A 56661-nucleotide genomic window follows, 5' to 3' on the forward strand; every position below is an offset into this window, starting at 1 on the left:
GACCTGCTGATCCGTGCTGTCGAGGAAGACCCGCAGCTGGCCGAACTCGAAGGCTATGTCGAGGACTCGGGCGAGGGCCGGTGGACGCTCGAGGAGGCGATCAACAACTCGGTGCCCGCTCCGGTCATCTCGGCGGCGCTGTTCGCGCGGTTCGCCTCGCGGCAGGAGGACTCGTCGGCGATGCGTGCCGTGGCGGCGTTGCGCAACCAGTTCGGCGGGCACAGCGTCAAGAAGGCCGGCGAGTGACCGAGGCCGCCGGATAACGACGTGTACATCCGTCACCTGCAGGTGACCGATTTCCGCTCGTGGGACCACGTCGACGTGCCGCTGGAGCCGGGCCCGACCGTGCTGGTCGGGCAGAACGGCCGCGGGAAGACGAATCTCCTCGAGGCGATCGGTTACGTCGCCACGCTCTCCTCACACCGGGTCGCGAACGACGCGCCACTGGTGCGGCAGGGGTGTGAACGCGCGTTGGTGCGGACCGCGGTGGTCAACGAGGACCGTGAGCTGACGGTCGAGCTGGAGATCGCCGCGGGCCGCACCAACCGGGCGCGCGTGAACCGGGGTGCCGTCGGCAGGCCGCGGGACGTGCTGGGGATCCTGCGCACGGTGCTGTTCTCGCCGGAGGACCTGGCGCTGGTGCGCGGCGACCCCGCTGAACGCCGCAAGTTCCTCGACGAGCTGCTGGTGCAGCGCGCGCCGAGGTACGCGGGGGTGCGTTCGGACTACGACAAGGTGCTCAAGCAGCGCAACGCCCTGTTGAAGTCGGCGGGGAAGAAGCGTGGTGACGACCCGTACGCGGCGTCGACGCTGGACGTGTGGGACGACCACCTGTCGAAGGCCGGGGCGCAGCTGTTGGCGGCGAGGCTGAACCTGGTGGCCGACCTGGCGCCGCACACCGCCGAGGCGTACGCGGGGGTGGCGCCGGATTCGCGACCCGCCCGCATCGCGTACCGGTCGAGCCTCGGTGAGGCGCTGCCGGAGGGCTACGGCGAACCCGGTGGTGAACGGACGGACCCGGAGCGGCTCGCCGAGGTGCTGCGGCTGGCGCTCGGCGAGTCGCGCGCCGCGGAACTGGAACGTGGGGTAAGCCTGGTCGGACCGCACCGCGACGAGCTGGACCTGGTGCTCGGGGACACCCCGGCGAAGGGGTACGCGAGCCACGGCGAGTCGTGGTCGTTCGCGTTGGCGTTGCGGCTCGGTTCGTACGAGCTGTTGCGCGGCGAGGCAGGGGGTGAGCCGGTGCTGATGCTCGACGACGTGTTCGCCGAGTTGGACAAGCGGCGGCGGGCACGGCTGGCGGAGGTCGCGCTGGGTGCCGAACAGGTGCTCGTGACGGCCGCTGTGGACGAAGACGTGCCGACCGAGCTGACCGGCGTCCGCTTTGCGGTCGCGGAGGGTGAGGTAACACGTGACTGACGGCACCCGCAATACGGGAAATCAGCGACGCGGCGTGACCGCGAGCACAGCTAAACGTCGCCAAACTGGGGATAAGTCTGTGGACAGTGTGGATAACACCCTGGATTTGTTATCGCACTGGGTAACTGCAGACCATGATCAGACGGTCAATACTCCCCACGAGGGGGGACTCGGGCGCGAGAAGCCCGATCGAGCGACGGAGCGTGACCGTACCGCACCGACCGGAGCAGTCCCGGACGCGGGGTCGCCCACAGCACGTGGGGACAACCCGCACGGCGGCGGCCGCGGTGACGTTCCGTCCACAGGTGCCGCACCCTCCGCGACCGGCGCCGAGCAGCCCGGCCGAACAGCCGCCGCGCAGTCCTCGGACGGCGGAGCCACGGGCCTGCCCGAGACGACGGAAAGCGGCCGCGACCTGGCCCACTCGGTGTTGAAGGCCGCGCAGGACCGGGCGAAGAACCGGGGGCACGAACCGGGCAGGCGTAAGCCGGGGCCGCCGGGCAAACAGGGGCAGACGTCGCAGAACCCGCGCAGGCGCCGGTGGTCGGGCGCGGGCGCCGACGAACGCGACCCGCAGAGCCTCGGCCGGATCGCCGCCCGCATGGCGACCCAGTTCGGCTGGAGCGACCGGCTCGCGGGCGGCCACGTCTTCGGCAGGTGGGCCACCCTCGTGGGTGAAGACGTCGCGGAACACGCCCAGCCGGTGAGCCTCACCGACGGAGAACTGGTGGTCAGGGCTTCGTCCACCGCGTGGGCCACGCAGCTCCGGTTGCTGCAGCGCCAGCTCCTGGCGAAGATCGCCTCCGGTGTGGGACACGGCGTCGTCAAGCGCATGAAGATCCAGGGTCCGGCGGCTCCGAGCTGGCGAAAGGGGCCACGACACGTGTCCGGGAGGGGTCCCCGTGACACGTACGGCTGAACCCAACCGAGGAGCGGGCGTCCGATTTCTCCGACACGCGGCGTCGCTGATCGGGTCAGCCCCGGGACCCGATCAGGGTCGAGATCGTCGCTCTCTGGCGAAATCAGACGTGTCCTTGGTGCATGTGAGCGAGACTGGCCAAGTAAACTAGGACAGGTGGGCCGGATCGGCGCGCGGGAAACCCCGTGTGAGCGCGTGCGAGACGGTGAGCCGACAAGGTGCCCGCGTCCCAGATTTCCCGCGCGCGTGCGCGTGTGGCGATGGTGAGGAGAAGTCAGGCCGGTGGCAGAGAACCAGAACGAATACGGTGCGTCCTCCATCACGGTCCTCGAGGGTCTCGAGGCCGTCCGTAAGCGCCCCGGCATGTACATCGGGTCCACCGGTGAGCGCGGCCTGCACCACCTGATCCAGGAGGTCGTCGACAACTCCGTCGACGAGGCGATGGCGGGGTACGCGAGCACGGTCGAGGTCACGCTGATGGCCGACGGCGGTGTTCGCGTGGTCGACGACGGTCGCGGCATCCCGGTCGAACTGCACCCGAAGGAGCAGCGCCCGACCGTCGAGGTCGTGCTGACGGTGCTGCACGCAGGCGGCAAGTTCGACAGCGACTCGTACGCCGTCTCCGGTGGTCTGCACGGCGTCGGCGTGTCGGTGGTGAACGCGCTGTCGACGCAGCTCGACGTCGAGATCCACCGCGACGGGCGCACGTGGACGCAGCACTACAAGAACTCCGAGCCCGGTGAGCTCGTCGACGCGGGGCCCACCGACCAGACCGGCACGACCGTCACCTTCTGGGCGGACCCGGGCATCTTCGAGACCACCGAGTACAACGCCGAGACGGTCGCGCGCAGGCTGCAGGAGATGGCGTTCCTCAACAAGGGCCTGACGATCGTGCTCCGCGACGAGCGCGTGGCCGACGAGAACGGTGAGGACGCCACGGGCGAGGCCGCTCGCATCAAGGAGCGCACCTACCACTACCCGGGCGGGCTCGAGGACTTCGTCAAACACCTCAACAACACGAAGGACCCGATCCACCCGACGATCGTCGGGTTCGAGGCGGCGGGCGACGGCCTCGAGGTCGAGGTCGCGATGCAGTGGAACAACGGGTTCACGCCGTCGGTCTACACGTTCGCCAACACGATCAACACGCACGAGGGCGGCACCCACGAGGAGGGCTTCCGCGCGGCGCTGACCCGCGTGGTCAACGCCTACGCCCGCGACAAGAACCTCCTCAAGGAGAAGGACGCCAACCTCACCGGCGACGACGTCCGTGAAGGTCTGACCGCGATCATCTCGATCAAGCTCTCCGAGCCGCAGTTCGAGGGCCAGACCAAGACCAAGCTGGGCAACAGCGAGGCGAAGACGTTCGTGCAGACCAACGCGCACGAGTGGATCTCGGACTGGTTCCAGCGCAACCCCACCGAGGCCAAGGCCATCATCAACAAGGCCATCTCGAGTGCGCAGGCGCGCGACGCGGCCCGCAAGGCCCGTGACCTGGTGCGCCGCAAGGGCGCCATGGACATCGGCGGTCTGCCGGGCAAGCTCAAGGACTGCCGGTCGACCGACCCGGAGCAGTGCGAGCTCTACATCGTCGAGGGCGACTCGGCGGGTGGTTCGGCCAAGGAGGGCCGGGACTCGATGTTCCAGGCGATCCTCCCGATCCGCGGCAAGATCATCAACGTCGAGAAGGCCCGCATCGACCGCGTGCTCAAGAACGCCGAGGTGCAGTCGCTGATCACCGCGCTCGGCACCGGCATCCACGACGAGTTCGACATCTCGAAGCTGCGGTACCACAAGATCGTGCTGATGGCCGACGCCGACGTCGACGGCCAGCACATCCGCACCCTGCTGCTGACGCTGCTGTTCCGGTTCATGCGCCCGCTGATCGAGCACGGCTACGTCTACCTGGCGCAGCCGCCGCTCTACAAGATCAAGTGGCCGCGCGCCGAGGCGGAGTACGCCTACTCCGACCGTGAGCGGGACGGCCTGCTCGAGGCCGGCGCCGCGGCGGGCAAGAAGCTGCCGAAGGAGGACGGCATCCAGCGGTACAAGGGTCTCGGCGAGATGAACTCGGACGAACTGTGGGAGACCACGATGAACCCGGCCAGCCGGGTGCTGTTGCAGGTCAGCCTCGACGACGCCGCCACCGCCGACGAACTGTTCTCCGTCCTCATGGGCGAGGACGTCGACGCCCGCCGCTCGTTCATCACGCGTAACGCCAAGGCCGCCGGAATGCTCGACATCTGATCCGCGGAGCCCGCACCACCCACCCGGATCAGGTCTGAAAGGAACAACCAGCCGTGACCGAAACCCTGCCCCCCGACGGCCAGCACGGTCGTGTCGAGCCGGTCGATCTCCAGCAGGAGATGCAGAACTCGTACATCAATTACGCGATGAGCGTGATCGTGTCGCGAGCGCTGCCGGACGTGCGCGACGGGCTCAAACCGGTGCACCGCCGGGTGCTGTACTCGATGTACGACTCGGGGTTCCGGCCCGACCGCGGGTACAACAAGTGCTCCCGCGTCGTCGGCGACGTGATGGGCAACTACCACCCGCACGGTGACTCGGCGATCTACGACGCCCTCGTGCGGTTGGCGCAGTCCTGGTCGATGCGGTACCCGCTCATCGACGGCCAGGGCAACTTCGGCTCGCCGGGCAACGATCCGGCTGCCGCGATGAGGTACTGCGTCGTCGGCGACACCCGCGTAAAGCTGGCCGACGGCGCCACACCGCGGATCGACAGCATCGCGGCGGATGCGAAGCCGAACAGTGACAACCCGGTCGACCTCAAGGTCGCCGACCGCAACGGTGATCCGGTTCGCGCCGAGATGTTGTTCCACTCGGGTGACCACCCGACCCTCACGCTCGCCACGCGCGAAGGCTTCGAGCTCACCGGTACGCACAACCACCCGGTGCTGTGCCTGGTGAGCCTGGTCGGCGTGCCGACGCTGGTGTGGAAGCTCCTCGAGGAGGTCCGGCCGGGCGACAAGGTCGTCATGCAGCGCACCGAGGCCCCCGCCGACGGCCTGACGTCCGTGCACAGCTGGTCGGAAGGCCTGCTGGCCGGCGCGTTCGTGTCGGAGGGTTTCGCCTCCGCCGAGCGGGCCGGCTTCAACAACATCGACCGTGAGTTCTTCGACTACGTTCTCGCCGCCTACGACGACGTGATCGGCGGGCCGCGGTACACCTTCGAGCGGATGATCGAATCCGGTTCGACGTTGTACGAACTGGACGTACACGACATGTCCGCGTTCCGGGAGAGCCGCCTCGCCGAGATGATCGGCATGCGCAGTGCGGACAAGCGGGTTCCGGAGTTCGTGTGGTCGAGCGGGTCGACGGTCAAGCGTGCCTTCCTCGTCGGCCTGTTCACCGGCGACGGTTCGGTGTCGGCGCTGCCGCGCCGGTCCGTGCAGCTGTCGTACTCGACCTACAGCAAGCGCCTCGCTCACGACGTCCAGCAGCTGCTGCTCGAGTTCGGCGTCGTCGGCAAGCTCGTGGCCTACGACAAGGGCGAGTACAAGGTCGTCCTGACGAACCGTCGCGATGTCCGGTTGTTCGCCGAGCGGGTCGGCTTCGACCTGACGAAGACCCGCAAGCTCGAGACGATCCTCGACGGGCTGCCCGAGGACTCGCGTTCCATGTCGTCCGACCATGCGCCGTTCGTCGCCGAGTACATCCGCGCCAACGGGGCGGAGCGCTGGACGGAGCGGGACTGGCTGCGCAGGCACAACGTCGATCGCATCGCCCGGTGGGAGTCCCGTCGTGACGAGATCTCGGCCCGGATCACGAACACCGAGGTCCTCGACGTCGTCGAGCCGCTGGTCGACGGTCGGTACTACTACGCCGAGGTCGAATCCGTCACCGACGCCGGCGTGCAGCCGGTGTACAGCCTCCGGGTCGACTCCGACGACCACGCGTTCGTCACCGACGGTTTCGTCAGTCACAACACAGAATCCCGGCTCGACCCGCTCGCGATGGAGATGCTGCGGGAGATCGACGAGGAGACCGTCGATTTCTCCGACAACTACGACGGGCGGACGCAGGAGCCGGACGTCCTGCCGAGCCGGATCCCGAACCTGCTCGTCAACGGTGGTTCGGGCATCGCGGTGGGCATGGCGACGAACATCCCGCCGCACAACCTCCGCGAGGTCGCCGACGGCGTCATCTGGGCGCTCGACAACCCCGAGGCGGGCGAGGAGGAGACGCTCGCCGCGATGATGCAGCGCATCAAGGGGCCGGACTTCCCGACGCGCGGTCTGATCCTCGGCACGCAGGGCATCTCGGAGGCCTATCGCACGGGCCGCGGCTCGGTGCGGATGCGCGCGGTTGTCGAGGTCGAGGAGGACAACAAGGGCCGCACGACGCTGGTCTGCACGGAGCTGCCGTACCAGGTCAACCCGGACAACCTCGTCGAGAACATCGCGACGCTGGTGCGCGACGGCAAGCTCACGGGCATCGCCGACATCGCCGACGAGACGAACTCCCGCAGCGGTATGCGCATCGTCGTCACGCTCAAGCGCGACGCGGTCGCCAAGGTGGTGCTGAACAACCTCTACAAGCACACCCAGCTGCAGTACAACTTCGGCGTCAACATGCTGGCGCTGGTCGACGGTGTGCCGCGCACGCTGCGGCTCGACCAGATGATCCGGCACTACACGAACCACCAGCTCGACGTCATCGTCCGGCGCACCCGGTACCGGCTGCGCAAGGCCGAGGAACGCGCCCACATCCTGCGTGGTCTGGTCAAGGCGCTGGATCAGCTGGACGCGGTGATCGCGCTGATCCGGCGTTCGCCCACGGTCGACGAGGCACGCACGGGCCTGATCGAGCTGCTCGACATCGACGAGATCCAGGCCACGGCGATCCTCGACATGCAGCTGCGCCGGCTGGCCGCACTGGAACGTCAGAAGATCATCGACGAGCTGACCGAGATCGAGGCGAAGATCGCCGACCTCGAGGACATCCTCGCCAAGCCCGAGCGGCAGCGGCAGATCGTCAGGGACGAGCTCCGCGAGATCGTCGACAAGTGGGGCGACGAACGCCGCACGAAGATCATTCCCTACGACGGCGACGTGTCCGTCGAGGACCTGATCGCCGAAGAGGACGTCGTCGTCACCATCACCCGCACCGGGTACGCCAAGCGCACCAAGACGGATTCGTACCGTTCGCAGAAGCGCGGCGGCAAGGGTGTGCAGGGCGCGACGCTCAAGCAGGACGACATCGTCCAGCACTTCTTCGTCTGCTCGACGCACCACTGGCTGCTGTTCTTCACCAACAAGGGCCGCGTGTACCGCACGAAGGCCTACGACCTGCCGGAAGCCGGCCGGAACGCGCGTGGTCAGCACGTGGCGAACCTGCTCGCGTTCCAGCCGGACGAGGAGATCGCGGGCGTCATCCACATCCCGGACTACGAGGCCGCCGACTACCTGGTCCTGGCCACGCGGAACGGTCTGGTCAAGAAGTCCAAGCTGACCGACTTCGACTCGGCGCGTTCGGGCGGGCTGATCGCCGTCAACCTGCGTGAGGGCGACGAGCTCGTCGGCGCGGTGCTGGCCTCGGCCGACGACGACCTGCTGCTCGTGTCGGCGGAGGGCCAGTCCATCCGCTTCCACGCCACGGACGAGACGTTGCGCCCCATGGGCCGCGCCACGTCCGGTGTGCTGGGCATGCGGTTCAACGAGGGCGACGAGCTGTTGAAGATCAGCGTGGTCAAGCCCGACACGTTCCTGCTGGTCGCGACCGACGGCGGGTACGCCAAGCGGACCGACATCGAGGACTACCCGGTGCAGGGCCGCGGCGGCAAGGGTGTGCTGACCATCCAGCAGGACCGCAAGCGTGGCAGGCTGGTCGGTGCGCTCGTGGTCGAGTCCGACGACGAGCTGTACGCCATCACCTCCACCGGCGGGGTCATTCGGACGCGCGCCGACGACGTGCGCAAGGCCGGACGGCAGACCAAGGGTGTTCGGCTGATGAACCTCGACGAGGGAACGACGTTGCTGGCCGTCGCCCGCAATGCCGACAAGCCGTCGGACGTCCCCGAGGGTGAGGCCGCGGAGGACACCGCGGACACATCGGACGACGCGGGCGGCGCGGCTGATGGTGCTGTTACATCGGATGCGGCAGTCTCGGCGGAGGGGGAGACCGACCCCGCCGTGGCCGCCGACGACGAGACGTCCTCGGAGGGCGACGCTCCCCGGAACGAGCAAGAGTAAGCGGTAGGCACGAGACGCGAGTGCGGACGAGGGACTGACCGGTAGTGACACCACCCGACAACACCGACAAGCGCGGCGCCGACGCAGCTGCCGAGGACGAGGTCGCACCGCCGTGGCAGCGTGTGGCGAAGGATGTCGACGCCGTGTCGGACTCGGAGTCCGAGGGCTTCGGGGACCGCTGGTCGTCGGGCGAGCTGCCCGCCGACGAGGCGTCGTACCAGCCGACGCAGCAGTACGCCGCTGCCGGCTCGGCCGGCGGTGACTACGGGGGCAGCAACGCCGACACCCAGGTGGTCAGCGGAACCGCGGCGAACCGGCTGTTCGGCGGCCGCGGTCCCGAGGGGGACGACGAGCTCGCCCCGCCCGAGGGTGTCGGCACGGCGAGCGGTGCGGGATCGGGCGCGGCGTCCGGTGACGGTGGCAAGCGGTCGACCCCGGTCAGCGCGCTGCGCAGGCCGGGACGTGGTCCGCGGCGCGCGAGCCTGCAGGTCAAGCGGTTCGACCCGTGGTCGGTGCTCAAACTGTCGCTCGTGCTGGGCGTGGCGCTGTTCTTCATCTGGCTGGTCGCGGTCGGCGTGCTGTACACCGTCCTCGAAGGCATGGGCGTGTGGGACCAGATCAACGGCACGTACACCTCGCTGGTGCAGGGTGAGGCGACCGAAGGCGTCGGGGACCCGTTCATCACCGCGCCCCGCGTGTTCGGCATCGCCGCCATCGTCGGTGCGATCAACATCGTGCTGATCTCGGCCCTGACCACGGTCAGCGCGTTCATCTACAACGTGTCCGCCGACCTGGCGGGCGGCTTGGAGATGACCCTCTCCGAGCGGGAGTGACCCCGTGTCAACCCCGGCAGCGGCGGTGGGGTAGAGTTTTCATCGCCGCACGGGCCCATAGCTCAGACGGTTAGAGCGCATCGCTGATAACGATGAGGTCGGAGGTTCAAGTCCTCCTGGGCCCACCGCACGTAGAAAAGGCGCCTCCTGCATACGCGGGAGGCGCCTTTTTCGTCCCCGCCCCCGTGTTGCGGCTTTAGGGGACCGTGTTGCAGTTTCGGGGGACCGTGTTGCAGGTTGCGGGGCTCGTGTTGCGGGTTCGCGGGACGGGTCACGGTCGGTTGCGCAACGCGGCGTCGAGCGCGCGGAGCAGCTCGCCGGGACGGGCACCGCCTGCCGGAGCCTCGGGGTAACGCCGGAGCACGTCGACCACGACCGGCGTCGCCAGCAGGCACGCGTGGTCGAGTCGCTCGGCCGCAACGTTCGCGCCCTCACCGGCGCCCTCATCCGAGCCGTCGCCACGGGAGTCGTCACCGGCGCCGTGGTCACCCGCGTCGAGTTCGAACGCCCGCGCCGCGTGGGCCGCAGCGCCGAGGATGTGCCTGACCTGTGTCGACTTCGCCAGCGGGTGCAGGTACGCGGAGCTCGCGGCCGTGTGTGCCGCGCGGGCGGCCTCGCTCGCGGCGCCACGTCCGGCGTCGCGAGTCTCCTGATACGCCCGCCACGCCGCCCACGCGCCGTCGCGGATCGCCTTCGACCGCCGTCCGCCCTCCGCGAACGCACGGGTGGCGTCGAGCGCTTCCCTCGCACGCGAATCGCCGGGGCAGGTGTCCTCGAAGATCACCAGTGCGGGCTGTGCACACGCGACCGCGAAGGCGGCGACTTCCCGGATCTCGTCCAGCTCCAGCTCGATCATCGCCGTGGTGCCGTGGGGGCCGGTGTTCTCGTTCCCGGAATCGCGCGTCACGACGTCGATTGTGCGCGTGACCCGAGCCGTGCGGGGACGTCGCCGCCCACCCGAATGGCCGGGCGCAGGCCGGCTTGTCACATCGTTATCAGCGATGCAGTCGTGCATCACCGCTGTGCAAACTGTCCACAGGCGACTTCCACATGGGGACACGGAGGAGCGCCGGAATCGTCAGCCGCCCGCGAGGTACTGCACCAGGTGTGGATGCCGCGTGGCGAGTCGTTCGAGCCGGTCCGTGCCGTTTTCCGCGTCGCGGCGCAGGAATTCGGCGGTCTCGGCGTCGGCGGGGAAGAACGATTCCATGGACAGCCCGGCGACTGTGGTGTCGAGCGGGGTACCGAACGTCGTGACGGTCGTGATCAGCCGCAGCTCCGTGCCGCCCGTCATGCGCAGTCGGACGGGAAGGAACACCCTGTCGTCGGCGACCTGCGCGGCGTCGGCGGATGCGTCGCTGTACGACGAGAGCTCGTCGTACAGTTCGGACAGTCGCGGGTCGCCGCTGAGCGTGGCCTGTTGCTCGACCTTCCGCAGCAGTGAGGTCCGCAGTTCCGGCAGGTTGTTCACGCGCGGTGCGAGGCCGTCCGGGTGCAGTGTCAGGCGCAGGACGTTCGGTGGCGCGGTGAGCAGTTCCGGCGCCACGTCCTCGAGGAGCAGCGCGGTGCCGTGGTTGGCGGCGACGACGTTCCAGCACTCGTCGACCGCGAGTGCGGGGTGCGGTTCGTGGGCCGTCAGAACGGTGTCGATCGCGCGGCGCACGGGTTCCATGGCGCCGTCGGCGAGGCGGTGTTCGCCGAACGCGGGTGCGTAACCGGCGGCCAGCAGCAGTTCGTTGCGGGCGCGCAGCGGGACGTCGAGGTGTTCGGCGAGCTGCAGCAGCAGTGCGCGGCTCGCGCCGGACCGGCCGGTCTCGACGAAACTGATGTGCCGTGCAGACACGCCGAGCTGCGCCGACAGCTCCAGTTGGCTGAGTCTCCTGCGTGAGCGCCATTCGCGGATCAGCGGGCCGACGGTCATACGCCGACCGTAGACGGGCCCCGTTCACGCGGCCATTACCGAACGGGTAATCGACGCGCGGACCCGGGCGGTGCCAGGTTCGGTGCACCGAACGGAAAGGAGCCGTCGATGACCGACGAATTCGCCGCCCATCGCCGTGAGGCCGGCGGCATCAGTTATGTCGACGTGGGGCAGGGGCCCGTGACGCTGTTCGTGCACGGCGTGTTCACGAACGGCCGCCTGTGGCGGAACGTGGTGCAGCGCCTGCGTGGCCACGGCCGGTGCATCGTGGTGGACCTGCCCGGACACGGGCACACGCCGCCGATCGGCGAGGCGTCGCTGTGGGGGATGGCCGACGCCGTGGGCACCGTGCTCACCGAACTCGACCTGTGGGACGTGCACCTCGTCGGCAACGACACGGGCGGCGCCGTGTGCCAGATCGTGATGGCACGCCACGAGGACCGGTTCGCCTCGTGGGTGTTGACCAACTGCGACACCGAGGGCAACACGCCTCCGCGTGCGTTCGCACCCGTGGCGTGGGCGTCGCGACTGGGGCTGTTCCGCGTGGCCGGGCCGGTGGTGCGATGGCCCGCGCTGGTCAAGCAGATCTTCCGGGTCGGCTACCGGAATCCCGCGCAACTGCCGGACGACGTCGTCGTGGACTACCTGGCGCCGATCCTCGGCAGCCGAGATGCGGTGCGATTCATGGAGCGGCTGCTGCGGTCCGTCAACCCGCAGCTGCTCGGCCGTGTCCGGCCGCAACTCGAAGCGTGCGAGGTGCCGACCGTGCTCGTGTGGGGCACCGCCGACGTCTTCTTCGACATCGAGTGGGCTCATTGGTTGCAGCGCCTGATCCCCGGCGCGACCGACGTCGTCGAAATACCCGGGGGACGACTGTTCTTCCCGGACGAGTTCGCCGACCCGTTCGTCGACACACTGGAGGCCCACTGGAAGCCGGTGTGAGTGTCTGCGGGCACGTTGACGGAATCGCGTCTCCTGGTGAATACTTGTACTGCGGACCCGTCCCACTCACGTGGGGGATCGGGTCCAGCTTCTTTTCCAGGCGCTTTCGAGGTCACAGTTCGTAGGGCAGACTTCCTGTGACGTTGCTGGGGCCGAGGAGTGCCGGATACCAATCCCACATGACCTTCTTCGCGGGCTCACGGAGAACCGCCATGTACCCGGCGTAAGCGATGGGGTCGGCGATCTGTACCCACTGGCTGAGGTGCGAACCTTGGAACAGGGGATCTTCGATGATGGAGCGCGTGGCGAGTTTGAGGTCCCGGTGGGTTGCGCGATACATCGGATCGGAGCCGTCACCGTCCATGATGACCATGCCGAGGTCGTCGTCGGTGTTGAGCCGTTGATCGATCATCGTGACCAGTTTCCCGTACGTTTCCGCCTTCGCTCGGTGAAACTTCGTGCCGGGAGCCACCCGGTGAACTACAGCACCCGTACGGATCCCGGGTAATGCGGCGATCGTGCCGAGCGCGTCGACCATCACCATGCTCCGGTATGCCTTGCGGTTGTCCCAAGAGGTCTCGGTCGGACGGCCTCGACCGTTCGCGAACTTCGTACCGTGGAGCTCGTAGCTTGCGGCAACCCCTGTCGTCGAATGGAGCTGCTTCCGCCAATCGAGCCACTCGCGTAACGCTGGCCGCCAGTTCGTGACGTCGACTTCCGCCCATCCGAAGACCACGAGACGTGATGACTCGGCGCCCGAGTCGTCGATGTAGAACAGGCGGAGGCTCACAGACGGTGACTGTATGAGGAGCTGCTCTATCGAGGACCACAGGGCTTCGGGGGCCGAAGGAAACCGGAGGCCGTTGGATGACGGAGCACCACCGGAAGACGGTGTGAACCGCGGGTGGGCTGGCGCGAGGGAGCGGTGAATTCCCCGCGAACGGAGGCGTGGTGGCGGCCGGCTGGACGTTACGCTGCCGGGGGCGTTGTCGGGCGAGTGGTGGGAATCGTGGAGGCGGCAGTGGCGGTCGAGTCGGGCGGTAGGGCCGATCCGGTCGACGGAATCCCCGCGGACGGTTCTCCCGACGAGGTCGCCCGCTGGTGGCGGGACATGTCCGCCGACGAACGCGACGCCGCGATCACCGGTCACCCGGCGGAGGTCGGCGGGCTCGACGGGATTCCCGTCGCCGATCGTGATCGTGCCAACCGGTTGTGGTTCGACGCCGAGTACGCCGCCGTCACCGCCGAACAGCCGGATTCCGACGACGATGCCGATGATCGCGACGCCGTCGTCCGGGCCATGGATGCGATCAAGCGGTACATCGACGGCGAGGCGACCCGCACGCGTCCCCGGGCGTATCTCCTCGGTTTCTCCCGCGAGGGGAGGGGCCGGGCGATCATCGCGACCGGGAACCCGGACACGGCGGACCACGTCGTGACGAACGTGCAGGGCACCGGCACCAACCTGACGACCGTGCGGGGCGAGCTCGACCAGACCGACGCGATCGTCGACCGGGTCAACCAGCTGTCCCGTCGCAGCACCACCTCGACGATCACGTGGCTCGGTTACGACGCGCCGCAGGACCTGCTCGAATCGGCGAGCGACGACCGAGCCGTCGTCGGCGGCGAGCTACTTCTGTCCTTTCAGGACGGTCTGCGGGTGACCCATGAAGGGGAGCGTTCCTACAATTCCGTCATCGGCTACAGCTACGGCTCCACCGTGGTGGGCCATGCCGCGTCCGAGGCGCTGCTCGACGTCGACGCGGTCGTGTTCGTCGGCAGCCCGGGCGTCGGGGTGGACCACGTCTCCGAGCTGCAGCTCCCGGACGGCTGCCGCGTCTTCGCCACCACGGCCGAGAACGACGTCATCCGCCTGACGCCCGATTTCGTCCACGGGCCGCAGCCGATCGACGACGAGTTCGGCGCGACCGTGTTCGAATCCGACCCCGGCGCCGACGGCGAGTGGTTCACCGCGGGCCTGTCCGCCGAGGCGCATTCGCAGTACTGGAACAAGGATTCCGATTCGCTGCGTAACTTCGCGGCGATCATCCTGGGCAGGGGACCGTTGTGACGCGCGGCGCCGGCCCACGGCCGGAGAAGGGGCACAGGCCTTGCGGACGTTGACCCACGACGAGGCTCGCACGCGGGCGCAGGAACACATCGACCGTGCCGTCGCCGCGCTGCCCGTGCAGCCCGCGCTGACGTTGCAGCGCGACGACGCGCTCGAATGCGGCGACCCGAAGGATCGCGGGCCGCGCGGTCGTTACGAGGTCGGCAAGACGTACTGGCTCGACGAGCTTCCCGGCGGCCGGAACGCCGAGATCGTCGACGCGCTCGTCGAGCACTGGACGTCCCACGACTTCCGCGTGCTCGCCGACCATCGCGACGCCGCCGACCGGTTCGTGTCCGTGCAGCACAGCGGCGACGCGTTCCGCATGTCCGTCACCCAGAGCATCGAGGGCGATCTGTCGCTCGGCGCGTCGTCCCCGTGCATCTGGCTGGACGGCGGATCCGACGACTGAGGTTCGCCGGGAAGCCGCCGTCACGCGAAGCCCCCGGGGGCACCACGGTCGAGGACCTAGCGGGCGAAGGTGCCCGCGACGGTTCGGTTGGTGACGTTGATGCGGTTCCAGGCGTTGATCGCGGCGACGGCCATGATCAGCGCGCCGAGCTGGGCGTCGTCGTAGTGCTTGCGGGCGGCGTTCCACACGTCGTCGGGAACGCCGTGCGGGTTGTCGGCGATCCGGGTGGCCGCTTCGGCGAGTTCCAGTGCGCCGCGTTCGGCATCGGTGAAGTAAGGCATCTCTCGGAACGCGGCGACGCCGTTGATGCGTTCGGCGCTCTCGCCGTCGGCGGCGGCGTCGCGGGCGTGCATGTCGACGCAGAAGCCGCAGCCGTTGATCTGGCTGACGCGCAGCTTCAGCAGGTGCAGCAGGCCCTGGGGCACGTCGCTGTCGGCGAGGAACTGCTCCATCGCGTACATGGCCTTGAACCCGCCTTCGGCGGCGGACTGCAGACCTTCGAGTCGTCCCTGCATCGGTAGCTCCTTTTCTGGATGTTCAATATCCGGAATATGTGACCGAGTCGGCGGGTGTCCGCGTTGTCGTGGACTCGGGCCGTCGATTCGTGGTGTCAGCGGGTGTCGTCGAACCAGCGGCGCACCTTGTCGGGCACGCCGGGGTTCGAGCGTTCGACGGTCGCCATGACGTCGGCGACCGACTGTCCGGCGAGTTCGCGTCGCCAGGCGAGTTCGGCCTTGCGCATCGCGGAGTCGATGGCGCACGGCTTGCTGTAGGTGGCGGGGTCGCTCGCGCTGCCCCGTTGGCGAATCTCGGTGCAGCGGAACGCCGGTTCGTCGCCGTCGATCGCGGCGACGACGTCCATCAACGTGATCTTCTCGGGTGGCCGTGCGAGGCGGAAGCCGCCGCGTGGCCCGGATACGGACGCGAGGATGCCGGCACGGGCCAGTGCCTGCAGCTGTTTGTTGAGGTACGCCGCGGGCAGTTCGTAGAACGCCGCGAGTCTGGCCGCGGGCACGGTGCGCTCACCCAGCCACGCCAGGTTGAGGCAGCTGTGTACCGCCCATTCGACTCCCTCGTTCATGCGCACAACCTGGACACTAGATGTCCGAGATTCGCGACGCAAGTGGGTCTCTCCGGTCCCCGGACGCGTCGGAGTCCGAGCTTCGAGTGCTGTCCCGTTGCGCTGGCCTGGTGTTATGCGCACAAGATCGCGGATGGTTCCACGTGGAACCATCCGCGATCTCGGGTAGACGTCACTCCTGCTGGGAGCGTTCCCGAACCTGCGACTCGCTGGCCTTGCGCTCGGCCTCCTTGGCCTGCGCCTCCTTCTCGGCGACCTCCTGCTGGGCCTCGGCCTTCTCCTGCTGGGCGTTGCCTTCCTGCTGCATCGAGTCGTGACCGAGCAGGGAGCCGGCGGCCTGCTTCACGCGGCCCTTCATGTCCTCGACGGCACCCTTGAGGCCTTCCTGCTGCTCGTCCCTCTGGTTCATGTGAACCTCCTGTGCCTCTCTCGTGCCTGTGTCCACGGCCGGGGCGGCGCCCGTGGCCGCTCCACCCCTCGGCTGCCCGTATCGCCGGACCGCGTAAACCGGCCGTAGCGGGGTGCAGTAACATCGGGTCGGCAGGGTCAGTTCGTGCCAGAGGGAGGCTTCGGCCGTGAAGAAGCTGTTGGCGTTCGCCGTGGTCGCGGGTGGCGTGTTCTTCGTCATCAAGCGCAACAAGGACGCGAAGGCCGAGGCGGACCTGTGGCGCGAGGCCACCGCTCCGGTCGACACGCACGTCAACGGTGCTTCCCTCAACGGCAGCACCCCGGCGAGCACCGGAGCAGGCCAGAACTGACACCGGCGCCCGCGAACGGTACTGTTCGCGAGCCCAGGGGCTGTAGCTCAATTGGTAGAGCGCTGCTTTTGCAAGGCAGAGGTCAGGGGTTCGATTCCCCTCAGCTCCACAGTCTGCTCGATTCGCTGTGTTCCGGATCGACAGCTGGACGGCTCGTACTCGAAGAGTGCGAGCCTTTTCCGTTTCGCCGGTTGACTTCGGGGCGAACCCCACGTTCGTCGGCTTCCCCTTGCTGTCGCTACGGACACCGGCCCGTCAGCGGTTCGCGAGGGACCAGCCTGCCTCGTGGAGTCGTTCGAAGCCGTCGAGCAACAGGTCGAGGGCGAATTCGAACTCGAACTGCTCGTCGCAGCCCTCGCCCAGGCGTGACAGGTCGCCGTCGATCGTCGCGAGGGTGATCGCGGTGATGCTCGGGTAGGTGGCCGACATGTGCTCCACCATCGCCTCGAGCTCGGCCGGGTCGGCGGGCGGCGTGGCGTCGTCGGCCACCTCGGGCTCGTCGAACGCCTCCGGGCTGAACCCCCAGATGCGGTGCCCGAGCGCATGCATCACGTGGTGCGTCAATTGCGCCGAGAATCCGCCCGCGAGGAACGCGCCCGCCAGCGCGTCCATGTAGCCGAGTACGTCGGGCGTGCGCCGTGTCCGCGTCTCGATGACGTGCCGCGCCCACGGATGCCGCACGATGGTCCGCCTGGCGCTCAGGATCGTGTCCCGCACGGCGGTTTTCCACCCCTGAGCGGGGTCGGGCCGGTCGATGTCGGCGACCAGCGTGTCGACCATCCCGTCGAGCAGGTCGTCCTTGTTGGACACGTGCTTGTACAGCGCCATGGGGACGACACCGAGGCGGCTCGCGAGGCCCCGCATGCTGACCGCGTCGATGCCCTCGGCGTCGGCCAGCTCGACCGCGGCGCGCAGTGCCCGCTTCCTGTTGAGCGGTGTGCTGTTCCCGTTTCGCGGCACGGAAACAGCCTACGTGCGGACCTCGACCCGGCGATGCACCCACAGCGAGCACCCGAGCCCGACCAGTGCGACGGCCACCGGCAGGGCCGCGAACCTCCCCACGCCGTGCGGCAGGAACGAGGTCAACAGCGGCACCACGGCCCCGAGCGCCAGCAGCGCGGCCGCCCAGCGGGCCAGGACACGCGCCCGGAACAGAGCCACACCGAGCAGCAGACCTCCGCCCATGAACAGCACGCCGGACAGCGGCCCGATCGCTTCGAGGGTGCCGAGCGTTCCGCCGGTGCCTTCGCCGTTGACGATGCCGAGGAAATCGGCCGTGAACGCGGGTGCCGAGTCGGCCACCAGTGGCAGGAACAGCGTTTCCGCGAACGTGAACGCGCAGGTCAGCACGTAGAACAACGCGAGAAGTGCGAACCCGCTGAGCCCGAGGACCCCCGTCTGCGGCACCTGCCGCAAGTACAGGCCCGTCACGCCGATCAGCCCGAGACAGGCCATGGCGAACGTGAGCCAACCGGTGACCGCCCACATCGGCGTGGTCACGCTCGCGACCTCGTCGACCGGGTGGACGAACTGGATGCCGGCGAACAGCAGTCCCGCGAGCAGCGCCGCGACGGCCGCGACCCCTCGCAGCGACGTCGATGTGATGTGCATGAGCGACCTCCCCAACCAGGTGTACGCCGTACACTACCTCAGAAGGTGTACGTCGTACACCTCAGCCGGAGAACGAGGGTGGAGGAGGTGCCGGTGGGAAGGAAGCGGCAGCGCTCGCCTGCTGGTCAGGTTCGCGGCAGGACGGTTCGCCCGTGGCATTCGGCGTCGTGGAGTTCGGCGTAGCGGCGCCAGCTGAGCATGGTCACGGTCATGGACCACGCGAGTCCGGCGGTCGTCGGCAGCGGACGCTTCGTCCACGCGCCCACCGCGGCGACGGCCAGGCCTGCGGAGCCGACGACGTTGAGAACGCTCGACCGCGTGTCCTGCGCCGGATCGGCCAGCCATTGTTCCTCGCCGAGGATCGCGCGCGTCGCGAACGACCGTTCGGAGCGCACCGGCGGCGTCACCACGGGGTTGACCGCCATCCAGGCCGAGACCGCAGCGGCGTGCTGCCATCGGCGGGTCCACAGCGGCAGTACCAGCAACGGTGTCGTGGCCCACCGCGACCACGCGCTGATCGGATGCGCGTGCCGCGCGAACACCCACCGGCGGAAGCGGTCGCCCGCGGACCCACCGGCTTCGGACGTGCGCGGGCCGAACGTCGACATCTCATCCTCCTGCCCCCACGGTGGGTCGGCCCGAAGTGTAGGCCTTGCCGGCGACGGGGCGGCCCGAACGACGTTGACCGCGGGACTGTCGGCAGGCACGCTCGCTGTGGCTCGGCCGCGATACGAAGGGGGCGCACCGCCGATGCAGGACGAGCACCGGCGCGATGTGCGCCAGCCGTACGCTGGCCTCGACGAACCGGAAGTCGATGCCGACGATCGCGATTCGTCGAGTAGCGGCCGAAGCGTGAGCATCGACGCTGTGTGCAGGGCGGAGCACGCGCTTTACCGTAGAACCGCTGTTGCCTTCACAGCCGCCATGTCGGGGCGTCTGCACGGCACGTTCCGGACCTGGACGACGTCGGCAGGTCTCATGGTTGCCCTGGCTACCCATCCGGCGCTTCATTTCTTGTCGACGATCTCGGGGGTCACCGCGGATACGGCGCCCCATGTCGCGCACCTGCTCGAGACGTTCGGCCAGTACGCGGCCGTTCCGACTGTGGTTGCAGCGCCATCGTTCGGTGACTCCGGATCGTCGTCGTTGCGGGCCGTGGGCCTGGTGCCGGCTGACGATCGGGTGCTGGCCGTCAGGGATCTCGCGGCCGGTACGAACATCGCGGTGGCTGAACCGAGCGGCAGCGTGACGTGCGAAGCGGCCGAGGCGGGAGAGTTCCTCGGCGTGTTGCTGCCCGGCTATGAGGTCGAGGGAGTCGTGGGCGCCTTCATCGCCGCGGAACACCGGGACCCGGCCGTTCGTCGTTCGTCGCCTACGAAGGCTCCGTGCCGGTCGGCGCGGCAGCGATGACCGCCCACGATGACGTAGCGGTGCTGGGAGGAGCAGCCACGTTGCCGGCCTATCGGGGAAGAGGCGCTCAGCATCGGCTGCTGCGGCATCGACTGCGGGTGGCCGCCGAGTCCGGTTGCAACCTGGCAGTCGCAACGGCACAGCCGTCGTCGACAAGTATGCGGAACCTCCGTATATCCGGGTTCCGCATCCACCACAGACCAGCGTGGAAGCTGCGCCGTAGACCTGAGGGTCGGTGCCGACGAACCGGCGTCGAGTAGGCGCGCCGCTCATCTCGTCGTGGCCGGGTGTTCACGCAAAGCGGTCACACGGCGCTGTCCGGTTCGGTACGTTTCGCCTCGATCCACCCACCGGCGAAAGGTCCGAGGTGAGCGGTTACGACGTCGACCCCGACACACTCGTCACCACCGGCGACACGTTCGTGTCGCTCGCGGACGGTGCCGGCGAGGCGGTCGCGGAGTTCAGCGGTGCGGCTGCGGTCCACGCCGAGGACAACGACGGGTTCGCCGCCGCAGGCAAGGTGCGCAGCCTCGCCGCGTTGTGGGAGTACCACGTCGACGACCTGAACAAGCGCACCGCGGTCGCGGGCGGACTGCTGCGCGACGCCGCCGACGGCTACGGCCGGATGGAGGACGCGGTGCTCGACACCCTCCCCGAACTGCATTCGGAGGCGTGACGTGGTCTCGTACGAACAACTGCGGGCGGCGGAACCGGACGCCTTCGACAACCTCGCGAACAAGTGGTCGCGCCTGGCGGGCGAACTGTCGTCCGCCGATTCCGACCTCGGGTCGGCGGCGCGTTCGCTCGAGGGGTGGAGCGGCGAGGCCGCCGAGGCCGCACGGTCACACGTCACCGACGTGCGGAGCGGCTACTCCACGGCCGCCGAGTACATCGAGAAGATCCCGCCCGCACTGCGCACGTTGTCCGACGCGGTGTCCGAGGCGCAGAAGACGGTCGACGGCGTCGTCGAGACCGTCGACACGTCCGGGCATTTGCGTGTGCACAGCGACGGCACCGTCCGCGCGATTCCCGGCGGACCCGGCGACATGCGCAGCGACGACGAGAAACAGGCGGCGTCGGATCTCGCGGACGAGCTGACCGGGAAGATCTCCCGCGCACTCAGCGCCGTCAACGAGGCGGACCGGACCGCGGTGTCGGCGTTGAACAAGGCGACACCGGAGGCGGCGGGACTCGAACTCGAAGCCACCGGTGCGGACCACATCATCACCCCGAGCGACATTCCGAGCGACGGCTCGCCCGCCGAGGTCAAGGAGTGGTGGGACGGGCTCAGCCCCACCGAGCAGGAATCGGCCGTCTACACGCACGGCGACGTGATCGGCGGTATGGACGGGATTCCGGTGGAGGATCGTGACCGCGCCAACCGCATCCGGTTCGCCGAGGAGTACACGCAACTGACCGGACGTCGCGACGAACTGGCGGAACTCGGCCCAGCGAAGTATTCGGAAGAGGCGACCGAGCTCGAGGAGATCGACCGCACGTTGAACGGTCTCGAACCCATCCAGGAGCGGCTCGAACGGGAACCGACCGCTACCCGGCCGCAGGCGTACCTGCTCGACTTCGCCACCGACGGCAACGGTCGCGGCGTCGTCGCCACCGGGAATCCCGACACCGCCGACAACGTCGTCACGTCGGTTCCCGGAACGGGATCCAACCTGTCGAACATCGGCGGCGAGTTGGACAGGGCCGACGCGATCCTCGACCAGGCGGCGCAGACCGACCGTGGCAGCAGCAACGCGGCGATCACCTGGGTCGGCTACGACGCACCTCAGGACCTGAACGAGGCGATACGGGCCGGCTACGCGGAGGACGCCGCGGGCGATCTCCGGTCCTTTCAGGACGGTCTGCGGGCGACCCACGAGGGGCAGCCGTCGAACAACACACTCATCGGTCACAGCTACGGCTCCACCGTGGTGGGCCACTCGGCGCAGGGTGGGCACCTCGACGTCGACAACGCCGTGTTCATCGGCAGCCCCGGGGTGGGCGCCGACCACGTGTCCGAACTCGACCTGCCCGACGACGCGAACGTCTACGCGGGGACGGCCGAGAACGACATCATCCGCAACACGCCGCCGTTCATCCACGACAACCAGCCCATCAACGACGACTTCGGCGCCGAGGTGTTCGACGCGGGCGAGGGCACGGATTCGTGGTACGGAACCTCGCCGGACGCCCATTCGGAGTACTGGGACGAGAACTCCACACCGTTGCGCAACCTGGGGCGCATCGTGGTCGGCGAGTCACCGTCATCATGAGTCCATGACGACCGAACCCGGGCGTCGGCGGTCACGGCGGACGCTGCTCGCCGTGACGGCGGCGGCGCTGTTACTGGCGGGCTGCGGCGCGGGCGGGTCGGACGGTGACACGGACGGCAGCGGCGCGAACGACAGCGGCACGGACGGTGGCGGAACGGAAGGCAGGCAGCCGGTGGGCACCTTGACGATCGAACAGGCGCGGCAGCGGGCGCAGCAGCACATCGACAGTGCCGTCGAGGCTCTCCCCGTCACACCCGAGCTGACGCTGCAGCGCGACGACGAGCTCGAGTGCACCGACCCCGACGACAACGGTCCGCGCGGGCGCTACCAGGTCGGCAGGACGTACTGGCTCGACAAGATCCCGGCCGAACGCAATGCCGAGATCGTCGACACGCTCCACGGCCACTGGACGTCCGGCGACTTCCGGGTGTTGGCGGACGAGCGGTCGGCCGACGACAGGTTCGTCTCCGTCGAGCACGAGGGGGACGCGTTCCGCATGTCGGTGCAGCAGAGCAAGGACGGCAGCCTGTCGCTCGGCGCGTCGTCACCGTGCGTGTGGCCCGACGGCCGCCCGCCGGGCGGCGACGGCTGACCGTCGTTCCCGGCCGCTCCCGTCGCCGCGTGGAGTCCGCCCGGTGTTCAGCGGTCGGTGGTCCGCACGGCGTTGTCGAGCCTGCGGTCGTCGACGCCGAGCAACGCCGTCAGCAACACCAGTGCCACGGCGGTCATGACCGCGAACACGGAGCGCAGGCCGAAGAGTTCGCCGACGACCCCGCCGAGCGCGGCGCCCAGTGGTTTCGTTCCCCACGCCACGAGCCGGTGCGCGCTGGTGACGCGGCCGAGCAGCCGGTCGGGCGTGATGCGCTGGCGCAACGACACCGTCACGACGTTCGCGACGAGCATTCCCGCACCGCCGAGGAAGAACGCCGCGCCGATCGCGTAGGCGTTCGTGGTGAGTGCGGGAGCGGCCACGATGAGTACCGTCGCGCTGTACGACACCCAGAGCGTGCGGGTCCGCCCGAGTAGTCGTTCCACCCGTTCGGCCAGTACCGACCCCAGGAGGCTGCCTGCGGCGATGGCAGCCAGCAGCGCGCCGTAGGCCGTCCCGGACAGGCTCATCGGGCCCAGCGCCTGCAACACGAAGATCGCGAAGGTGGCGCTCGTGGCGAGGTTGAACAGGCCGTTCATCGCCGTGAACCGCAGCAGCAGCGGTTGTCGCCACAGGAAGCGCACACCTTCCGCGATGTCCCGTCGGAGGGGGCTCGACCGCCGTGCCGTCGCCTGCGGCGACGCGGGTGAGCCGACCCGGAATCGGCCTCGCACCAGCGGCAACGCCGCCACACCCACCGCCCACAGGGCGCCGGGGGCGCCGACGGCGGCCGTCGCTCCCGCGGCGACGAGGGCTCCGGCGAGCGGCGGCCCGACGAACTCGTCGGTGGTGAGCTGGATGCCGAACAACCTGCCGTTGGCGCGCGCCAGGACGTCGCCGTGGACCAGGCGGGGGACGATCGACTGTGCGGCGATCTCGTAGTACACCCCGGCTGCACCGACGCCGAACGCGATCGCGTACAGCAGCCAGATCGCCGTGGTGTCGGTCGACAGCAGCCCGGCGAGTACCGCCGCGCATCCCGCTCGGGTGAGGTTGGCGGCGAGCATGATGCGGCGACGGTCCAGCCGGTCGACGAACGCGCCCACCGGCAGTGCCAGGAGCAGCCACGGCAGGGTGACCGCGAACGTCAGTCCGGCGATCAGGGTGGGCGAGCGGGTCATGGTCGCGGCCACGAGCGGCAGGCCGACGCGGAACAGCCCGTCCGCGAGGCCGGAGAAGGCCGTCGAGGTCCACAGCCATCGATAGGGCGCACCCAGCCGTTGCGTGCCGTTCCCAGTCACACCCATGCTATGGAGATTTCCACACCGATGTGGAAAAGTCCATCGATGTGAACTCGGCACATCGGTCGACTAGTGTTCGCACCATGACCGATCAGGGTCGCGTGCCGTCCGAGCTGCCCAGCAGGGAAACGACGGTTCGGGAGGCGAAGGCGCTCGGCCATCCGCTGCGGTTGCGCATCCTGCGGCTGTGCTGGCAACGGGAGCTGACGAACAAGCAGCTCGCCGAGCGTGTCGGACGTGATCCGGGCACGGTGCTCCACCACGTCCGGCACCTGGTGCAGGCCGGGCTGCTGGAACAGGCCGCGGTGCGTACCGGAGACAAGGGTGCACTGGAGAAGCCGTACCGGGCCGTGCCGAGGGGCGTGTGGCTCGACGATCCCGGCCGGGCCGATCCCGCGGGCGCCGCCGCCCCGTTGGCCGCGCTGCAGGACGAACTCCGCGCGGCGGGACCCGGCTCGGTCAGCACGTTCTTCCGCTTCGCGCTGCACCTGTCGGACGCCGATGCCGCCGAGTTGCACCACCGGATTCAGGCCGTCATCGACGAGTACACCGCCACCGACGATCAGCGTCGTGACCGGCCCGCCTACGGGGGTGCGATCGTGGTTCACCGGCTGGCGGAGTGACGCGCGGGCGAGGTCCCCTGTCGTGTGATCCTGTCTACACCGCTGCGATACCTGCTGTTCATGCTGGGTATGCTGACGGGTCGTTCTCGGCCGTCTCACCCGGAGCTGGCCCGGATAGCGCCTGTGAGGGCTTGTGACGATCGCGATCGACAGACCTGCCGGACCGACGCCCGCCCCCGACCCCGCCGCCCGAGCCGTGTTCCGCACCGGGCCCGCGCCGACGATCCGGACCCTGCTCGACGTCCTCGACGACACCATCGCGCGGCACAAGGACGCACCCGCCGTCGACGACGGCTCCACGGTTCTGACCTACCGGGCGCTCGCCGCGGAGATCGGCACCGTGCGGGCGAAGCTGGCCGCCGAGGGCGTCGGCGTCGGCGACCGCGTGGGCATCCGCATCTCGTCGGGCACCGCCGAGCTGTACGTCGCCATCCTGGGCACGCTCGCGGCAGGCGCCGCCTACGTCCCGGTCGACATCGACGACCCGGAGGAACGCGCCGAGCTCGTGTTCGGCGAGGCCGAGGTGAGCGTGGTGCTGCGCGACGGCGGCGCGGTCGAGCGGGTCGGCGAGCCGCGGGGCATGCACGGCACGCCGTCGCCGGACGACGACGCGTGGATCATCTTCACGTCCGGGTCCACCGGTAAACCCAAGGGTGTCGCCGTCAGTCACGGCAGTGCGGCGGCGTTCGTCGACGCCGAGGCGCAGCTGTTCCTCACCGACGAACCGCTCGGCCCTGGCGACCGCGTACTGGCGGGTCTGTCGGTGGCGTTCGACGCCTCGTGCGAGGAAATGTGGCTCGCCTGGCGGCACGGCGCGTGCCTCGTGCCCGCCCCGCGTGACCTCGTGCGGACCGGTGTGGACCTCGGGCCGTGGCTGCTCGACCGCCGCATCACCGCCGTGTCCACCGTGCCGACGCTCGCCGCGCTGTGGCCGGCCGAGGCACTGGAGGACATCCGGCTGCTCATCTTCGGCGGCGAGGCGTGCCCGCCCGAACTCGCCGCGCGCGTCGCCGTCGAAGGACGCGAGGCGTGGAACACCTACGGCCCGACCGAGGCCACCGTCGTCGCCTGCGGGTCGCAGCTGTCCGGCGAGGGCCAGGTGCGCATCGGGCTGCCGCTGCACGGCTGGCAACTCGCCGTGGTCGACGACGACGGCGACCCCGTGCCGATGGGTTCCACGGGCGAACTCGTCATCGGCGGCGTCGGCCTCGCCCGCTACCTCGACGAGGACAAGGACGCCGAGAAGTTCGCACCGCTGCCGTCGCTCGGCTGGGAGCGCGCCTACCGCAGCGGCGACCTGGTGCGCGCCGACCCGGAGGGACTCGTGTTCCTCGGCAGGGCCGACGAGCAGGTCAAACTCGGCGGCAGGCGCATCGAACTCGGCGAGGTGGACGGCGCGTTGCAGTCGCTGCCCGGTGTCGCGGGCGCCGCGGCCGCCGTGCGCAGGACCGACGCGGGCAACCAGGTCCTCGTCGGCTACGTGCTGCCCGCCGACGGCGAGGCGGGTGGATTCGACACCGACGCCGCCGTCGCACGCCTGCGGGAGCAGCTGCCCGCCGCGCTGGTGCCGCTGCTCGCCGTGGTCGACGACCTGCCGGTGCGCACCTCCGGCAAGGTCGACCGCGCCGCGCTGCCGTGGCCGCTTCCCGCCGGTTCGGTGACCGGCGCCGACGACGGCCTGTCCGACACCGAACAGTGGCTGGCCGAGGAGTGGGCCTCGATCCTCGGCGTGACCGTGGGCGACGCGAAGGCCGACTTCTTCACCTGCGGGGGCGGCAGCCTCACCGCGGCGCAACTCGTGTCGCGCGTCCGCACCCGGTATCCCGAGGTGTCGGTCAGCGACGTGTACACCCTTCCCCGGCTCGGCGACCTGGCGGAGAAGCTCGACGGCCTCGACGGCACGCCCACCCGTCGCCGCCGCGTCTCGCCGGTGCCCACGTCGGCCGGCCTGGTGCAGAGCCTGTCGCTGCTGCCGCTGCTGACGGTCGCCGGCCTCCGGTGGACGACCATCGCGGCCGCGCTGTCGACGGCACTCGGCACGTTCGCCGGTGTCGCGTGGGCGCCGACGCTGCCGTGGTGGGCGCTCGCCGCGGCGTGGCTCGTGCTGTTCAGCCCGCCGGGCCGCATCGCCCTCTCGGCGGCCGGTGCCCGGCTGTTGCTGCGCGGCCTGCGCCCCGGCCGGTACCCGCGTGGCGGGCGGGTGCACCTGAGGCTGTGGGCGGCCGAACGGCTCGCCGACGTCACGGGCGCCACCGAAGTCGCGGGCGCATCGTGGATGACCCACTACGCACGCCTGCTCGGCGCGAAGGTCGGCGCGGACGTCGACCTGCACGCCCCGCCGCCCGTCACCGGGATGCTGAAACTCGGCCGCGGCGCCGCCGTCGAACCCGAGACCGACCTGTCCGGCCACTGGGTCGAGGGCGACCTGGTCCACATCGGCAAGATCCGCATCGGTGCGGGTGCGCGGGTGGCCGCGCGGAGCACGCTGTTCCCCGGGGCGCGCATCGGCAAGGGCGCCGAAGTGGCCGCCGGTGCGACGGTGCGCGGCGCCGTGCCTGCGGGCAGGCGCTGGGCCGGTTCGCCCGCGACCGGCGACCCGAAGGGCGCGCTGCGCTGGCCCTCGAAGCCGGCACCCCGGCAGCGGCGCTGGTCGTTGGCCTACGACGTCGCCTCGTTCGTGCTCGGCATGCTGCCCGCCGCCGCGGCGCTGCCGGCCGTCGCGATCCTGGGTTCCGCGGCCACGTCGGCGTCCGGACTCGCCGCGGCGCTCGGTCCGATGCTCGCGCTGACACCCGTCGCGGCCCTCGCGTACCTGGGCACGTACGCCGCGCTCGTGCTGGTGGGCGTGCGCGCCCTCGGTATCGGCCTGCGCGAGGGCTTCCACCCCGTGCACAGCAGACTCGCCTGGCAGGTCTGGGCCACGGAGCGGCTCATGGACGCCGCCCGCTCCGCACTGTTCCCGCTGTACGCCAGCCTGCTGACACCCGGGTGGCTGCGATTGCTCGGTGCGAAGGTCGGCAGGGGCGTCGAGGCGTCGACCGTCCTGGCCGTGCCGAAGATGACCAAGATCGCCGGCGGTGCGTTCCTCGCCGACGACACGATGGTCGCCGCGTACGAACTCGGGAACGGCTGGCTGCACGTCGCCCCCGCGCGCATCGGCAAGCAGGCGTTCCTCGGCAACTCGGGCATCACCGCGCCCGGCCGGTCCGTGCCCAAACGCGGGCTCGTCGGCGTGCTCTCGTCGACCCCGAAGAAGGCGAAGAAGGGCTCGTCCTGGCTCGGCATGCCGCCGATGCCGCTACGCCGCGCCGTCGAGAGCGCGGACACCAGCCGCACGTTCGATCCACCGCGCAGGCTCAAGGCGGCGCGCGCGGCCGTCGAGCTGTGCCGCGTCGTTCCGGTGATGTGCTCGGTGGCGCTGTCGGTGCTCGTCGTCGCCGCGTTGCTGGCCGTGTGGTCGGCGTACGGCCTGTGGGTTGCCGCGCTGTCGTCGGGTGTCGTGCTGCTCGTCGCGGGTGTCGCCGCCGCGGCCGCTGCGACAGTGGCGAAGTGGACGTTGGTCGGCAGGTTCCGGGCGACGGAACGTCCACTGTGGAGCTCGTTCGTGTGGCGCGCCGAGCTGGCGGACGCGTTCGTCGAGACGCTCGCCGTGCCGTGGTTCGTCGGCGGCGTCGGAGGAACACCGCTGCTGCCCGCGTGGCTGCGCACGATGGGCGCGCGCATCGGCAGAGGAACGTGGGTCGAGACGTACTGGCTGCCCGAGTCGGACCTCATCCGCATCGGTGACGGCGCCACGGTGAACCGCGGGTGCGTCGTCCAGACCCATCTGTTCCATGATCGGATCATGAGCATGGACACCGTCGAATTCGGCGAGGGCGCGACGCTCGGCCCGCACGGCATCGTGCTGCCCGGCGGCGGCATCGGCGACCGCACGACCGTCGGGCCGGGGTCGCTCGTCACGCGCGGCGACGCCGTGCCCGCCGATTCCCGCTGGCAGGGCAACCCGATCGCCGCATGGGGCGACGAGAGCGGGTCGGGCCACCGGTGACGCCGCAGCCCGAACCCGGCGCCGACCGCTCCGGCGACTCCTACCTGCCCGCACACGGCAACGGCGGCTATCGGGTGCGTCACTACGACCTCGACCTCGAGTACCGCCCCGTCGCCAACCGGCTGTCCGGCACCGCCCGCATCACCGCGGTCGCCACGCAGCCGCTGTCGGCGTTCACGCTCGACTTCACCGACTACAAGCTCAGCCGGGTGCAGGTGTCGGGCACGAACGCCCGGTACACGCACCGCGGTCACAAGCTGCGCGTCAAGCCTGCGCGGTCGATCGCCGAGGGTGCGGAGTTCACGGTCGAGGTGCGCTACGCCGGGAATCCGGAGCCGCTGTCGTCACCGGAATGGGGCGACGTCGGCTGGGACGAGCTCACCGAGGGCGCGCTCGTGGCGAGCCAGCCGATCGGCGCGCCGACGTGGTTCCCGTGCAACGACCACCCCGCGGACAAGGCGACCTACCGCCTCGCGTTGAAGGTCCCCGCGCCGTACACCGTCGTCGCGACGGGCGGTCTCGTCGACCGGCGCCGATCGGCGAGCACGGTCAGGTGGGTGTTCGAATGCACCGCACCGACCGCGCCGTACCTCGTCAGCGTCCAAATCGGATACTACGAGGAGGAGGACCTCGGCGGCGCCCGGCTGTTCGTGCCCACGCGGCTGCGGGAGGACGCGCGCGTCGACTTCGGCAGGCAGCCGGACATGCGCACCGCCCTCGAAGGGTGGTTCGGCCCGTACCCGTTCGACGACTACGCGGTCGTCGTCACCGACGACGAACTCGACGACCCCATCGAGGCCCAGGCAATGGCCGTGTTCGGCGCCGGGCACGTCGACGGCGAGCGCACCCACGAACGACTCGTGGTGCACGAGTTCGCGCACCAGTGGTTCGGCAACAGCCTCACGGTCGCCGACTGGCGGCACATCTGGCTCAACGAGGGTTTCGCGACGTACGCCGAGTGGTTGTGGTCCGAGAGCTCCGGCGGCGAATCCGCCGACACGCTGGCCCGCCGGTGGCGCGGCGCCCCGGCGCAACAGGGGAGCGGACCACGCATCGCCGACCCCGGCGTCGCGGACATGTTCTCCGAGCGGGTCTACAAGGGCGGCGCGCTCACGCTGCACGCGCTGCGCGGTGAACTCGGCGACGAGACGTTCTTCGCCCTGCTGCGCGACTGGACGAGCACCCACCGGCACTCGACCGTGACGACCGCCGAATTCACCGCACTCGCAGCCCGGCACGCGGGCCGCTCACTGGACCGGTTCTTCACCACCTGGCTCGACTCGGACGTCCTACCGCGATAGTGCCGTGGGAGGTCGTTCAGGCCATGGCCGTTCGTCGGATGTGGGCGAATTCGTCACGGTTCGGGGGATGGTTCGCTATGCTGACTTGCTGCGGGAGAGTTGAAGACGCCTGACGATCCGGGGGAGGAATCGAAGGTGCAGGTCAGCGACGGCAGCGGACCGGCGCCGCTCGCGCCGCAGGACGCTGCGGCGACCGGTGCGGCGCTTGCCGGCGGCAACATGTTCGCCGCGGTGAACTTCGTCGTCGACGGCAAGGAGACCAACCCCGGCTCCGGCGGCGGCTACGAGTTCGACGGCGAGACCGCCAAGGGCATCTACGAGGAAGCCCTGACGCTCGCCGAGCGGTACCGGGACCACATGCAAGCCGCGAACGATCTGGTCATGTATGCACAACCTCCTGCCGAGGACACGGCGAGCGTGCGGTTCACCGAGGTGGCCCAACGGTCGTGGCAGGTGGGCGCGGAGCATGTCGCCGACCTGTGGAAGTTCCACCGTGACCTGGCTGAGAAGCTTGGCAGGGCCCTCGGCGTGTACGAGGAGGCCGAGGACCGCGCGGGCAAGGACGTCAAGAACGCCGGCGGTCGGGACGGCAACGATGAGGGAGGCTTCGTCGCATGAGGCGGACGGTTGCGCTGCTGGCGTCCGGGGCGGCTGTGGTGCTGGCGACGAGCTGTTCGGGAGAGTCCGAGGGACAGCCGGAGCCCGCCCCGTCGTCGGCCGGTGCCTCGGCGACGACGTCGAGTGCTGACGCGTCGGAGGGTGCTTCGGACCTGCCGCACAGCGGTGCGCCGAAGGTGACGAACCCGCTTCCCGAGTCGGTTCTGTCCGGTGACCCGTGCGATGCGCTTACCCGGGATCAGCTAGACGAGATCTTCGGAGAGGGAACACCGACAGGCGAGCGGAACGACCTTGAGGAGACCGGACCGCGTTGTGACTGGAATTACGGCGGTGGTGGTGTCACCGTCGGCTTCCTCACTGTGACGGGTGAGGGGCTCAGCCGGACTTACGCGAACATGGAAGGACTCGGAGAAACGCTGGATGAGCCTGGACCTGTGCAAGGCTTCCCTTCCGTTACCCACCAGACCGAATCGGCGTCTTGCGGCGCGTCTGTAGGAATTGCTGATGAGTACGCCATTTCGACAGGTATCTCCTTGAGCGCGAACAAGGAAGACGCAGGCACCGATCCGTGTGAGGCCGCGCTGCGGGTCGCCGACATGGTCGTGGGGAATCTGAAGGAGAAGGCGTGACCGCCGCGGCGACGAGGGTGCACGCGTAGGAAAGAGAAGGGCGACCGAGGGGGCGACGATGGGCCGGTTCGACGATCCGCTGGCCGAGGAAAAGGGCAAGATTCTCTTCGACCAGGCCGGTCGGGTGTTCGGTTCGATGCCGATCGAGGACATCGTGCGCGCGATGCGGCAGGGCGACTCGGGCAAGTGGCAGGGCGCCGCCGACGGGGCGGACACGATCACCAAGGCCGTCACTGAGGGTGAGGACGCCAGCGTCAACCGCAGCACGAAAATGATCCAGGCTCTGGAGAGCTCCTGGACCGGCCAGGGAGCCGAGGCCGCCGCAGGCACCATCCGCAAGGGCATGAAGGCCGCCCAGGCGACCGCCGAGGTCTACCAGAAGAACGCCCGGTTCCACACCGAGAACGCCCACTCGTTCGACGGCACCAAGAACCAGTTCCCCGACATCCCGAAGGACGCGCCGGAGAAGAGCTTTCTCGACCACGCCACGCCCTGGGACACCGACACCGAAGACAAGATCAACGAGCGTAACGCCAAGATCGAGCAGGCCAAGCAGATCTACCAGGGCTACGAGACCAACGTGAACCGCGCGGCCTACGACGTCGACGCCGGTTTCAGCGAGGTCGGCAAGATCGGCGAGGACTTCTCCGGCATCGAACGGGACGAGTCCTCGGCGGTGAAGGACGCGGGCAGCGGGGTCATCTCCATCGACGAGCCCGGAGCCGGCGGCACCGACCGTCCGGGCGGCCCGTCCGTGTCGTCCGACAACGGCCCGATGCGCCCCGGCGGGACGCCGGTCACGCCGAACGGCTCACCGGTTCAGCCCGGGCCGACCGGCCCCACGCCCGGGTACGCCCCGCCGAACACACCCACGACCGACGACACGACGTCGAGTTCCGGATACGCCCCGCCGGAGTTCCAGCGCCCCGCTGCCTCCGCGCCCGGTTACAACACGCCGGGATTCAACACGCCCGGCTACAACGCCGGTTCCGGCTTCGGCCCCGGCGGTTCCGCCGGCACGCCCGGCTTCGGGCCGGTCGGCTCGGCGGGCGGATTCGGCCCGACCGGCGGGGGCTCCTCGTCCGCAGGGGGCGGCCGCGTCCCCGGGGTGGGCGGATATTCCGGCGGCGCGGCCGGTGGGGCAGGTGCAGCGGGCGGAGCAGGGGCCGCCGGAGGCGCCGCAGGCGCGGGAAGGGCGACGGGTGCAGCTCCGTTCGGCCCGGCCGGTTCCGGTGGCGCAGCGGCCGGTGGCACCACCGCCGCGAGCGGTTCCGCCGCCGGTGGGCGCGGCGGCATGCCGATGGGCGGGATGGGCGGTGCGGGCCGCGGCGGCCAGGGCGGTGACGACGACGAACACCAGCGCCAGTACGTCCTGGACAACGACGACGCCTTCTCGCTGACCGAAGACGGCGAAGTCCTGCGCGACCCGGCGACCGGCAACGTCGTGACGCCCCCGACCATCGGCGAGTGACCACCGTGGCCGTCGTCAACCGTCCGGTGGCGCTGCCGCGCACCGTGCTCGCGCGGCTGTGGGAACTCGAAGGTCTGGGCAACCCGCACCCCGTCGTCGGTGTGTCCGACCTGTACGTGCCGCAGGACGACCGCCCACAGGCCGATGCGCGGACGTTCCGAGCCCTCGAAGAACTCGGCATCGCCGAAGGCGGGCTGCTCACCCGGAACTTCCGCGTAGCGCTGCGCCTCCTCGCCTCGCCCGACCGCGAACTCCACTGCTGGAGCAGTCACGCCGACGACACCTCGGCCAACCGCGCGCTGGGTGTGTTCGCGGCCGGGGGCGAGGCCGTGGCCGTGCAGGTTCGCGACGACCTCGTCACGTTCGCGCCCGCCGAGGAACCGCGCCTCGTCGACGAGTTCCTCGGCGAGCTGCCTCGCGTTCCCGCAGCACAGGTGCGTGAACTGCACACGAGCCGTGCTGCCTACGCACAGCGGGACGAGCGCCGAGACGTGTTCGCGGCACGGCCGGAACCGGAGCAGGAGATCGACAACCTCATGAAGGCGCCGCGGGACGCCGCGCACCAGGTGTACGCCGGGGCCACAGTGGACGGCCGGTATCGGCGGAGCAAACCGTTCTCGGTGATCGACATCCGCGACCGGGGCCGAGTCGTCGCGTTCGCAGACCGGCAGCAGAACATCCATCTGCTGCCGGGGAGTCCCGCCCGGCTGGCCGAGACGTTCGCAGCGACGTGGCAGGCCATGTAGCCCGTCACGGGTGAGTCCGTGCCGACGACCTGCGGACGTCTCGAGTCCGCGCGACCTGGAGACCTCCACGGCGGACGCCGGGTGGGCAGGACGGCCGCGGCCCCTGCCTACTCGAGAAGTTCGACGTAACCGTGGGTGCCGTCGACGCGGATGCACGCGCCGTCGACGAGCAGCCGTGTCGCGTGCTCGACCCCCACGACCGCGGGCAGACCGTACTCGCGGGCGATCACGGCACCGTGCGTCATCTGGCCGCCGACCTCCGTCACCAGGCCTGCCGCCGAGACGAACAGCGGTGACCAGCTCGGATCGGTGTAGGCGGTGACGAGGATGTCGCCCTCCTGCAGGCCTGCGTCGGCCAGGTCCAGTACGACCCGGGCGCGTCCCTCGACCGTGCCCCGCGATACCGGCAACCCCGCCACCGCACGTTCGGGCAGGTCCTCGCGCCCGTACGAGCCCTCCACGGCCTCGCCGTCCGAGGTGAGCACCCGCGGCGGCGTCAGCGTCCGATACTCCTCGAACTCCGTCTTACGCCGTGCGATGACGTCGTGGTCGGTCCGCCGCGTGCGGGCGAGCTCGCGGAACTCGTCGAACGTCAGGAAGTAGACGTCCTCCCGGTCGGCCAGCGCACCTTCCGTCACGAGCCGGCCGGCTTCGGCCAGCAACGCCTGCTTGTACACGAAGTAGCGGCAGATCATGCCGTACTTCGGGTACTCGCGATAGCCGATGAACGTGCGGAGGACGTCGATCATCCGCTCGGTCTCGGCGGCCTTCCGGTCGCCGTCCGGCAGGGCGCGGAGCCGGTCGAGCACGTCGCGTTTCGTCCGCTGCGCCTCCTGCTTGCCGCGTTCGAACCGCCGCCGTGCCTCTCCCGGTTCGAATCCCGCGATGTTGCCGAGAATCACCGCCGCGAGCGCCGACGGCCGTTCGCTCCACCGCGGCGTGGTGATGTCGATCTCGCCGACGCACCGCATGCCGTAGTTGTCCAGATAGGACTTAATGGCCCGGCGCGCTTCCTCGCCGCCGGGTACGGTCGCGAGCCGTTCGAGGAACTCGTCGCCGCCGGTGTCGTTCAGTACGGCGATCGCCTCCGGGTGCGGGCGGATCGCGTCGGCGACCTCCAACAACGCCAGGCCCATCTCCGAGGTCACGTTGTTCGGTGCCGACTGCGTCAGCGTGTCCGTGAGGCCGGATTCGCCCAGCCATTCGGGCAGGCGTTCGTCCAGCCAGGACACCGCCTCCGTCGCAGCCATGATCGCCCGGTGGCTGTCGGGGTCGAACATGATCTGCTTGAGCTGTTGCAGGTCCTCGAGGATCGCGTCGAACAGTTCCGGCCCGGACGCCACCGGTATCCGGCGCTTCGTGGCGGCGAGCGACTCCTCGTGGCGTGCGATCAGCTTCTCCGGGATCGACGGGTCCGGTTCGATCGCCTCCGCGGCGCTCGCTGTCGACGGTGGTGGGGCGGTCTGTCGGCTCGCCTCGGAGGGAGGGGTGAGGAATCCGTCGCGGTCGGCGACCGTGCGGAGCGCGTCGCCGATCAACGGGTCGGAACCGCCCAGTGCGTCGAGCAGGCCGTCGCGAGTGGTGGGGGAGGCCAGACGTTCGGTGACGTCGACGAACAGCCTGCCGCCCGCGTGGACCATCGGTGCGGGCGTGGTCAGCAGCCACACCGACAGCCCGAGCGGTTTCATCGCGTCGGTCATCATCTGTTGGTGGCCGACGGAGACGTACACGCGATTCCGGCCGTCTGCCGCCTCGGGAACCGGGAACACGGTTGTGATCGGTCTGCTTTGGACGATCAGGAACTCGTCGCCGGTGCGGCACCACTCGATGTCCTGCGGCCTGCCGAAGTGCGCCTCGATCCGTCTGCCCAGCTCGTCGAGTCGCACGACCTGGTCGTCGGTCAGTGCCGGCACGCGCCGCTGCTGCGGCGGGACGTCGACCTCCGCGGTGCCGCCACCCGGTACTGCGTGGACGGCCGTCGGCTTCGGCACGATCTCCTTCTCGACGACGCCGCCGTGGCGGATCACGTACCGGTCGGCCGCGGCCTTACCGCTCGCGATCGCCTCGCCGACGCCGAAACCCGCCGTCAACGCCGAGACGGTGCGGTCCCCGGTCACAGGTGCGGCCGTGAACAGAATGCCCGACGTGTCCGGGGCGACCATCCGCTGCACGACGACGCCCATGCCGATGCCGTGGTGGTCGACACCGTTCCGCAGCCGGTAGGTCACGGCGCGCTCGGTGAACAGCGAGGCCCAGCACCTGCGGACGTGGGTCAGGACGTCGGCGGCGCCGACGTTCAGATACGTGTCCTGCTGGCCCGCGAACGATGCGGTCGGCAGGTCTTCGGCCGTGGCACTGGAACGGACGGCGTAGGCGGTGTCGTCGTCGACCCGAGCGGTGATCGCCTCGGCGACGTCGCCGGGAACGGTAACGGCTTCGATGACGTTCCTGATCTCCTCGGAGAGGCTGCGAATCGCTTCCCGGTCGGCGGGATTCAGCCGTGAAATCCGGTCGAGTTTTTCGTCCAAGGACGGCGCTGTGGCCAGAACCCGACGAAAAACACTCGTGGTCACGCAGAATCCGGCAGGAACGTCGACCCCCTCGATCCGTGACAGTTCCCCCAGCTGGGCTCCCTTTCCCCCGACGAGCCCGGCGTCGCCGAGGCCGACCTCGGCCAAGCCCACTGCGACATCATGCATTTCGGTAATTCCCCCTGCGGATTCGAGTTGTTTCGACCGGAGAAGTGTGCGCCCGACACCGGGTATTGCCGCAAGGGGGAGGGTGTGTTATAAATTAGGCACGGCAGGGAGACGAGGTTTCCTTGCCGTTTTGTTGAGCAGGTGTCGTAGTCGCTCTCACCAAAGGTCCTTCTCACCAAACGCCGCTCTCATCAAAGGCCGCTGTCACCAACGGGCGCTTTCACCAACGGCTGTGCCGTTGCAGGATCGCGGCGTTGCCGACCGTCGTGTAGCCGCGCCATTCGAGCGCCGCGGCGGGCGAGTAGCTGTCGAAGTCGACGGTCCAGCCGCCGTCGGCCCGTTGTCCGTGTGCGACGCGGTCGAGGTCGGCGGCCACGGCCGCGTCGCCGACGAGTTTCCGCACGGGGCGTCCCGGTCGGGGCGCGAAGTCGAGCAGGTGCAGCGTCTCGCCCTCGGCGCCGCCTTCCACCGGAACGGCACCGTCGGCGGGGACGAACGTCGCCAGGTGGTCCAGCAGCGCGGGAGCCTCGGGGCGGGTGTCGGCGGCCGCGTCGACGAGCTGCAGCGCGAACGACAGCACGTACGCGAACGGGCGCTCGTTGAGGGCGCGGATCCGGGCGAAGCAGTACTCGGTGGCGCGCGCGAGCCACGGGTGCTCGGCCGCGTCGGCGTCGAACGCCGCGAGCCGGTGCGCCTGCGCCGCGACCGCCGCGGTGATCTGCAACGACGACGCCCGCGGGTCGGCCTGCGTCCAGAACGGTGCACAGCCGGTCGCGTCGGCGACCGGGAGCGCGAACGGCAGACCACCGTCGGGCAGTGTCGCCGAGGTGAGCCAGTCCAGCAGTTCGACGGCCCCGGCAGTGGTCACGGGTTCGGCGTCGGCCATCGCCTCCAGCGCGTGCAGTGCACCGGCGGGCTGGCTCTCGGGCGCGCGCAGGTCCGGTTCGATACCCCAGCCGTAACCGCCGTCGGCGTTGCGATACGCCTCCAGTGCGGCGAGGACCGCGTGGCCGTCACCGGCCCCCGTGAGCGCGTCGAATCGTCGCCGGTCGAGTTGCCGCCCGTGTGCGGTGAGGAACGTGCGCGCCTGGTCGATACCCATGCACCGACGATGGCACCCGCGCCTGGCTTCCGCTTGTACGAACCGGCCACGCTCACGTCGTCAGCGCCGCGGGCGTGACCCCGGCGAGCCTGCGCACCTCGTGGGTCAGATGTGCCTGGTCCGCGTAGCCCGCCCGTGCCGCCGTCTCGCCGAGCGGCGTGCCGGCACGTGCCAGGTGCAGTGCGCGCTGGAACCGGTGCACCGAGGCGAGGGTCTTGACGCCGTAGCCGAAGAGCCGGTTCGCGTGGCGGCGCAACGACCGCTCCGACAGCCCGTGGGCGGCGGCCACGTCGCGTACCGCCGCGCCCGCATGCGCAGCCCGGTCGAGCGAAGCGGCCAGTCGCAGGTCCGCCGGATCCGGTGCCGCCCGCCGCCACAACGCCGCGGCGACGTCGGGCAGGCGCCACGGCCGGTCGGAGCACCGCGCGGGCACGCCCGTGATGTCGGCGAGGTCGACGCGCAGGTCCGTCAGCTCGCGCGCCGGGACGCCCAGCAACGCGTGTGCGACGCCGGGAGGCAGGCGGAGTCCGTGCGTCGCGGCTCCCTCCCGGGCGGTGACGGCGACCGCCGCCCGGTCCGCGCCCGCGACGACGAGCCTGCCGTCGTGCCACATCAGGTCCAACACCCCGTCGGGAACGATGCGCTGCGGGCCGTCGCTCTCGGCGAGGCTGCACCACGACACCCAGCCCCGCCCGAACGCGCCGGTACCCGGGATGTCGACCCGTCGCTCGGCATAGCCCACGCCGGTCACCTCCCGCCGGTCAGTGCAGCTTCCACGACTCGCGCACATGGCAATTGTCGTTCTCCCACCACTGCAGGTCGATCCGGTCGACCCGGAGCCGCACCGGCAGCACGCCGGCCAGGTCCGCGGCGACGGTCTCCGGGGTGATGCCGTCGGACACACGGTCGAGCGTCACGTGCGGCACCACGTCACCGAACTCGCCGCCGTACGGCGGGCACCGCGGGAACGCGGCGGTGAGCGCGCGGGTCAGGTGACGCAGCGGCCGGTCCGGGTCGGCGCGCAGGTGGATGACCCCGTCCGGGAACGTCTCGATCCGCCCGAGCACGGTGTCGAACGCGGGCGTCTCCGCGGCGATGCGGGCGACGACGTCGAGGTCGGCCCGTGTGGGGTCGGCCAGCCACGGCGCGAGCAGCGTGATGTGCGCGTGCGCGAACGCGGGGTCGGCCGACACGAACGACGCGTCGTAATGCGCCGTGCGGGCGCGGACCCAACCGTCGAGTTCGGCGACACCGACGGCCAGTACCGAATGACCGGGCGAGCGGGTCACGCCGCCGGGGAGGTCTCCTGCTTACGCGTCATGCGCGCCTCGACGACCATCACGGCCACGACCACGCCGAAGCCGACGAGCCCGAGCGTGATGGCCGTGCCGAGGTGGTCGCCGGGCGCGAGCAGTCCGCGGTCGTCGGTCTGCCACGGCCACAGCGCGCGGAGGCTGCCCGCCATGAGGCCGGTCAGGACGACGAGCGTGATGCGCTTGCGGTGCTCCAACAGCCACTGCAGCACCTTCACGATCGACCCGAGGCCGATCACCGCGCCGAGCGCGAACAGGCCGAGGTAGGCGAGGTCGCGGTCGTTCACCGCACTGAGCGTCGGCTGGTAGAGGCCGATCGTGAGCAGCAGGAACGAGCCGGACAGGCCCGGTAGCACCAGTGCGCAGATCGCCACAGCCGCCGACAGGATGATCACCGGCGCCGTGGCTTCGAAGTCACCGGGCGGCAGGCTGACGAGGACGTACACGACGACAGCCGTGACGAGTGCCGCCAATCCGTCCTTCCACGTCCACGGCGCGTGCCCGCCCGAGGAGTCCTTCGCCGGTGCGGTCTTCGACATCGAGTACGGCACCCACAGCGAGGCCAGCACCATGCCGAAGAACAGCGCGCGCGTCTGCACCGGGTGCTCCTCGACCCACACCTCCATGAGGCTGGCCATGATCAGCAGCGCGGCGAACATGCCCGCCAGCAGCGGGATGATCGTCCGCCAGGAGACGGACCGGAACTCGCCGGCCGCCCGGCCCATGCCCTTGCCGCGAGGCAGGTCCGACACCGTGCGGACGACGCCGGAGATGAGGTGTCCCGCCGAGGTGATCGCCGTGTCGTAGACCTTCGTGACGAGTGCGACCGTGCCGCCGCTGACACCGGGAACGGTTTCGGCGGTGCCGATCAGCGCGCCGCGCACCACGTCGATGCCGTAGCTGGTCCAGGCAGGGGCCTTGCCCGCGCGCTGCGGCGATGTCGTCACACTCTCTCCTTCGTCCGGCCGGCTGCCTCGTGCGAACCGGCGGCTCCTTCGTGCGGGCCGGGAACGGCCGCCTGCGGCCGGTTCCATGTTGGCAGGTGCCGAGTTCCGCGCCGCCGGAGGTCCTCACCCGGGTGCCGGCGCGGGGCGAGGGCATGGGCGGGCCGTGACGCGATGATGCTGCGACGGACGTAGCCGCCGTGTGAACGTTCGCGCGCGTTCTGTTCGATCGGTGGGTCAGCGGCCGGCGCGGATGTCAGCGAGGGAGCGGTCGCGGCGGCGGAAGAAGTCGGCGATCTCGGCGTCGCGCAGCGGCACGAAAGCCATGGCGAGCAGCATGTGCCCGGGCAACGCCAGCCACGCGGTCTGCGTCAGCGCGACCACCCACACGACGGCGCTCACCGGCGTGGCGACGAGCAGGATGGTGCGTGCCCACCGTTTCGGCTCGGCCAGCACCAGCGACGCGGGCACGACGAACGCGAACTGCAGCGACGTGACGATCAGCAACGTCCACAGCACGCGGTCGGTCGTCGGCACGGCGGCCGCCATGGTCAGCAGCACCGCCAGCGTGCTGCTCAGCAACGTGAGCCACCGGACGCGGCCGACGCGGCGACGGATGCGCTCGTCGGGCGACTCGGGTTCGACGTCGGATTCGGCGCCGGCATCGAGCGCACCGGTCGCCGGGCCGGTGCCGGGGGACGGCTCTTCGCCGGTCTTCGCGTGTTCGACGTCGACGGGACCGGTGTCGCCCGGCTGGTCGTTCTGTTCGGCCGCCACCTCGTTCACTCCCTCACCTCGCCGCTGTCACCTCCATCATCGACCATCCGGCCGACGGGTGACGTGCCAGGGAGCCGCCGGTGTGCGCACCGGCACGTGCGACGCCCCCAGGGGCACTGTGGTTGCGTTCAGTGCAACCACAGTGCCCCTGGGGGCGTTTCCGGGTCAGCTCAGGTGGTGCACCTCGGCGAGTTCGTGCACGGGCGTGGGGATGCCGACGTGCCGGGCCTTGAGCTGCAACGCCAGGTACAGCGAGTAGTGCCGGGACTGGTGCAGGTTGCCGCCGTGGAACCAGAGCGCCTCCTGCCGCGTGGGCTTCCACATGTTGCGCTCCTCGCCCTCCCACGGGCCGGGGTCCTTGGCGGTGTCCGAGCCGAGGCCCCACACCTTGCCGACCTTGTCGGCGACCTCCTGGCCCATCAGGTCGGCGGCCCAGCCGTTCATCGAGCCGTAGCCGGTGGCGTACACGACGAGGTCGGCGGGCAGCTCCGTGCCGTCGGACAGCACGACGGAGTCCTCGGTGAGCCGCTGAACCTGACCGTGGGCGAGCTCGACGTCGCCGTTCGCGACGAGGTCCGCCGCACCGACGTCGATGTAGTAGCCGGAGCCGCGGCGCAGGTACTTCAGGAACAGGCCGGACTCGTCCTCACCGAAGTCGAGCCAGAACCCGGCGCGTTCGAGCCGCTCGTAGAACTCGGCGTCACGCTCCTTCATCTTCTCGTACAGCGGGATCTGGAACTCGTGCATGATCCGGTACGGCAGCGACGCGAAGATCATGTCGGCCTTCTCGGTGGTCACGCCCGCAGCGAGCGCGCGTTCCGAGTACAGGTCGCCCATGCCGATCTCCATGAGGCTCTCGCTCTTCACGATGTGCGTGGACGAGCGCTGCACCATCGTCACGTCGGCGCCGTGTTCCCACAGCGCCCCGCAGATGTCGAACGCGGAGTTGTTGCTGCCAATCACGACGACGCGTTTGCCCGCGTAGGCGTCCGGGCCGGGGTGCTGCGAGGAGTGGTGCTGCTCCCCGCGGAACACGTCCTGCCCCGGCAGCTCCGGCACGTTCGGCTTGCCGGACATGCCGGTGGCCAACACGACGTGCTTCGGGTGCAACGTCATGCGCTCGCCGTCGCGGTCGACCTCGACGGTCCACTCCTTCGTCGCGGCGTCGTAGTTCGCCGAGGTGGCCTTCGTGGAGCCCCAGTAGGGCACCTCCATGATCTTGACGTACGACTCGAGCCAGTCGGCGATTTTGTCCTTCGGTGCGAACACCGGCCAGTTGTCCGGGAACTTCAGGTACGGCAGGTGGTCGTACCAGACCGGGTCGTGCAGGCACAGCGACTTGTACCGGCCGCGCCACTGGTCACCGGGCCGCGGATGGTTGTCGATCACCAGTGCGGGCACGTCCAGTTGCCGGAGCCGCGCGCCGAGCGCGATGCCGCCCTGGCCGCCGCCGATGACCAGCACGTACGGCTGCACGGTGGTGCCGAGCTCGGCCTCCTCCTGGGCTCGCTTCTCCGCCCACGTCATGCGGTCGGGGTTGATGCCGTGCTCGGCGCCCATCGGGCGGTGCGTGCCCCGCGGCTCCTCGTGGCCCTTGAGCTCGTACATCGTGGTCAGGAAGGTCCACGCCTTCGTCTCGTGGTCCTCCTCGACGAGCCGGGCCAGGCCGCGGCCCCGGCCGACGGCGGTCTCGAACGTGAACCATGCCGTGATGACGCCGTCGGCCTCTTCCGGCGGTTCCTCGAGCGCGAAGTTCGCAGGGTCGACGTCGCCGAGGGTGGCCTCGAGTCGCCGCGCCACTCCGTCCGGATTCTCCGTGGTGGTGATGTTCCAGGTGAACGCGATGAGGTCGCGCCAGTAGCTGGTCGCCGCGAACATGCTCGCCGCGCGAGGGATGTCGCGCGCGGCCAGTGCGTCGGCGAATCCGGTCAGCCAGTTCTCGGCCTTGCGCTGCGGGCTCGGCAGCGAGTCGGTCTGCGGCGAACCGAGGGTCTGCGTCATCGGAGGTGCCCTCCCTTGCGGCAACGTGGTTCATCGTGTGATGTGGGATACACGATCCGTGCAGAGTTGCCGGTCGGGCCAGCGTTGCGCCGCGTTGCACGCGCCGGGCCGGCGAGGAGTGCAGTCGGGAGGTGCAGCCGTGGTCGGTGAGATGGCGTTGTCGGAGCTGCCTGCCGACCTGTCCGAGCACGCGCGGGTGATGCAGCGGGTGCACGAGGCGGTGCTCACCGGGTCGCGCCCGCCCGTCCGCCCGCGTGGCGTGGTGGAGCGGTCGTGGTCACGCATGCTGGACCTGGGCCTGGACGTGTCGGGCTCGCCGCGCACGATGGTGCCGTTGCCGGACCTGGAGCTGCGCAGGCGACGGTCGGGACTGGAGCCGGTGATCGGTGAGCTGCGGCAGTTGCTGAGCCGGGCCGCGGAGACGTCGCCGTTCCTGGTGGTGGTGACCGATGCCGACGGGGTGATCCTGTGGCGCGACGGTTCGTCACGGGTGCGGGCGTACGCGGACGCGCTGGGATTCGCCGAGGGCGCCCGCTGGACCGAGGCGACCGTGGGTACGAATGCGGTCGGCACGGCTCTCGTGGAGGCGGCGCCGGTGCAGCTGCTGGCTGCCGAGCACTTCGAGTCCGCCCAACACCCCTGGTACTGCTGCGCCGCGCCGGTGCATTCGCCGGTGACGGGCGAGCTGGCGGGCGTCGTGGACATCAGCGGCCCGGCCCTGACGTTGCATCCGGCGATCGGTGCGCTCGTGGAGACGTCGGTGCGGCTGGCCGAGTCGGGCCTGTGGCGGGTGCACGAGCAGCGGCTGGAACGGCTGCGCCGCACCGCAGAACCCGTCCTCGGCGGTGTGGGCGAACCGCTGCTGGTCGTCGACGACGACGGGTGGGTCGCGGTGCGCTCCGGCATCGCGGCCGGTCCCCGGGTGGCGGTGCCGCGCGAAGGACTGCCGATGGCGGTCGCGGGCCTCGGGCTGTGCACGCCGGAACGACTGGGCGAGGGCTGGCTGTTGCGCCCTCGCAGGGAACGTGGCCCGATGCAGGCGGAACTCGACCTGTCGGGCGACCCCGTGGTGCGGGTGCACGCGGGCGACGGGTCGTGGTCGGCGGGGCTGACGAGGCGGCAGGCACAGGTGCTGTCGCTGATCTCCCGCGCGGGCCCGGACGGTGTCGACGCGGCCGTGCTCGGGCGCGGGCTGTTCGGCGACGACGGGCACGCGGTGACGGCGCGGGCCGAGGTGTCCCGGCTGCGGCGGGTAGTGGGCGACCTCGTGGCGCCCGCGCCGTACCGCCTGGCCGACGGCGTGACCCTGACGGTGACCGGTGAGCGGCGACCTGAGATGCCCCCAAGGGCACCTTAGTGGCGTTCAACGCCACGAATCTTCCCTCGATCATGGTCGGCCGGTCGCGGACCCGCCGGGTTCAGCTGCGTGGCCGGCGCCCCAGGAGCGCGACGAGGCGGTCGATCGGCGCCGCGTCGTCGCGGTGCGGCTGCGGCGGGGCGAACGGGCCGTCGTCACCGCTGTCCACGCCCGCGAGCTGTTCGTGGGTGAAGGCGAGGGCGCGTTCGACGATGTCGTCGGGATAGTCGACGCGCTGTCCGGTGGCGACGGCGAGATCCCAGCCGTGCACCAGGTCCTCGACGGTCCGCAGCTGCACCGCGGCGATGCCGGGGATCGCGCCGACGGGCGCCTCGACGACCTGCTCCAGCGCGCCCGGCCTGCGGAACGCGATGACGACGTCGGCGGCATACGCCCGGTAGGCGCCCGCGGGGTCGTCACCGAGCGCGTCGGCGTACCCGGGGTCGAGCGGATAGCCGGGCCTGCCCGTCAGCAACCCGGCGAAGAGCCTGCTGCCCAGCGCGAGATGGTTCGTCACGTCGCGCACCGACCACGCGCTGCACGGCGTCGCGCCCTGCCACTGGTCGGAGCGGATACGGGCGACGACGTCGCCGACGGCCTGCAGGCTGACGTCCAGGTCGTCCACGGGTGTGTTCGTCATCGAAACCCCCGGTCGATGTGCGATGTGCGGTGTGCGGCTCTCCGGCGGCTACCCGTGCCGGGCGTCCACGTGGTGTCGGCTACCCCGGGACGCCGGAACTCACCACAACACACCGACTCGCCGAACGCGCCGACCCGCCGCATGCCGACCCCCGATGGCACCGATGTCACCGAACCTGCCGACTCGCCGTGTGCCGACCCCCGATGTCACGAATGGACTCTTCGTGCCGCCGGGGGACCCCCAATTTTCACACTAGCGCCCGGCACCGACAGTTTTCGCAGCTCACGTTCTGGTCCGCGTCCGTTCCGCTGTCACCGCGCCACCGCGACTGCGGGGCTCACAGCAGGCGGGTGCCGTTGGGGACGGGGTGGTCGAAGCCGGCGAGCACGACGCGGCCCTGCTCGTCGTGCGCCCCGGTCACCAGCACCTCGGACTTCACACCCGCGACGCGTTTCGGTTCGAAGTTGCAGACACACAACACCCGCCTGCCCGTCAGCTCCTCCGCCGTGTAGTGGTCGGTGACCTGCGCGCTCGACGTCTTCACCCCGAGCTCGCCCAGGTCCACCTTCAGCACGTACGCGGGCTTGCGCGCCTTCTCGTTCCGCGCCGCCTCCACGACCGTGCCGACACGCAGCTCGACCTTCTCGAAATCCGACCACTCGATGACGTCCATGGCCCGATTCTCGTCACCGCACGGCCCTTGCCGGGACCGACCCTGCCCACACCGCGCGCGGGCACAGACCCGCGAGCCGCCCCGGCACCGCGCGCCGCCCCTGACACCACGGGCGCCGACACCGCCCCACGGCCGGGGCTCACGATCGCCGTGCCGCCTGCGCCATCCGGTCGACACACCCGTGGACCCGGGCCAGTACATGGGCGGGCCACACCTCGTCCGCGTACTCGCTGCCGAGATACAGCGCCCGCGCGTGCTCGGTCACCGCCCGGTACTCCTCCGGCAACCGCTGCGCAGCCCACGCCGCCGCAGCACCCTTCGGCAGGATCTCGCCCGTCTCGACCGTCGCCCACACGCGCGCCACCGTCAGAATCACGTTCCGCGTATCGGTGTCGACCTCGGCCAGGAGGTCGTCGAGGCCGGCCAGGCTCGCGCGGACCACGTCCTCACGCGCGACCGGCGCCAGCACGTCACCGGGCGGCGGACCCGCCAACGTCCGATTCCCGGCCAGCGCCGACGCCACCGCCAACACCAGATCCGCCATCGGCTCCGGCGCCGGCACGTACCCGGCCTCGTACCGCTCACGCAGCCATTCGCCGTACAGGTAGTCGACCATCGGCGGGAACCGCCGCGCCGCACCGTCCCGATCCGCACCGTCACGCGTCGCACCGCTGTCGTCGGCGTCGCCCCGCGATGCGCCGCCCGATGCCTTCGCCGCCGACGTCGCCCCGGCCACATCGCCGGCCGAGCCCTCACCGGACGCCACGTCGCTGCGGACCGCCACCATCAGCTCCACCGGCCGCAATCCGTCCCCGATGCCGGACATCCCCAGCAGCCCGCGCGTCAGTTCCCGTCGCCGGTCGTCGTCGAGCCCGCGCCGCGTCACCGCCAGCACGTCGAGATCGCTGGCGGGCCGCAGTCCGCCCAGCACCGACGAACCGTGCAGGTAACAGCCGATGACGTCGTCGCCCACCACGCCGTCGACGAGCTCGGCCACCCGCAGTGCGAGCCCGTCGTCCGTCGTCGCCCGGCCTCCCCGGGCGTCGCCGTCGCCAGTCATGTCGCCGCCTCGCATGTCGTCGACCTCGCCGTTGTCACTTCCGATGCCGTGTTCCGGCCTCGGCGCCAGAGTGCCCGTCCGCGCGCGAACCGGCCATCCACCCCGGCCGACACGTTCGGGTGCACCGGCCCCCGGGACACGGACGTCTGGTTGACTCGGTCGCCATGCGACGACCTCTCGCGTTCGGCACCTGCGCAGGCATCGCGGTCGTGGCGGTCACGCTCGCCGGCTGCGACATCCCGGAATCCGGCGGCGACGGCGACACCACGACCGCGGGACCACAGACCCGCACCGTCACCCGCACCGAGCCCGAGCCGACCCTTCCTCCCGAACCGAAGCCGGCGCAGGTCGTCGACGCCTGCCCCTACCTGCCCACCGCCGAGGCGGAACGCGCCAACGGCCAGGGCGTCAGCGAAGTCCGCACCTCCACCGAGAAGCCCCACCCGACGTGCTTCTTCTACCGCCCCGACGGCGAGGTGCAGCTGACCACGCAGGTGTTCACCGGGAAGCCCGACGTCGCCACGGGCATCGTCGACCGCGCCGCCCCCGTCGACACGTCCAATCCCACCGAACAGCCCGCGGGCTGGAGCGGTGGCTACCTGTCCGACCGCGACGGCGCCGTCTACGCCGTGGCGAAACAGGGCACGGCCGTCGTGGTCACGACCAACCAGTCGCAGAGCGTCAAGGCCCGGACCGTCGCGAGCGACGTCATCGCCACGCTGGGGCTCTGACCACCGCCTGTGACCCGTCGTACCGCGGTTCACTCGCACAGAGTGACCGGTCGGCAACGCACAAGGGGCCACGACGTGAGTACAGAAACACTCGTGTACTAGGGTTGCGCCACACGTGCAGACCACTCAGCGTTGATCAAGAATCGCCGCTTCCCCTGTTCAGGTGACGATCGACCGTTCGGCTCTGCGCGGGTCCCCCTCCGTATTTCGAAGTGACAAAGGAAGATCTCGTGGCTGACACCCTCAAGGAAGCTCTGCTCGACTCGACCCGTCGTCCGGACGTCGTCACCGACCTGACCACGCTCATCGACCAGGAGGTCGACGACAAGAGCGGTGTGTCCGGCACGGTCATCAAGACCGGCTACGGCGCCGTCAAGAAGATCAAGCCGGGCATCATCGGTTCCGCCGTGGACAGCCTGCTCGACGACTTCGTCGCGGCGCTCGAGCCCATCTTCGCCGACTTCAAGGCCAACGGCGGCGGCGACTTCGGCGCCTACCTGCCGACCCGCGGTGACGAGGCCGCCGACGCGCTCCTGTCGGTCACCGACGCCCGCGCCGAGAAGTCCTCGCGCGACTCCATCAAGAAGGTCTACGAGAAGCTCCGCCCGAAGGGCAAGGAGAACGTCGTGGAGGCGCTGCCGCGACTCGGCGCGCTCATCCAGAAGTACGCGGGCTGACCCGGCCGACAGCACACGAAAGGGCGACCTCCCGGCGCGGGGAGGTCGCCCTTTCGCTGTGTCCGGTTCGCGACGTCGGCCGTCGCCGGGTAACCCCGGCCCGCGGGCCGGCGTCGCGCTGCGCGGCGGGTGCCGTCAGGCCTGCTTCGACTGCGGCTTCGCGCTCGTCTGGCCGTTGTTGCTCGCCGCGCCGCCCGTCTCCGGGTTGTCGGTGCTCTGCGGCGGAGCAGGCGCCACCGGGGCCTCCGGCTTCGGCCGCAGCGCGTACGCCACACCGGCGATGACGGCGATGGCCAGCACGATCGGAAGCTTCTTGCGCTTCTTCTTCTCGCCGGTCTCGGTATCGGCGGCAGCGCCCTTGGCCTCCTTCATCGCCACCTTGAAGTCCTTCTTGGCGGCCTTGAAGTCCTTCTTGGCGCGACGCTTCGACTCGCCCGCAGCCTTCGCAGCCTTCACGGCGGCCTTCTTGGCCTTCCGCGTCGGCTCCGTCAGCTCGCCGCGGCGATCGTCGGCGACCTGCTTGGCCTTCTTGGCGTTCTTGGAGACCTCTTTGCTGGCCTTCTTGGCCTGCGCGGCCAGCTTCTTCTGGGCGCGTCGCGAGGACTTCACGACCTCGTCGGTGCCGTCGGTCAGCCGGTCCTTCACGGACTCACCCGCCTCCGCGGTTCGAGTCATCGCCTCCACCTCGTTATTCGTTGGTTGTCTGCGTGTCACACTACCCGCCATCCTGCCCCTTACCGCCGGATTATGCCCGGGATGGCACGATGATTCGTGTGACTGAGAGCAACGAGAGCGTGGTCGGTACCAAGTTCAAGGCCACTCTGCACACCAACCGTGGCGACATCGCCATCAACCTTTTCCCTGATCACGCCCCGAAGACGGTCGCGAACTTCGTCGGTCTCGCCGAGGGCACGAAGGAGTACACGCAGCCGAACGCGAAGGGCGAGAAGAGCGGCCCGTTCTACGACGGCGCCATCTTCCACCGCGTGATCGAGGGCTTCATGCTGCAGGGCGGTGACCCGACGGGCACCGGTCGTGGCGGCCCGGGGTACAAGTTCGACGACGAGTTCCACCCGGAGCTCCAGTTCAACCGGCCGTACCTGCTGGCCATGGCGAACGCCGGACCGGGCACCAACGGCAGCCAGTTCTTCATCACCGTCGCGCCGACGCCGCACCTGAACTTCAAGCACACGATCTTCGGTGAGGTCGCCGACGACGCGTCGCGTGCCGTCGTCGACGAGATCGGCCGCGTCGCCACCGGCCCGGCCGACAAGCCGCTCGAGGACATCGTCATCGAGTCGGTCGAGATCGAACGCTCCTGATCTCTCCTCGGCGCGTGCAGTGACTCAGCCTCCCTATCCGCCCGACCACGAACCGGCCAGGGCCGAGGGCGGGGCCCAGCCCGGATGCTGGTGGCATCCGAGCAAGCCGACGGGTTTGAGCTGCGTGCGATGCGGTCGTCCGGCCTGCCCGGACTGCCTGCGCGAAGCATCCGTCGGGTACCAGTGCATCGACTGTGTCGAAGCCGCACGTGCCCAGCAGCGCCGACCACAGCCGCTCCGCCCCGGCGACCGCACGGTCGCCGGGGCGCGCGTGTCGTCGAAGGCCGTCGTCACGCCGCTGCTGATCGCGGTCAACGTGCTGTTCTACGTCGTCACCGCCGCGCAGGCGGGCGACCCGATGAACAACCAGAACTCCGCGCTGCTCGAGGGCGGTTCGCTGTGGCCGCTGGGCATCCACGTCCACGGCGAGTGGCTCCGACTGCTCACCTCGGGCTTCCTGCACTACGGCCTGCTCCACCTCGCGATGAACATGCTCGCGCTGTGGATCCTCGGCAAGGACCTGGAGCTGCTGCTCGGCAAGGTCCGGTTCCTGGCGCTCTACCTCGTGTCGCTCCTCGGCGGGTCGACGGCCGTTTTCCTGCTCGGCGACCTCAACACGGGAACCGCGGGCGCCTCCGGTGCCGTCTACGGCCTGATGGGTGCGCTGCTCGTCGCCGTCCTGCGGCTGAAACTCAACCCCGGCGGCGCGATCGGCATCATCGCGATCAACCTCGTGTTGACCGTGACCATCCCGAACATCTCGCTGCTCGGTCACCTCGGCGGACTGGCCGCGGGCGCGCTGGTGATGGTGGCGATGCTGTACGGCCCGAAGAAGGACCGCACGGCCTACCAGGCCACGATGGTGGGGCTGCTCGTCGCCGCGTGCATTGGGCTGATCATCTACCGCGACTCGACGATCGCCGCCGACATCTGCCGCAGCTACCCGGGGTTGTGCCTGGGCACCAACGTCTGACGTCGGGAACCCGCGACGCCGACGTCGCTGCCCCGCCCGGCTGCGTGTGGCCGGTCAGTCACCGGCCCTGCGGTCCTCGCCCGCGCCTGATTCCCCTGTGCCGGGGTCGCGGGCCTGCAGAGCCGTCAGGTCGTCATGGACGTCGCGAGGGTCGACACCCAGTTCGAGCCAGCCCAGGACCACGAGTCCGGTGCCGTCCGGATCGGTGTCGTCGTCAGGGTCCGTGCCGTCCGCGGGTGTCCCGGGAGAACGGCTTGCCGGCGACAGCGCTTCGATCTCCAGGGCGGTCGCGTCGCGGCCCATCCTGCGTACCGTCGCGAGGCGGATCCGGACCTCGTGCCAGGCCAGCTGTCTGGTGCCGCCGAGGCTGCGGATCCGCAGGCCCGTGTCGTCGGCCGTCAGCCGCGGCCGGACGAATGTGCCGTACGCGGCCGCCAGAGCCATCGCAACCGCTCCGAGGCCGAACAGCACCGTTCCGGGCCGGTCGGCGGCTGCCGAGGCGCTCAGCGCGCCGGCAGCCGCCCCCACGGCGAGCACCCAGCCGATCGCCACCAGCCCGGGATGCGTCGACCAACTGTGAGTGGAGTTATCCACAGGGGCGTCCACAGTGGGGATCAATCACACCGGTGTAATCCGGTGTCCTGCGGCGGAACCGGGCCGTTCCGCCGATCGGCTCAGCGCCATTTCATCGTCATGAGCAGGCCACTGATCATCAGGGCGAACCCGATCGCGAAGTTCCAGTTGCCCAGCTCCAACATGAAGGGGATCTTGTCGCCCGCGAGGTAGTTGACGACCAGCCAGAGCAGGCCCAGCAGCATCAACCCGAACATGACGATCTTGTAAGGAAGCGGCGACGGACCGGCCGCCGCGACCTTGACCGGAGTTTTCCGGTCGGCCGGCGGGGTGTACGCCGTCTTCTTGCGGACCTTGGACTTGGGCATTGATGTCCCTCGTACTCTGCGAATCGAAACGCGTGTCGGCGCCTTAGTCGCCGCCACAACGACACGTTAACGTAAGCGCCCAGGCGTCCGAAGCAGTACTGAGGAGCCCGAGGGAAGCCCGCCACACCGTGACGGGGCGACGCAGCGCGTGAAGACCCGGCGCGCGCGACCACGGGCAGGAGTCATGGGCGAGAGGAGCCCCCTTGTCGACGTCCGACGAGGACCCGCAGACCACGCAGATCCCGGCGGTAGGCGCGGAATCGCCACCGGCGAGGACCGCGGACCGACCGCCCGCACCGCCGCGTCCCCGTGGCGGCAAGGTGCGCGCCGCGGTCCGCGGCTTCGGCGAACTGCTCATCACGCTCGGTCTCGTGCTGTTGCTGTTCGTGGTCTACGAGCTGTACGTCACGAACTGGAAGTCCGGCAGACTCCAGAACGAGGCCAGCGCCCAGCTGGAACAGGAGTGGCGCGACGCGCCCCAGGACCAGCGGCAGCTCCACATCGACCCGGCCGACGGCCAGGCGTTCGCCCGCATGTACATCCCCACGTTCGGCGTCGACTGGAGCTTCACCGTCCAGGAGGGCGTCGGCCCGGAGGCGCTGGAGATCGGACCGGGGCACTACAAGGACACCGCCATGTCGGGCCAACCCGGCAACATGGGCATCGCCGGTCACCGCGTCGGCAAGGGCGCCCCGTTCAACGACCTCGACCTGCTGAACTCGTGCGACCCGGTGGTCATCGAGACCGGCGACAGCTTCTACGTCTACCGCGTGCTGCCGATGACCGGCGAGGTCGACGGCTGGGCCGACGGCAAGGGCGCCCGGCAGCGGTGCGCCAACGTCGCGCCGCTGCAGCACAAGCAGCACGCCTACGACGAGACGTTCGGCAGGCGCATCGTGCTGCCGAGCCGCGGCGACGCCGTCTCGCCGGTGCCGTACAAGGCGCGCAACCCGCTGCCGAAGGCGTCGCAGGCGTCGCTGCTCACGCTCACCACGTGCCACCCGCAGTTCTCCGACGCCGAGCGCATGATCATCCACGGGGTGCTGACGAACCAGTACAAGAAGGCCCAGGGCACCGGTTACGACGACCTGCTGGCCGAGATCGGGGAGGCGTGACATGTACGGCTGGATCTGGCGCCACCTGCCCGGACCGGTGGCCCTGCGCGTGGTCGAGGCGCTCGTGCTCGTGGCGGCCGTCGTCGCGCTGCTGATGTTCGTCGTCTTCCCGTGGCTCGAACCGATGCTGCCGTTCAACGACGTCTCGGTGCAGTAGTCCGAACGCCCCCAGGGGCACTTTGGTGGCGCTCAATGCAACCAAAGTGCCCTTGGGAGCATGTCCGCACCTGTCGGATCGGTATCCTGCGGTTATGCGTGTACTGGTCGTCGACAACTACGACAGCTTCGTCTACAACCTCGTGCAGTACCTGGCGCAGCTCGGCGCCGAGCCCGAGGTGTGGCGCAACGACGTCGTCGACCCCGACACGGTGCCGCAGTTCGACGGCGTGCTCGTCTCGCCCGGCCCCGGAAATCCGGAGCGCGCAGGCCGCAGCGTCGACGTGATCAACCGGTGCGCCGCCGACGGCGTGCCCATGCTCGGCGTGTGCCTCGGCCACCAGGCCCTGGGCGTCGCCTGGGGCGCCACGGTGGACCGCGCGCCCGAACTGTTGCACGGCAAGACCAGCCGGGTGCAGCACGCCGGCATGGGCGTGCTCGCGGGCCTGCCCGTACCGTTCACCGCCACGCGTTACCACTCGCTGACCGTGCTGCCCGAGACGATCCCCGATGCCTTCGAGGTCACCGGCCGTACCGAGTCCGGCGTCGTCATGGGCATGCGGCACCGGGAGTTGCCGCTCGAAGGCGTCCAGTTCCACCCCGAGTCGGTGCTCACCCAGGGCGGGCACCGCATGCTCGCGAACTGGATGGCCGCGGCGGGCCACCCCACGGCGCCCGCGACCGTCGACAGCCTCGAACAGGCCACCCGGTCCCTCCAACAGGCAGCCGCCTGACACCGGACGCCGAGCAGAGCCCCTGGAGCGAGGCGCCGTAGCGGTGGACCACGTCGTCCGCCGCTGAGCCTGTCCGTCCGCAGCGTTCGTGCGGGCGAGCGGAACCCTGTGCTCCGCAGCCGCCACACCCCGCACACGAGGACGGCCGCGCCACCCGGCAGGGCGGCGCGGCCGTCACAGCTCGTCGCGGGTGGTTCAGGGCCCGTTGCCGGGCGGGTCGAAGATCCCGCCGCCGTCGTCACCGCCACCGTTCTCGCCACTGGACGGCGGTGAGGACTCGCCTTCCTCGGCGCCGATGTACAGCGTCACCGGCTGCCCCTTCGTGATCGCCTCACCGGGCGCCGGGCTGCTGTTGGTGACCTTGCCGACCTCCTCGTCGTCGGCACCGGGATCGGCGACCCGGCTCGGCTGGCCGCCCTTCCAACCCGCGTCCTTGAGTGCCTGCACGGCCTGCTGGTACGTCATGCCGGTCAGGTCCGGCATGTCCATCTGCTGGTTGGCGCCGTTGGACACCGTCAGCTGGATCGTGTGGCCGCGTTCGAACTCGCCCGCGTTCGGCGTCTGATTGATCACCGTGCCCTGGGGCTGCTCGCTGTCGGTGTCCGTGCGGGAGACCGCGAAGCCGAGCTGCTCGAGCCGCGCCTTCGCCTCGGCGAACTTCTTGCCCTGCATGTTCTCGACCGAGATCTTCTCCGGAGCCTTGCCCAGCGTGATCTTGACGCTCGTGCCCGATTCGACCTCGTGGTGGGCCGCCGGGTTCTGGCCGATGACCGTGTCCACGGCCGACGAGTCGTCGACCTCCTCGTAGCTGACGTCCTGGTCGAGCGACAACCCGGCGTCCTTCAACGCCTGCTCGGCCTCGCCCTGGTCCAGGCCCTGCAGGTCGGGCACCCGCACCTGCGACGGCTTGACACCCACCTGCAGCGTCAGCTGCTTCGTCACGTCCATCCGCGTACCGGCGGACGGCGACACGGCCAGCACCGTGCCCCGCTGATCCGGCGTGCACGCGTTCGGATCGTTCGGGGCGGCCTGGGCGCGGCAGATGACCTCTTCCTGCTGCACGTTGGTGAAGCCGGCGTTGTTGAGCCGCTCGGTCGCCACCTGGGTCTGCTGCCCCACGACGTCGGGCACGGCCCGTTCGGTCGTCGAATTGCTGTCGAACACGCCCGCCAGCCACGCGGCGAACGCCACGAGACCCACGCCGAGCAGCACCAGCAGCGCGATGAGCCAGCCCTTCTTGCGGCGGCGTCTGCGCTCGTCCTCGTCGTCGTACGGCTGGGCGTAGTCGGCGTCGTCGTAGTTCTCGTCCGGTTCGCCCGCAGGCGCGCCCATCACCTGGGTGCGTTCCTCGTCGGACATCACCATCGGCGCCGACGGGCGCTGCCCGGTGAGCGTGCGCACCAGGTCGGAGCGCATCTCGGCGGCCGACTGGTAGCGGTTGTCGGCACCCTTCGCGAGCGCCTTCAGCACCACGGCGTCCAGCTCGGGCGAGACCTCCGGGTTCATCGCCGACGGCGGTTTCGGGTCCTCCCGCACGTGCTGGTACGCCACCGCCACCGGCGAGTCGCCCGTGAACGGCGGATCGCCCGTGACCAGCTCGTACAGCACGCAACCCGCCGCGTAGACGTCGCTGCGGGCGTCGACCCGCTCGCCGCGCGCCTGCTCCGGCGACAGGTACTGCGCCGTGCCGATGACGGCGGCCGTCTGCGTCATCGCGGCCTGGCCGTCGTGGACGGCGCGGGCGATACCGAAGTCCATCACCTTGACGGCGCCGCCCCGCGTGATCATCACGTTCGCGGGCTTGACGTCGCGGTGCACGATGCCGTGGCGGTGCGAGAAGTCGAGCGCCGCCGACACGTCCGCCATGACCTCCATGGCCCGCTGCTCCGGCATCGGGCCCTCGGTCTTGACGATGTCCCGCAGCGTCCTGCCCTCGACGTACTCCATGACGATGTAGGGCAGCGGGCCGTACTCGGTGTCGGCCTCACCCGTGTCGTACACGGCGACGATGGCCGGGTGGTTCAGCGCGGCGGCGTTCTGCGCCTCGCGACGGAACCGCTCCTGGAACTGCGGGTCACGGGCGAGGTCGGCGCGCAGGATCTTGACGGCCACCTCGCGGCCGAGCCGGACGTCGTGGGCGTGGTGGACCTCGGACATACCGCCGTAGCCGAGCGTGTCGCCAAGCTCGTAGCGGTTGGAGAGCATTCTCGGTGCGCTCATTGCTCGGTGCCGTCCCACTTCGTCCACGGTGTGCCCGTCATGCCTTCTGCGTTCTCGTCCAGGGCTCCGACGGTGCCGTCGGAACCGGTTCTCGTTTCACCGGCGATGGTCACGCCGGCCGCGCCGATGACCCCGTCGTCACCGTTGTCGCCCGACGCCTGCGACCAGTTACCCCCGGTCGGTGGCGGCTGGTTGCCGACCTGCCCCGGTGGCGGATCGGAATCCTGCCCGAGCAGCACGATTAGCAGCGTCGCGACGACTGCCACGACCAACACGGCGGCCAACGTGAGAAGTATCCACATCCCGGCGGGCCGCTGTCGCTGGTGAGCCCCCGGCGCGCCCACGCCCGGCGGCGTCATGCCGTGGGACGCGGCCCCGTGGGACCCCATGACGCCACTCTGCGCCGGGGAGACCGGTGACACCGGCTGCATCGACGGGTGCGAACCCTGGCCCACCGTATTCGGCTGCGGCTGATTTCCCGGCTGTCCGGCATGCGGGGGCTGCCCCGTCGCCGCGCCGTAGCCGGCCATCCCGGACGGCATCGGCAGCGGCCGACCCGCCTTCACCGCGGCGACCGCGGCCGCGAACTCGCCACCGGTGGCGTAGCGCTGCCGGGGATCCTTCACGAGTGTGGCTTCGATCACAGCGCGTGCGGCGGGTGGTACGTCCGGCGGCAACGGAGGCGGCGCGTCGCGGATGTGCATCATCGCCACCGTCACCGCGTTCTCCGACAGGAACGGCCTGCGACCCGCGAGGCACTCGTACCCGCACACCGCGAGCGAGTAGACGTCGCTGCCCGGCTCGGCGTCCTGGCCGAGCGCCTGTTCCGGGGCGATGTAGTGGGCGGTGCCCATCACCATGCCGTTGCGCGTCACGGGCGCCGAATCGGCGGCCTTCGCGATGCCGAAGTCCGTGAGCTTCACCGCGCCCGCCGTCGTGACCATGATGTTGCCCGGCTTCACGTCGCGGTGCACCAGCCCACGCTCGTGCGCCGCCTGCAACGCGTGTCCCGCCTGCTCGAGGACGTCGAGTGTGCGCTCGGCCGAGATCCGGCCCTCGCGCTGCAGGATCTCCGCGAGCGGCTCGCCCTCGACCATCTCCATGACCAGGAACGCGATGGCCGACTCGCCGGCCTCGGTCTCGCCGTAGTCGTGCACCGCGGCGATGTTCTGGTGGTTCAGCGACGCGGTCGTCTTCGCCTCGGCGCGGAACCGGTGCAGGAACTCGGCGTTGCCGGACAACTCGGCCTTGAGGATCTTCACCGCCACAGGCCGGTCCAGGCGTGTGTCACTGGCCTCCCACACCTCGCCCATCCCGCCGACGGCGATCTGGCTGGTGAGGCGGTAGCGCTCCGCGATCAGTTGCCCGGTCGACAGCATCTAGCCACCCCCGAGCCCTGCGGAAATGGTGGCCCTGGCGATCTCCGCGGCGACCGTGCCGCCGGTGGCGGCCAGTCCGCGGTTACCGCCCGATTCGACGATCACCGCGACGGCGATCTTCGGGTCGTCGTGCGGCGCGAACGCCGTGTACCAGGCGTGCGGCGGCGTGTTCTTCGGGTCGGCGCCGTGCTCGGCGGTACCCGTCTTCGAGGCGATCTTCAGCTCCGGGTCCTTGCCACCGCCGCCGGTGTTCTCCTCGGACTGGATCATCATCTGCGTCAGTGCCTCGGCCGACTCGCTCGACATCGCCGGTTCGCCGGTCAGCTCCTCGGGAGCGATGTCCTCGATGGTCGACAGGTCCGGGGCCAGCCGCGCCTTGACGAGGTTCGGCTTCATCGCCATGCCGTCGTTGGCGACCGTCGCCGCGAGCAGCGCGTCCTGCAACGGCGTCAGCCGCACGTCCCGCTGGCCGATGCCGCTCTGATACAGCGCGGCCGGACTCTCCAGCTCGCCGAGGCCCGAGGGCACGACACCGAGCGGGATCCGCAGGTCGTCCTCACCGATGCCGAAGTTCGCCGCCGTCGCGCGGAGCTTCTCGGCCCCGAGGTCGCCCGCGATCT

At 70.0% G+C, this 56661-nt stretch carries 56 protein-coding genes and 2 tRNA genes (2 of these 58 running past the window's edge); 32 read left to right on the top strand and 26 right to left on the bottom strand.

The annotated features are described in order from the left end of the window. The 7 genes from gnd to LY13_RS18135 form a co-directional block, all read left to right on the top strand. Positions 1 to 246, top strand: the end of a protein-coding gene (gene gnd / locus LY13_RS18105) for a phosphogluconate dehydrogenase (NAD(+)-dependent, decarboxylating) (RefSeq protein WP_301299314.1). The gene continues 702 nt to the left of window position 1, outside the view; 246 of the gene's 948 nt are visible here — the last part of the coding sequence; the start codon falls outside the window, past its left edge; the stop codon is at positions 244 to 246. Between the two features lie 21 nt (positions 247 to 267). Next, positions 268 to 1419 (top strand): DNA replication/repair protein RecF, encoded by a 1152-nt coding sequence (gene recF, locus LY13_RS18110; RefSeq protein ID WP_253829734.1) that lies wholly within the window; start codon positions 268 to 270, stop codon positions 1417 to 1419. Positions 1420 to 1804: 385 nt separating this feature from the next. After that, positions 1805 to 2338 carry a DciA family protein gene (locus tag LY13_RS18115; protein ID WP_253829821.1) on the top strand — a complete coding sequence of 178 codons (534 nt, stop codon included), beginning with the start codon at positions 1805 to 1807 and terminating at the stop codon, positions 2336 to 2338. 282 nt (positions 2339 to 2620) lie between these two features. After that, positions 2621 to 4585, top strand: a complete 1965-nt coding sequence (gyrB, locus tag LY13_RS18120) for a DNA topoisomerase (ATP-hydrolyzing) subunit B (protein ID WP_253829735.1) — start codon at positions 2621 to 2623, stop codon at positions 4583 to 4585. A 53-nt stretch (positions 4586 to 4638) separates the two neighbouring features. Next, a complete protein-coding gene (gene gyrA / locus LY13_RS18125) occupies positions 4639 to 8550 on the top strand; it encodes an intein-containing DNA gyrase subunit A (protein WP_253829736.1) in 3912 nt (1303 codons plus the stop codon). 44 nt (positions 8551 to 8594) lie between these two features. Continuing rightward, complete coding sequence (locus LY13_RS18130; RefSeq protein WP_253829737.1) at positions 8595 to 9383, top strand: DUF3566 domain-containing protein; 789 nt, start codon at positions 8595 to 8597, stop codon at positions 9381 to 9383. A 51-nt stretch (positions 9384 to 9434) separates the two neighbouring features. Then, a tRNA-Ile gene (locus LY13_RS18135) sits at positions 9435 to 9508 on the top strand. A gap of 146 nt (positions 9509 to 9654) precedes the next feature. Here LY13_RS18135 and LY13_RS18140 read toward each other — a convergent pair. Both LY13_RS18140 and LY13_RS18145 read right to left on the bottom strand, forming a co-directional pair. Next, a complete protein-coding gene (locus LY13_RS18140; protein ID WP_253829822.1) occupies positions 9655 to 10239 on the bottom strand; it encodes a putative immunity protein in 585 nt (194 codons plus the stop codon). Between the two features lie 222 nt (positions 10240 to 10461). Further along, the gene (locus LY13_RS18145; protein ID WP_253829738.1) at positions 10462 to 11304 is read right to left on the bottom strand and encodes a helix-turn-helix domain-containing protein; all 843 of its coding nucleotides are present in this window, start codon (positions 11302 to 11304) and stop codon (positions 10462 to 10464) included. A gap of 108 nt (positions 11305 to 11412) precedes the next feature. Between LY13_RS18145 and LY13_RS18150 the strand changes: the two genes are divergently transcribed. Then, entirely contained in the window at positions 11413 to 12246 is an 834-nt protein-coding gene (locus tag LY13_RS18150) for an alpha/beta fold hydrolase (RefSeq protein ID WP_253829740.1), read from the top strand. A gap of 112 nt (positions 12247 to 12358) precedes the next feature. Here the strand turns inward: LY13_RS18150 and LY13_RS18155 are convergent, their stop codons facing one another. Then, positions 12359 to 13036, bottom strand: a complete 678-nt coding sequence (locus LY13_RS18155; protein WP_253829741.1) for a DUF3800 domain-containing protein — start codon at positions 13034 to 13036, stop codon at positions 12359 to 12361. Positions 13037 to 13255: 219 nt separating this feature from the next. Here LY13_RS18155 and LY13_RS18160 point away from each other — a divergent pair, with 219 nt between their 5' ends. Both LY13_RS18160 and LY13_RS18165 read left to right on the top strand, forming a co-directional pair. Next, positions 13256 to 14317, top strand: a complete 1062-nt coding sequence (locus LY13_RS18160; protein ID WP_253829743.1) for an alpha/beta hydrolase — start codon at positions 13256 to 13258, stop codon at positions 14315 to 14317. A gap of 40 nt (positions 14318 to 14357) precedes the next feature. Further along, complete coding sequence (locus LY13_RS18165; RefSeq protein ID WP_253829744.1) at positions 14358 to 14768, top strand: hypothetical protein; 411 nt, start codon at positions 14358 to 14360, stop codon at positions 14766 to 14768. Between the two features lie 56 nt (positions 14769 to 14824). On the opposite strand, the gene LY13_RS18170 is transcribed toward LY13_RS18165, so the two are convergent. From LY13_RS18170 to LY13_RS18180, 3 genes are all read right to left on the bottom strand, one after another. Further along, positions 14825 to 15283 carry a carboxymuconolactone decarboxylase family protein gene (locus LY13_RS18170; RefSeq protein ID WP_372493852.1) on the bottom strand — a complete coding sequence of 153 codons (459 nt, stop codon included), beginning with the start codon at positions 15281 to 15283 and terminating at the stop codon, positions 14825 to 14827. A gap of 95 nt (positions 15284 to 15378) precedes the next feature. After that, positions 15379 to 15855 carry an RrF2 family transcriptional regulator gene (locus LY13_RS18175; RefSeq protein ID WP_253829745.1) on the bottom strand — a complete coding sequence of 159 codons (477 nt, stop codon included), beginning with the start codon at positions 15853 to 15855 and terminating at the stop codon, positions 15379 to 15381. A gap of 166 nt (positions 15856 to 16021) precedes the next feature. After that, entirely contained in the window at positions 16022 to 16258 is a 237-nt protein-coding gene (locus tag LY13_RS18180) for a CsbD family protein (RefSeq protein WP_253829747.1), read from the bottom strand. Between the two features lie 166 nt (positions 16259 to 16424). Between LY13_RS18180 and LY13_RS18185 the strand changes: the two genes are divergently transcribed. Together LY13_RS18185 and LY13_RS18190 are read left to right on the top strand one after the other, a co-directional pair. Continuing rightward, the gene (locus tag LY13_RS18185) at positions 16425 to 16607 is read left to right on the top strand and encodes a DLW-39 family protein (protein WP_183647413.1); all 183 of its coding nucleotides are present in this window, start codon (positions 16425 to 16427) and stop codon (positions 16605 to 16607) included. A gap of 36 nt (positions 16608 to 16643) precedes the next feature. Then, positions 16644 to 16716: transfer RNA gene (locus tag LY13_RS18190), tRNA-Ala, on the top strand. A gap of 146 nt (positions 16717 to 16862) precedes the next feature. Here LY13_RS18190 and LY13_RS18195 read toward each other — a convergent pair. From LY13_RS18195 to LY13_RS18205, 3 genes are all read right to left on the bottom strand, one after another. Further along, positions 16863 to 17567, bottom strand: coding sequence for a TetR/AcrR family transcriptional regulator (locus LY13_RS18195; RefSeq protein WP_253829748.1), 705 nt, complete (start codon positions 17565 to 17567; stop codon positions 16863 to 16865). A gap of 9 nt (positions 17568 to 17576) precedes the next feature. Then, positions 17577 to 18218, bottom strand: a complete 642-nt coding sequence (locus LY13_RS18200) for a hypothetical protein (RefSeq protein WP_253829750.1) — start codon at positions 18216 to 18218, stop codon at positions 17577 to 17579. A 125-nt stretch (positions 18219 to 18343) separates the two neighbouring features. Beyond that, a complete protein-coding gene (locus LY13_RS18205) occupies positions 18344 to 18826 on the bottom strand; it encodes a DUF6653 family protein (protein WP_253829751.1) in 483 nt (160 codons plus the stop codon). A gap of 142 nt (positions 18827 to 18968) precedes the next feature. On the opposite strand from LY13_RS18205, the gene LY13_RS18210 reads away from it, so the two are divergent. From LY13_RS18210 to LY13_RS18230, 5 genes are all read left to right on the top strand, one after another. Next, on the top strand, positions 18969 to 19628 hold the full coding sequence (locus tag LY13_RS18210; RefSeq protein ID WP_253829752.1) for a hypothetical protein: 660 nt from the start codon (positions 18969 to 18971) through the stop codon (positions 19626 to 19628). Further along, positions 19625 to 19888, top strand: a complete 264-nt coding sequence (locus LY13_RS18215; protein ID WP_253829825.1) for a GNAT family N-acetyltransferase — start codon at positions 19625 to 19627, stop codon at positions 19886 to 19888. Before LY13_RS18210 ends, LY13_RS18215 begins: the two co-directional genes overlap by 4 nt. Before the next feature lie 107 nt (positions 19889 to 19995). Next, on the top strand, positions 19996 to 20304 hold the full coding sequence (locus LY13_RS18220; RefSeq protein WP_253829753.1) for a hypothetical protein: 309 nt from the start codon (positions 19996 to 19998) through the stop codon (positions 20302 to 20304). 1 nt (position 20305) lies between these two features. Beyond that, positions 20306 to 21901 (top strand): alpha/beta hydrolase, encoded by a 1596-nt coding sequence (locus LY13_RS18225; protein WP_253829755.1) that lies wholly within the window; start codon positions 20306 to 20308, stop codon positions 21899 to 21901. 4 nt (positions 21902 to 21905) lie between these two features. Then, a complete protein-coding gene (locus LY13_RS18230) occupies positions 21906 to 22493 on the top strand; it encodes a hypothetical protein (protein WP_253829756.1) in 588 nt (195 codons plus the stop codon). 47 nt (positions 22494 to 22540) lie between these two features. Here the strand turns inward: LY13_RS18230 and LY13_RS18235 are convergent, their stop codons facing one another. Beyond that, entirely contained in the window at positions 22541 to 23797 is a 1257-nt protein-coding gene (locus tag LY13_RS18235; RefSeq protein ID WP_253829758.1) for an MFS transporter, read from the bottom strand. A 77-nt stretch (positions 23798 to 23874) separates the two neighbouring features. On the opposite strand from LY13_RS18235, the gene LY13_RS18240 reads away from it, so the two are divergent. The 7 genes from LY13_RS18240 (at position 23875) to LY13_RS18270 (ending at position 33227) form a co-directional block, all read left to right on the top strand. Next, complete coding sequence (locus LY13_RS18240; protein ID WP_253829759.1) at positions 23875 to 24414, top strand: ArsR/SmtB family transcription factor; 540 nt, start codon at positions 23875 to 23877, stop codon at positions 24412 to 24414. A gap of 133 nt (positions 24415 to 24547) precedes the next feature. Next, positions 24548 to 28462 (top strand): Pls/PosA family non-ribosomal peptide synthetase, encoded by a 3915-nt coding sequence (locus LY13_RS18245; RefSeq protein ID WP_253829760.1) that lies wholly within the window; start codon positions 24548 to 24550, stop codon positions 28460 to 28462. Further along, positions 28429 to 29763: a M1 family metallopeptidase gene (locus tag LY13_RS18250; protein ID WP_253829761.1), complete on the top strand. Its 1335-nt coding sequence runs from the start codon at positions 28429 to 28431 to the stop codon at positions 29761 to 29763. The genes LY13_RS18245 and LY13_RS18250 overlap by 34 nt, the downstream gene beginning before the upstream one ends. A gap of 99 nt (positions 29764 to 29862) precedes the next feature. After that, positions 29863 to 30381 carry a hypothetical protein gene (locus LY13_RS18255; RefSeq protein WP_253829762.1) on the top strand — a complete coding sequence of 173 codons (519 nt, stop codon included), beginning with the start codon at positions 29863 to 29865 and terminating at the stop codon, positions 30379 to 30381. Beyond that, positions 30378 to 31010, top strand: a complete 633-nt coding sequence (locus tag LY13_RS18260) for a DUF3558 domain-containing protein (protein WP_253829763.1) — start codon at positions 30378 to 30380, stop codon at positions 31008 to 31010. The genes LY13_RS18255 and LY13_RS18260 overlap by 4 nt, the downstream gene beginning before the upstream one ends. A gap of 58 nt (positions 31011 to 31068) precedes the next feature. Next, the gene (locus LY13_RS18265) at positions 31069 to 32481 is read left to right on the top strand and encodes a hypothetical protein (RefSeq protein WP_253829764.1); all 1413 of its coding nucleotides are present in this window, start codon (positions 31069 to 31071) and stop codon (positions 32479 to 32481) included. Further along, the gene (locus LY13_RS18270) at positions 32478 to 33227 is read left to right on the top strand and encodes an ESX secretion-associated protein EspG (protein ID WP_253829766.1); all 750 of its coding nucleotides are present in this window, start codon (positions 32478 to 32480) and stop codon (positions 33225 to 33227) included. The genes LY13_RS18265 and LY13_RS18270 overlap by 4 nt, the downstream gene beginning before the upstream one ends. A 107-nt stretch (positions 33228 to 33334) precedes the next feature. On the opposite strand, the gene rph is transcribed toward LY13_RS18270, so the two are convergent. The 7 genes from rph to LY13_RS18305 all read right to left on the bottom strand — a co-directional run bounded on the left by rph (position 33335) and on the right by LY13_RS18305 (position 42063). Beyond that, entirely contained in the window at positions 33335 to 35926 is a 2592-nt protein-coding gene (gene rph / locus LY13_RS18275) for a rifamycin-inactivating phosphotransferase (protein WP_253829767.1), read from the bottom strand. 220 nt (positions 35927 to 36146) lie between these two features. Further along, positions 36147 to 37028, bottom strand: coding sequence for a hypothetical protein (locus LY13_RS18280; protein WP_253829768.1), 882 nt, complete (start codon positions 37026 to 37028; stop codon positions 36147 to 36149). 52 nt (positions 37029 to 37080) lie between these two features. Next, complete coding sequence (locus LY13_RS18285; protein WP_253829770.1) at positions 37081 to 37770, bottom strand: helix-turn-helix domain-containing protein; 690 nt, start codon at positions 37768 to 37770, stop codon at positions 37081 to 37083. A 19-nt stretch (positions 37771 to 37789) separates the two neighbouring features. Then, the gene (locus LY13_RS18290) at positions 37790 to 38317 is read right to left on the bottom strand and encodes a 2'-5' RNA ligase family protein (RefSeq protein ID WP_253829772.1); all 528 of its coding nucleotides are present in this window, start codon (positions 38315 to 38317) and stop codon (positions 37790 to 37792) included. Further along, the gene (locus LY13_RS18295) at positions 38314 to 39288 is read right to left on the bottom strand and encodes a DUF368 domain-containing protein (protein WP_253829773.1); all 975 of its coding nucleotides are present in this window, start codon (positions 39286 to 39288) and stop codon (positions 38314 to 38316) included. The genes LY13_RS18290 and LY13_RS18295 overlap by 4 nt, the downstream gene beginning before the upstream one ends. A gap of 234 nt (positions 39289 to 39522) precedes the next feature. Continuing rightward, positions 39523 to 40071, bottom strand: coding sequence for a hypothetical protein (locus LY13_RS18300; RefSeq protein WP_253829775.1), 549 nt, complete (start codon positions 40069 to 40071; stop codon positions 39523 to 39525). A 156-nt stretch (positions 40072 to 40227) separates the two neighbouring features. Beyond that, on the bottom strand, positions 40228 to 42063 hold the full coding sequence (locus tag LY13_RS18305; RefSeq protein WP_253829776.1) for a flavin-containing monooxygenase: 1836 nt from the start codon (positions 42061 to 42063) through the stop codon (positions 40228 to 40230). A 139-nt stretch (positions 42064 to 42202) separates the two neighbouring features. On the opposite strand from LY13_RS18305, the gene LY13_RS18310 reads away from it, so the two are divergent. Continuing rightward, positions 42203 to 43420, top strand: coding sequence for a sigma-54-dependent transcriptional regulator family protein (locus tag LY13_RS18310; protein ID WP_253829778.1), 1218 nt, complete (start codon positions 42203 to 42205; stop codon positions 43418 to 43420). 61 nt (positions 43421 to 43481) lie between these two features. On the opposite strand, the gene LY13_RS18315 is transcribed toward LY13_RS18310, so the two are convergent. The 3 genes from LY13_RS18315 to LY13_RS18325 form a co-directional block, all read right to left on the bottom strand. After that, positions 43482 to 44060 (bottom strand): TIGR03086 family metal-binding protein, encoded by a 579-nt coding sequence (locus tag LY13_RS18315; protein ID WP_253829779.1) that lies wholly within the window; start codon positions 44058 to 44060, stop codon positions 43482 to 43484. Positions 44061 to 44397: 337 nt separating this feature from the next. Beyond that, entirely contained in the window at positions 44398 to 44733 is a 336-nt protein-coding gene (locus LY13_RS18320; RefSeq protein WP_253829781.1) for a tRNA-binding protein, read from the bottom strand. 139 nt (positions 44734 to 44872) lie between these two features. Continuing rightward, complete coding sequence (locus LY13_RS18325; protein WP_253829783.1) at positions 44873 to 45793, bottom strand: aminoglycoside adenylyltransferase domain-containing protein; 921 nt, start codon at positions 45791 to 45793, stop codon at positions 44873 to 44875. Between the two features lie 164 nt (positions 45794 to 45957). Here LY13_RS18325 and LY13_RS18330 point away from each other — a divergent pair, with 164 nt between their 5' ends. Further along, positions 45958 to 46524, top strand: coding sequence for a DUF2020 domain-containing protein (locus LY13_RS18330; RefSeq protein WP_253829784.1), 567 nt, complete (start codon positions 45958 to 45960; stop codon positions 46522 to 46524). 230 nt (positions 46525 to 46754) lie between these two features. After that, positions 46755 to 47201: a DUF6918 family protein gene (locus LY13_RS18335; protein ID WP_253829786.1), complete on the top strand. Its 447-nt coding sequence runs from the start codon at positions 46755 to 46757 to the stop codon at positions 47199 to 47201. 135 nt (positions 47202 to 47336) lie between these two features. Here the strand turns inward: LY13_RS18335 and LY13_RS18340 are convergent, their stop codons facing one another. After that, entirely contained in the window at positions 47337 to 47876 is a 540-nt protein-coding gene (locus LY13_RS18340) for a hypothetical protein (protein WP_253829787.1), read from the bottom strand. Positions 47877 to 47965: 89 nt separating this feature from the next. On the opposite strand from LY13_RS18340, the gene LY13_RS18345 reads away from it, so the two are divergent. Both LY13_RS18345 and LY13_RS18350 read left to right on the top strand, forming a co-directional pair. Continuing rightward, on the top strand, positions 47966 to 48523 hold the full coding sequence (locus LY13_RS18345; RefSeq protein ID WP_253829789.1) for a peptidylprolyl isomerase: 558 nt from the start codon (positions 47966 to 47968) through the stop codon (positions 48521 to 48523). 19 nt (positions 48524 to 48542) lie between these two features. After that, positions 48543 to 49496: a rhomboid family intramembrane serine protease gene (locus LY13_RS18350; RefSeq protein WP_253829790.1), complete on the top strand. Its 954-nt coding sequence runs from the start codon at positions 48543 to 48545 to the stop codon at positions 49494 to 49496. A gap of 54 nt (positions 49497 to 49550) precedes the next feature. Here LY13_RS18350 and LY13_RS18355 read toward each other — a convergent pair whose 3' ends face one another. Both LY13_RS18355 and crgA read right to left on the bottom strand, forming a co-directional pair. Then, entirely contained in the window at positions 49551 to 50090 is a 540-nt protein-coding gene (locus tag LY13_RS18355; protein WP_253829791.1) for a PH domain-containing protein, read from the bottom strand. 80 nt (positions 50091 to 50170) lie between these two features. Further along, positions 50171 to 50437, bottom strand: a complete 267-nt coding sequence (crgA, locus tag LY13_RS18360) for a cell division protein CrgA (protein ID WP_253829792.1) — start codon at positions 50435 to 50437, stop codon at positions 50171 to 50173. 203 nt (positions 50438 to 50640) lie between these two features. Here crgA and LY13_RS18365 point away from each other — a divergent pair, with 203 nt between their 5' ends. The 3 genes from LY13_RS18365 to LY13_RS18375 all read left to right on the top strand — a co-directional run bounded on the left by LY13_RS18365 (position 50641) and on the right by LY13_RS18375 (position 52442). After that, a complete protein-coding gene (locus LY13_RS18365) occupies positions 50641 to 51552 on the top strand; it encodes a class E sortase (RefSeq protein ID WP_253829794.1) in 912 nt (303 codons plus the stop codon). Between the two features lies 1 nt (position 51553). Then, entirely contained in the window at positions 51554 to 51709 is a 156-nt protein-coding gene (locus LY13_RS18370; RefSeq protein WP_253829795.1) for a hypothetical protein, read from the top strand. A 94-nt stretch (positions 51710 to 51803) separates the two neighbouring features. Next, entirely contained in the window at positions 51804 to 52442 is a 639-nt protein-coding gene (locus tag LY13_RS18375; protein ID WP_253829796.1) for an aminodeoxychorismate/anthranilate synthase component II, read from the top strand. Between the two features lie 195 nt (positions 52443 to 52637). Here LY13_RS18375 and pknB read toward each other — a convergent pair whose 3' ends face one another. The 3 genes in view from pknB to LY13_RS18390 are tightly spaced (each overlapping or abutting the next) and all read right to left on the bottom strand, a layout consistent with a single transcriptional unit that may run on beyond the window. Beyond that, positions 52638 to 54662, bottom strand: a complete 2025-nt coding sequence (gene pknB / locus LY13_RS18380; protein WP_253829797.1) for a Stk1 family PASTA domain-containing Ser/Thr kinase — start codon at positions 54660 to 54662, stop codon at positions 52638 to 52640. Continuing rightward, positions 54659 to 56041: a serine/threonine-protein kinase gene (locus tag LY13_RS18385; RefSeq protein ID WP_253829799.1), complete on the bottom strand. Its 1383-nt coding sequence runs from the start codon at positions 56039 to 56041 to the stop codon at positions 54659 to 54661. Before LY13_RS18385 ends, pknB begins: the two co-directional genes overlap by 4 nt. Beyond that, positions 56042 to 56661, bottom strand: partial view of a peptidoglycan D,D-transpeptidase FtsI family protein gene (locus tag LY13_RS18390; protein WP_253829800.1) — the 3' end only. The gene runs 850 nt beyond the window's last position; only the last 620 of its 1470 coding nucleotides appear in the window; its start codon lies beyond the right edge, outside the window — the gene reads right to left on this strand; its stop codon occupies positions 56042 to 56044.

This window comes from Prauserella aidingensis (assembly GCF_024171865.1).
In the GTDB taxonomy this organism is placed as follows: Bacteria; Actinomycetota; Actinomycetes; order Mycobacteriales; family Pseudonocardiaceae; genus Prauserella; species Prauserella aidingensis.

Excerpts from the sequence above, each read along its gene's own strand:
- LY13_RS18140 (WP_253829822.1), bottom strand. The coding sequence starts at position 10,239 with ATGATCGAGCTGGAGCTGGACGAGATCCGGGAAGTCGCCGCCTTCGCG.
- LY13_RS18145 (WP_253829738.1), bottom strand. The coding sequence starts at position 11,304 with ATGACCGTCGGCCCGCTGATCCGCGAATGGCGCTCACGCAGGAGACTC.
- LY13_RS18150 (WP_253829740.1), top strand. The coding sequence starts at position 11,413 with ATGACCGACGAATTCGCCGCCCATCGCCGTGAGGCCGGCGGCATCAGT.
- LY13_RS18170 (WP_372493852.1), bottom strand. The coding sequence starts at position 15,283 with ATGCAGGGACGACTCGAAGGTCTGCAGTCCGCCGCCGAAGGCGGGTTC.
- LY13_RS18180 (WP_253829747.1), bottom strand. The coding sequence starts at position 16,258 with ATGAACCAGAGGGACGAGCAGCAGGAAGGCCTCAAGGGTGCCGTCGAG.
- LY13_RS18200 (WP_253829750.1), bottom strand. The coding sequence starts at position 18,218 with ATGCACATCACATCGACGTCGCTGCGAGGGGTCGCGGCCGTCGCGGCG.
- LY13_RS18205 (WP_253829751.1), bottom strand. The coding sequence starts at position 18,826 with ATGTCGACGTTCGGCCCGCGCACGTCCGAAGCCGGTGGGTCCGCGGGC.
- LY13_RS18210 (WP_253829752.1), top strand. The coding sequence starts at position 18,969 with ATGCAGGACGAGCACCGGCGCGATGTGCGCCAGCCGTACGCTGGCCTC.
- LY13_RS18215 (WP_253829825.1), top strand. The coding sequence starts at position 19,625 with ATGACCGCCCACGATGACGTAGCGGTGCTGGGAGGAGCAGCCACGTTG.
- LY13_RS18230 (WP_253829756.1), top strand. The coding sequence starts at position 21,906 with ATGACGACCGAACCCGGGCGTCGGCGGTCACGGCGGACGCTGCTCGCC.
- LY13_RS18235 (WP_253829758.1), bottom strand. The coding sequence starts at position 23,797 with ATGGGTGTGACTGGGAACGGCACGCAACGGCTGGGTGCGCCCTATCGA.
- LY13_RS18240 (WP_253829759.1), top strand. The coding sequence starts at position 23,875 with ATGACCGATCAGGGTCGCGTGCCGTCCGAGCTGCCCAGCAGGGAAACG.
- LY13_RS18250 (WP_253829761.1), top strand. The coding sequence starts at position 28,429 with ATGGGGCGACGAGAGCGGGTCGGGCCACCGGTGACGCCGCAGCCCGAA.
- LY13_RS18260 (WP_253829763.1), top strand. The coding sequence starts at position 30,378 with ATGAGGCGGACGGTTGCGCTGCTGGCGTCCGGGGCGGCTGTGGTGCTG.
- LY13_RS18265 (WP_253829764.1), top strand. The coding sequence starts at position 31,069 with ATGGGCCGGTTCGACGATCCGCTGGCCGAGGAAAAGGGCAAGATTCTC.
- rph (WP_253829767.1), bottom strand. The coding sequence starts at position 35,926 with ATGCATGATGTCGCAGTGGGCTTGGCCGAGGTCGGCCTCGGCGACGCC.
- LY13_RS18280 (WP_253829768.1), bottom strand. The coding sequence starts at position 37,028 with ATGGGTATCGACCAGGCGCGCACGTTCCTCACCGCACACGGGCGGCAA.
- LY13_RS18305 (WP_253829776.1), bottom strand. The coding sequence starts at position 42,063 with ATGACGCAGACCCTCGGTTCGCCGCAGACCGACTCGCTGCCGAGCCCG.
- LY13_RS18315 (WP_253829779.1), bottom strand. The coding sequence starts at position 44,060 with ATGACGAACACACCCGTGGACGACCTGGACGTCAGCCTGCAGGCCGTC.
- LY13_RS18320 (WP_253829781.1), bottom strand. The coding sequence starts at position 44,733 with ATGGACGTCATCGAGTGGTCGGATTTCGAGAAGGTCGAGCTGCGTGTC.
- LY13_RS18325 (WP_253829783.1), bottom strand. The coding sequence starts at position 45,793 with ATGACTGGCGACGGCGACGCCCGGGGAGGCCGGGCGACGACGGACGAC.
- LY13_RS18330 (WP_253829784.1), top strand. The coding sequence starts at position 45,958 with ATGCGACGACCTCTCGCGTTCGGCACCTGCGCAGGCATCGCGGTCGTG.
- LY13_RS18340 (WP_253829787.1), bottom strand. The coding sequence starts at position 47,876 with ATGACTCGAACCGCGGAGGCGGGTGAGTCCGTGAAGGACCGGCTGACC.
- LY13_RS18345 (WP_253829789.1), top strand. The coding sequence starts at position 47,966 with ATGATTCGTGTGACTGAGAGCAACGAGAGCGTGGTCGGTACCAAGTTC.
- crgA (WP_253829792.1), bottom strand. The coding sequence starts at position 50,437 with ATGCCCAAGTCCAAGGTCCGCAAGAAGACGGCGTACACCCCGCCGGCC.
- LY13_RS18370 (WP_253829795.1), top strand. The coding sequence starts at position 51,554 with ATGTACGGCTGGATCTGGCGCCACCTGCCCGGACCGGTGGCCCTGCGC.
- LY13_RS18375 (WP_253829796.1), top strand. The coding sequence starts at position 51,804 with ATGCGTGTACTGGTCGTCGACAACTACGACAGCTTCGTCTACAACCTC.
- pknB (WP_253829797.1), bottom strand. The coding sequence starts at position 54,662 with ATGAGCGCACCGAGAATGCTCTCCAACCGCTACGAGCTTGGCGACACG.
- LY13_RS18385 (WP_253829799.1), bottom strand. The coding sequence starts at position 56,041 with ATGCTGTCGACCGGGCAACTGATCGCGGAGCGCTACCGCCTCACCAGC.